The sequence below is a fragment of the Streptococcus canis genome (genome assembly GCF_900636575.1).
Taxonomy (GTDB): Bacteria; Bacillota; Bacilli; order Lactobacillales; family Streptococcaceae; genus Streptococcus; species Streptococcus canis.
Genome location: NZ_LR134293.1, coordinates 1,117,501 through 1,175,171, shown reverse-complemented (window position 1 = coordinate 1,175,171; position 57,671 = coordinate 1,117,501). Strand labels below are relative to the sequence as shown.

General features: G+C 39.9%; 41 protein-coding genes, 3 tRNA genes, 5 pseudogenes and 1 CRISPR repeat array (1 of these 50 running past the window's edge). Of the genes and pseudogenes, 15 read left to right on the top strand and 34 right to left on the bottom strand.

Features of this window, described 5'->3' with window-relative positions; all coding sequences use genetic code 11:
* Positions 1-209: 209 nt before the first annotated feature.
* From EL097_RS06040 to EL097_RS05980, 13 genes and pseudogenes are all read right to left on the bottom strand, one after another.
* On the bottom strand, positions 210-1,169 hold the full coding sequence (locus EL097_RS06040; RefSeq protein WP_003044500.1) for a Gfo/Idh/MocA family protein: 960 nt from the start codon (positions 1,167-1,169) through the stop codon (positions 210-212).
* Between the two features lie 189 nt (positions 1,170-1,358).
* Positions 1,359-1,791: a CRISPR direct-repeat array (repeat unit 32 nt; unit sequence ATTTCAATCCACTCACCCATGAAGGGTGAGAC).
* Between the two features lie 148 nt (positions 1,792-1,939).
* Positions 1,940-2,233 carry a CRISPR-associated endonuclease Cas2 gene (gene cas2 / locus EL097_RS06035; RefSeq protein ID WP_003044506.1) on the bottom strand — a complete coding sequence of 98 codons (294 nt, stop codon included), beginning with the start codon at positions 2,231-2,233 and terminating at the stop codon, positions 1,940-1,942.
* Positions 2,234-2,243: 10 nt separating this feature from the next.
* The gene (gene cas1c / locus EL097_RS06030; protein WP_003044508.1) at positions 2,244-3,269 is read right to left on the bottom strand and encodes a type I-C CRISPR-associated endonuclease Cas1c; all 1,026 of its coding nucleotides are present in this window, start codon (positions 3,267-3,269) and stop codon (positions 2,244-2,246) included.
* A complete protein-coding gene (gene cas4, locus EL097_RS06025) occupies positions 3,266-3,940 on the bottom strand; it encodes a CRISPR-associated protein Cas4 (RefSeq protein ID WP_003044509.1) in 675 nt (224 codons plus the stop codon). The genes cas1c and cas4 overlap by 4 nt, the downstream gene beginning before the upstream one ends.
* Before the next feature lies 1 nt (position 3,941).
* The gene (gene cas7c, locus EL097_RS06020; protein WP_003044511.1) at positions 3,942-4,790 is read right to left on the bottom strand and encodes a type I-C CRISPR-associated protein Cas7/Csd2; all 849 of its coding nucleotides are present in this window, start codon (positions 4,788-4,790) and stop codon (positions 3,942-3,944) included.
* 4 nt (positions 4,791-4,794) lie between these two features.
* A pseudogene (gene cas8c, locus EL097_RS06015) lies at positions 4,795-5,613 on the bottom strand (type I-C CRISPR-associated protein Cas8c/Csd1); the annotation flags it as partial.
* Positions 5,609-7,837: pseudogene (cas3, locus tag EL097_RS06010) on the bottom strand (CRISPR-associated helicase Cas3'); the annotation flags it as partial. The pseudogenes cas3 and cas8c, both read right to left, overlap by 5 nt.
* Before the next feature lie 405 nt (positions 7,838-8,242).
* Positions 8,243-10,891 (bottom strand): valine--tRNA ligase, encoded by a 2,649-nt coding sequence (locus EL097_RS06005; RefSeq protein WP_003044519.1) that lies wholly within the window; start codon positions 10,889-10,891, stop codon positions 8,243-8,245.
* 1 nt (position 10,892) lies between these two features.
* The gene (locus EL097_RS10605) at positions 10,893-11,456 is read right to left on the bottom strand and encodes a hypothetical protein (RefSeq protein WP_003044521.1); all 564 of its coding nucleotides are present in this window, start codon (positions 11,454-11,456) and stop codon (positions 10,893-10,895) included.
* A complete protein-coding gene (locus tag EL097_RS10600) occupies positions 11,453-12,031 on the bottom strand; it encodes a GNAT family N-acetyltransferase (protein WP_003044523.1) in 579 nt (192 codons plus the stop codon). The genes EL097_RS10605 and EL097_RS10600 overlap by 4 nt, the downstream gene beginning before the upstream one ends.
* A gap of 25 nt (positions 12,032-12,056) precedes the next feature.
* Positions 12,057-12,440, bottom strand: a complete 384-nt coding sequence (locus tag EL097_RS05995) for a VOC family protein (RefSeq protein ID WP_003044525.1) — start codon at positions 12,438-12,440, stop codon at positions 12,057-12,059.
* Positions 12,441-12,793: 353 nt separating this feature from the next.
* Complete coding sequence (locus EL097_RS05985; protein ID WP_003044527.1) at positions 12,794-13,189, bottom strand: helix-hairpin-helix domain-containing protein; 396 nt, start codon at positions 13,187-13,189, stop codon at positions 12,794-12,796.
* Between the two features lie 21 nt (positions 13,190-13,210).
* Entirely contained in the window at positions 13,211-13,465 is a 255-nt protein-coding gene (locus EL097_RS05980; protein WP_003044530.1) for a DUF1912 family protein, read from the bottom strand.
* 221 nt (positions 13,466-13,686) lie between these two features.
* Between EL097_RS05980 and EL097_RS05975 the strand changes: the two genes are divergently transcribed.
* The 3 genes from EL097_RS05975 to EL097_RS05965 all read left to right on the top strand — a co-directional run bounded on the left by EL097_RS05975 (position 13,687) and on the right by EL097_RS05965 (position 15,669).
* Positions 13,687-14,148 (top strand): MarR family winged helix-turn-helix transcriptional regulator, encoded by a 462-nt coding sequence (locus EL097_RS05975; protein WP_003044532.1) that lies wholly within the window; start codon positions 13,687-13,689, stop codon positions 14,146-14,148.
* Positions 14,135-15,502 carry an MATE family efflux transporter gene (locus tag EL097_RS05970; protein ID WP_003044534.1) on the top strand — a complete coding sequence of 456 codons (1,368 nt, stop codon included), beginning with the start codon at positions 14,135-14,137 and terminating at the stop codon, positions 15,500-15,502. Before EL097_RS05975 ends, EL097_RS05970 begins: the two co-directional genes overlap by 14 nt.
* 96 nt (positions 15,503-15,598) lie before the next feature.
* Positions 15,599-15,669 (top strand) — tRNA-Thr (locus tag EL097_RS05965).
* 200 nt (positions 15,670-15,869) lie between these two features.
* Here EL097_RS05965 and tnpA read toward each other — a convergent pair.
* Together tnpA and EL097_RS05950 are read right to left on the bottom strand one after the other, a co-directional pair.
* Positions 15,870-16,334, bottom strand: a pseudogene (tnpA, locus tag EL097_RS05955) (IS200/IS605 family transposase).
* 318 nt (positions 16,335-16,652) lie between these two features.
* On the bottom strand, positions 16,653-18,872 hold the full coding sequence (locus tag EL097_RS05950; RefSeq protein ID WP_129544990.1) for an alpha-like surface protein: 2,220 nt from the start codon (positions 18,870-18,872) through the stop codon (positions 16,653-16,655).
* Between the two features lie 245 nt (positions 18,873-19,117).
* On the opposite strand from EL097_RS05950, the gene EL097_RS05945 reads away from it, so the two are divergent.
* On the top strand, positions 19,118-20,311 hold the full coding sequence (locus tag EL097_RS05945; RefSeq protein ID WP_003044542.1) for a YSIRK-targeted surface antigen transcriptional regulator: 1,194 nt from the start codon (positions 19,118-19,120) through the stop codon (positions 20,309-20,311).
* Between the two features lie 918 nt (positions 20,312-21,229).
* Here the strand turns inward: EL097_RS05945 and ideC are convergent.
* Both ideC and EL097_RS05935 read right to left on the bottom strand, forming a co-directional pair.
* Positions 21,230-22,249, bottom strand: a complete 1,020-nt coding sequence (ideC, locus tag EL097_RS05940; RefSeq protein ID WP_003044545.1) for an IgG-specific cysteine endopeptidase IdeC — start codon at positions 22,247-22,249, stop codon at positions 21,230-21,232.
* Positions 22,250-22,422: 173 nt separating this feature from the next.
* Positions 22,423-23,097 (bottom strand): hypothetical protein, encoded by a 675-nt coding sequence (locus EL097_RS05935; protein ID WP_003044548.1) that lies wholly within the window; start codon positions 23,095-23,097, stop codon positions 22,423-22,425.
* Positions 23,098-23,470: 373 nt separating this feature from the next.
* Between EL097_RS05935 and EL097_RS11210 the strand changes: the two genes are divergently transcribed.
* Positions 23,471-23,590 carry a helix-turn-helix domain-containing protein gene (locus EL097_RS11210; RefSeq protein ID WP_221622104.1) on the top strand — a complete coding sequence of 40 codons (120 nt, stop codon included), beginning with the start codon at positions 23,471-23,473 and terminating at the stop codon, positions 23,588-23,590.
* Between the two features lie 11 nt (positions 23,591-23,601).
* On the opposite strand, the gene EL097_RS05930 is transcribed toward EL097_RS11210, so the two are convergent.
* Complete coding sequence (locus EL097_RS05930; RefSeq protein WP_081587245.1) at positions 23,602-24,504, bottom strand: KxYKxGKxW signal peptide domain-containing protein; 903 nt, start codon at positions 24,502-24,504, stop codon at positions 23,602-23,604.
* Between the two features lie 237 nt (positions 24,505-24,741).
* Positions 24,742-24,978 (bottom strand): annotated as a pseudogene (locus tag EL097_RS11205) (hyaluronan synthase); the annotation flags it as partial.
* 329 nt (positions 24,979-25,307) lie between these two features.
* Here EL097_RS11205 and EL097_RS05925 point away from each other — a divergent pair.
* On the top strand, positions 25,308-26,060 hold the full coding sequence (locus EL097_RS05925) for a bifunctional 3-deoxy-7-phosphoheptulonate synthase/chorismate mutase (protein WP_003044557.1): 753 nt from the start codon (positions 25,308-25,310) through the stop codon (positions 26,058-26,060).
* A gap of 55 nt (positions 26,061-26,115) precedes the next feature.
* On the top strand, positions 26,116-27,189 hold the full coding sequence (gene aroB, locus EL097_RS05920; protein WP_003044560.1) for a 3-dehydroquinate synthase: 1,074 nt from the start codon (positions 26,116-26,118) through the stop codon (positions 27,187-27,189).
* Positions 27,190-27,255: 66 nt separating this feature from the next.
* Here the strand turns inward: aroB and EL097_RS05915 are convergent, their stop codons facing one another.
* The 8 genes from EL097_RS05915 to EL097_RS05880 form a co-directional block, all read right to left on the bottom strand.
* On the bottom strand, positions 27,256-28,149 hold the full coding sequence (locus EL097_RS05915; protein WP_003044562.1) for a shikimate dehydrogenase: 894 nt from the start codon (positions 28,147-28,149) through the stop codon (positions 27,256-27,258).
* A 130-nt stretch (positions 28,150-28,279) separates the two neighbouring features.
* Positions 28,280-31,789: a glycoside hydrolase family 2 TIM barrel-domain containing protein gene (locus tag EL097_RS05910; protein WP_039994695.1), complete on the bottom strand. Its 3,510-nt coding sequence runs from the start codon at positions 31,787-31,789 to the stop codon at positions 28,280-28,282.
* Entirely contained in the window at positions 31,719-33,203 is a 1,485-nt protein-coding gene (locus tag EL097_RS05905; RefSeq protein WP_003044567.1) for a response regulator transcription factor, read from the bottom strand. Before EL097_RS05905 ends, EL097_RS05910 begins: the two co-directional genes overlap by 71 nt.
* On the bottom strand, positions 33,203-34,927 hold the full coding sequence (locus EL097_RS05900) for a sensor histidine kinase (protein WP_099983254.1): 1,725 nt from the start codon (positions 34,925-34,927) through the stop codon (positions 33,203-33,205). Before EL097_RS05900 ends, EL097_RS05905 begins: the two co-directional genes overlap by 1 nt.
* On the bottom strand, positions 34,917-35,522 hold the full coding sequence (locus tag EL097_RS05895; RefSeq protein WP_003044575.1) for a YesL family protein: 606 nt from the start codon (positions 35,520-35,522) through the stop codon (positions 34,917-34,919). The genes EL097_RS05900 and EL097_RS05895 overlap by 11 nt, the downstream gene beginning before the upstream one ends.
* A gap of 255 nt (positions 35,523-35,777) precedes the next feature.
* Positions 35,778-37,223 (bottom strand): ABC transporter substrate-binding protein, encoded by a 1,446-nt coding sequence (locus tag EL097_RS05890; protein WP_003044577.1) that lies wholly within the window; start codon positions 37,221-37,223, stop codon positions 35,778-35,780.
* 80 nt (positions 37,224-37,303) lie between these two features.
* Positions 37,304-38,230 (bottom strand): carbohydrate ABC transporter permease, encoded by a 927-nt coding sequence (locus tag EL097_RS05885; RefSeq protein WP_003044580.1) that lies wholly within the window; start codon positions 38,228-38,230, stop codon positions 37,304-37,306.
* A 9-nt stretch (positions 38,231-38,239) separates the two neighbouring features.
* The gene (locus EL097_RS05880; protein WP_003044583.1) at positions 38,240-39,190 is read right to left on the bottom strand and encodes an ABC transporter permease; all 951 of its coding nucleotides are present in this window, start codon (positions 39,188-39,190) and stop codon (positions 38,240-38,242) included.
* A 212-nt stretch (positions 39,191-39,402) separates the two neighbouring features.
* Here EL097_RS05880 and EL097_RS05875 point away from each other — a divergent pair, with 212 nt between their 5' ends.
* Complete coding sequence (locus EL097_RS05875) at positions 39,403-40,281, top strand: ROK family protein (protein ID WP_003044585.1); 879 nt, start codon at positions 39,403-39,405, stop codon at positions 40,279-40,281.
* 3 nt (positions 40,282-40,284) lie between these two features.
* Positions 40,285-42,459: a GH92 family glycosyl hydrolase gene (locus tag EL097_RS05870; RefSeq protein ID WP_003044587.1), complete on the top strand. Its 2,175-nt coding sequence runs from the start codon at positions 40,285-40,287 to the stop codon at positions 42,457-42,459.
* A 303-nt stretch (positions 42,460-42,762) separates the two neighbouring features.
* Here EL097_RS05870 and EL097_RS05865 read toward each other — a convergent pair whose 3' ends face one another.
* From EL097_RS05865 to EL097_RS05850, 4 genes are all read right to left on the bottom strand, one after another.
* Positions 42,763-43,485, bottom strand: a complete 723-nt coding sequence (locus tag EL097_RS05865; RefSeq protein WP_003044592.1) for a hypothetical protein — start codon at positions 43,483-43,485, stop codon at positions 42,763-42,765.
* Positions 43,486-44,381: 896 nt separating this feature from the next.
* A complete protein-coding gene (locus EL097_RS05860; RefSeq protein WP_003044595.1) occupies positions 44,382-45,773 on the bottom strand; it encodes a glycoside hydrolase family 1 protein in 1,392 nt (463 codons plus the stop codon).
* Between the two features lie 25 nt (positions 45,774-45,798).
* Entirely contained in the window at positions 45,799-47,493 is a 1,695-nt protein-coding gene (locus EL097_RS05855; RefSeq protein ID WP_003044598.1) for a beta-N-acetylglucosaminidase domain-containing protein, read from the bottom strand.
* A 47-nt stretch (positions 47,494-47,540) separates the two neighbouring features.
* Positions 47,541-48,581: a GntR family transcriptional regulator gene (locus EL097_RS05850; protein WP_003044600.1), complete on the bottom strand. Its 1,041-nt coding sequence runs from the start codon at positions 48,579-48,581 to the stop codon at positions 47,541-47,543.
* Positions 48,582-48,713: 132 nt separating this feature from the next.
* On the opposite strand from EL097_RS05850, the gene EL097_RS05845 reads away from it, so the two are divergent.
* Positions 48,714-50,000, top strand: coding sequence for a glycoside hydrolase family 125 protein (locus EL097_RS05845; RefSeq protein WP_003044603.1), 1,287 nt, complete (start codon positions 48,714-48,716; stop codon positions 49,998-50,000).
* A gap of 14 nt (positions 50,001-50,014) precedes the next feature.
* Positions 50,015-52,726 (top strand): alpha-mannosidase, encoded by a 2,712-nt coding sequence (locus EL097_RS05840; RefSeq protein WP_003044606.1) that lies wholly within the window; start codon positions 50,015-50,017, stop codon positions 52,724-52,726.
* 373 nt (positions 52,727-53,099) lie between these two features.
* Here EL097_RS05840 and rlmD read toward each other — a convergent pair whose 3' ends face one another.
* Positions 53,100-54,458, bottom strand: coding sequence for a 23S rRNA (uracil(1939)-C(5))-methyltransferase RlmD (gene rlmD, locus EL097_RS05835; RefSeq protein ID WP_003044609.1), 1,359 nt, complete (start codon positions 54,456-54,458; stop codon positions 53,100-53,102).
* Between the two features lie 114 nt (positions 54,459-54,572).
* Between rlmD and recX the strand changes: the two genes are divergently transcribed.
* The 4 genes and pseudogenes from recX to EL097_RS05815 all read left to right on the top strand — a co-directional run bounded on the left by recX (position 54,573) and on the right by EL097_RS05815 (position 57,295).
* Entirely contained in the window at positions 54,573-55,349 is a 777-nt protein-coding gene (gene recX, locus EL097_RS05830; protein ID WP_003044611.1) for a recombination regulator RecX, read from the top strand.
* An 81-nt stretch (positions 55,350-55,430) separates the two neighbouring features.
* The gene (gene ntdP / locus EL097_RS05825; RefSeq protein ID WP_003044613.1) at positions 55,431-55,964 is read left to right on the top strand and encodes a nucleoside tri-diphosphate phosphatase; all 534 of its coding nucleotides are present in this window, start codon (positions 55,431-55,433) and stop codon (positions 55,962-55,964) included.
* Between the two features lie 53 nt (positions 55,965-56,017).
* A complete protein-coding gene (locus EL097_RS05820) occupies positions 56,018-56,329 on the top strand; it encodes a DUF960 domain-containing protein (protein WP_003044615.1) in 312 nt (103 codons plus the stop codon).
* Between the two features lie 102 nt (positions 56,330-56,431).
* Positions 56,432-57,295 (top strand): annotated as a pseudogene (locus EL097_RS05815) (IS982 family transposase).
* 283 nt (positions 57,296-57,578) lie between these two features.
* Here EL097_RS05815 and EL097_RS05810 read toward each other — a convergent pair.
* Both EL097_RS05810 and EL097_RS05805 read right to left on the bottom strand, forming a co-directional pair.
* Positions 57,579-57,650: transfer RNA gene (locus EL097_RS05810), tRNA-Glu, on the bottom strand.
* Positions 57,651-57,666: 16 nt separating this feature from the next.
* Positions 57,667-57,671 (bottom strand) — tRNA-Ile (locus tag EL097_RS05805) (it continues 69 nt past the right edge of the window).

Sequence of the window (57,671 nt, the reverse complement as noted above, 5' to 3'; positions counted from 1 at the left end):
CAAAGACCTCAGCGTCAAAGAGACCTTCTGAAATAAGTTTTTCCTTGTCTTGCTCTGTAAGGTGCTCAAGATTGATTAATGTGATAGCCGAATTGGCGTGTGAGACAGTTTTGACAGGGCAAATCTCCGTTGGGTATCTTATACCTCTTATGGTTCAAACAGCAGAAATAAACAAGTCAGATGATCGAAGCATTTTCAGAACTGATTCATTATTTCCCCCAAGAATGGTAAAGTTCTTCAATCAGTCGAATACCTGATAAGGTCAAGTCTTTGGTCATCACTGGACTAGTCAATTGACCTTCTAAAATCATCTGACTAACATGATAAGCTTCTGCTTCAAAGTCACTAGACATGGTCTCTTCAATAACGGTACGACTGCCATCCGGTCTGATCAAGGTGGCATGCGTAGCTTTCCAAAAATGAGAAATTTCCAACCGCCCCTTGGTCCCATAAATCACCAACTCATGGGGTAAGTTGAGATGAGTAGTCAGAAAAATATCCACTAAAATCCCATTGGATAAGGCCAAAACCAGCTTGGATTGGCTATCGCTTTGCCCTTCGGGAAAATGAGCCACCCCACTAGCCGACACAATATCAGCATCAAAGAGATAAGATAAGTAAGAAAGGGCATAAGGAGCCATAAAATGTACCGTTCCACCTCCTTTTTCCAAATCTCTAAACCAAGTCACATGATCAATATTTGGGTAGGCCGTTGTTGATGAAACCGATACAATATCACCCAATTCCCCAGCAGCAATGAGGGATTTTACATGCTGTGTCATGGGAATAAAGACAGCCTTCTGAGCTTCCATCAAAAATAAGCCACGCTCCTGCGCTAAGGCAAAGAGCTCTTCAGCCTGAGCGGTTGTCAAGGTAAACGGTTTTTCCACGAGAACATGCTTGTCTGCCAGCAAAGCCTTCCTAGCTGTAGGAAAATGATCCTGATTGATACTTGCCACATAAATAGCATCAATCGACGTATCCAGCAACATGTCATCAAGACTACCATAAGCCTTAGGTAACTGATGCGCTGCCGCAAAAGCCTTTGCCTTATCAAGTGACCGACTAGACACCGCCACAACCTCGCCATTGCCCGAAAAGCGTACACCCTCAATAAAACGAGGGGCCACCTGCGCTGTCGACACAATCCCATACCGAACCTTAGTCATCCTAACTCCTTTACCATAGTTATTTAGGCATATTATAGCATATAGGACAGAAAAAGTAGAGACAAAACAGTTGGAAACTTGTGAACAGAGAAAATCACAAAACAGAACTGCCAAAAACATAGGAGTCTATCGTCTCACCCATGACGGATGAGACAGGCTTCTGCACCAAAAGGTAGCACAACAACTGATATTTCAATCCACTCACCCATGAAGGGTGAGACCCCGACAGAAGGCAAAAAAGCACGGTAAAATACGCAATTTCAATCCACTCACCCATGAAGGATGAGACGGATAGACATACCGAGAATGTAATCAAAACAAAAAATTTCAATCCACTCACCCATGAAGGATGAGACCAGCGGAAGCTGCGTGGTCGTAGTAGTTGTAAGAATTTCAATCCACTCACCCATGAAGGGTGAGACTTTACATGTTATTATAGTACTATCAAAATAGCAAATTTCAATCCACTCACCCATGAAGGGTGAGACATCACTATCAACGTGATTTTTTAAGGCATCATTTATTTCAATCCACTCACCCATGAAGGGTGAGACGACATAAGAAACGGCATTATTTTGTGCCTGCTCAGCATTTCAATCCACTCACCCATGAAGGGTGAGACTGCGCCAAATGACACAGTTTATAGAGAAACGGCTGGAGAATACAGAGGCATTTTAAACCTTTTTATCTCCATTTCGATTCTTTTTTAAGTTATTTTTGCGCGAGCAAGCTAGGTTTTTCTGTGAAACCTCGAGTCGCACTAAACGTTTTTACAATAATAAGACACCTTTATCTGGGTCATAGCTGTCTGAGCGACCAAGTGTTTCCACACGCCTCTGCCAATTCTTACCCAATAAATAAAAGCGAATACTATCAGTTTCCCCATCAATAATCTGTGTTAAGCGGTGTTTTATATCCACAAATTCTGCGGGTGTCACAGAACATTCAAAAACAGAATTTTGAACACGTTGCCCATAGTCCACACAGAGTTTGGCAACATGACGTAATCTTTTCCTACCAGCCGATGTCTCAGTATTTACATCATAAGTAACTAAAACCATCATATAACATCTCCTAAACCATAAAAGGTGGATAGCTTTCTAAATCTCCTCGTATGGCCTTAGCTAAAAGCTGCGCTTGCACATAGGGTAATAGCATCAGTTTTACTTTTTCTTTTGTAAAAGGATGTTCTACCTCAGTATGCTTACGCTTCTGCCACAAATCAATAAAAATAGCTCTGCCATTTTCCGTCAATAAAATGCTACCATTTTCTTTAACCTCAAAGTGTTTTCTCTGAAGTTGTCCTTTATTAATCAATGAAAAGACAAAACGATCAACAATATATGAGCGGAACTCTTCAACTAAATCAAGCGCTAAACTGGCACGCCCAGGACGATCTGTGTGAAAGAAACCAACGTAACTATCTAAACCGACAGCTTCCAAGGCAGATTGACATTCAAAGGTCAGTAAACTGTAACCAAAAGACAAAAGGGCATTAACACAGTCTAAGGGCGGTCGCTTACTCCGACCTTGGAAGTGAAATGTTTTTTTATCCGTCAGCACCAAATCATTAAAAATACGAAAATACTGATTAGCAGCTTGGCCTTCAATCCCTCTCAAAGAGTCTTTATTATCTGCAGCCTGAACCATCTCTAAGGCCCATATCAATTCGTCATTAACAGCCTCAAAAAGCGTGGTATCAATCTGTTGACGATGATCTCGTTTAAAGCGCAGCAAGTATTTCCTTGAGTTGGAAATTTTAGCCAAAATAAATCGCTTCGCATATTCCAAAGATTCCTCACGATCAGATAAACGATAATGTTCTCTACGCAATAACACATTCCCATTGGTTGAACCAATATAGCGACCACAGAAACGGCCTTGTGGCGTATGAAATGATAAATTAATCTGATTTTCCGTACATAATTTTACCAAAGCAGGTGACACCCCTAAATAAGAAAAACAGACAATGCCGTCAATAATCCGAAACGGAAACCGTTTGAGAACCTTCCCTTCTTGCTTAATGACAATATTATCACCCTCTTTGGTGACATAAAAGTCTTCTTGCGTCAAATACAAGGTATTCAGCAGTTTTTTCATAGGTTCATCTCCTCCTTGGTCATAGCCTCATTGATGTAACGTGACACGCTCCTTGTTTTTTTACTCAATCTGGGCTTACAAATATCGACTAAAGAACAAAGCTGACAGTTTTTAAAATAAGCCGCCTTAGGTAACAGTCGACTCTGATAAACCTCATGCATCTCTGTGGCTAACTCCCTCACCTCTTGACGCAAATCTGATGTCATTTCAACAGTCACTCTTTGATTGACACTATGGTAATAAAGACAACCTTCGTTAATGTGACAGCCTAGCGTTTCTTCTAAACACATGGTCTGAGCCACCAACTGGACCATATCCCTTGTATCTTTTTTAGGTTTTCCGCGCTTGTATTCCACAACTTTTGGCAACCATTTCCCTCGTTTTCCCCTCAACGACACACCTTGATCATCTTTATAAAATTCCACAACATCCATAATTCCTGAAAGTCCAAGTTCTGCAGAAGAAATTGGCATAGCACGTGAGACCAAAAGATCTTTTCGCTTTTCTTTAATGTAAGGGTTATCTGCTTTAGTATGTAGAATCTGCCCATGCGCTGTCGCTTCATTATCAAGCCATTGTTGCTCAATATGAATCAACGCCCATTGACGTTTACAAAATTGGAAATGCTGAATACCTGATAGCATTAAATAATCATCTTCGGAATAGACCATACTAGAGTCCTTCTAGGATTTCAACCGTTAAACCTTTCGCTTCATATTTAGCCAATTTTTCTTGATTTAGATGAATCTGATAAGCGTCATAAGTACTTTTCTCTTCTATTGATTGATGATACTCTAACAAATCAAAGACACGCGCACTTGAAACATTCCCCAATTTGCTTGAATGCGTAAACCAAAAGACTTCACGAACTCGCATAGAACCTTCCGGACGTGCAGACGACGCATCATTTTCAAACAAGCTAACCAAAACCTCTTTAATGGCGTCGGCATCTTCCTGAGAAAATCCAGTCTTTTCAGCAAAATAAGCATTGATAGAACCTTTAAGTACATACACACCATAATCTACAAAATGTTTTGTCCCCATCGTATCAGAAGAGCGACCACTCTCATTCTTAGCTTCCATACCATTGGTACTACGCGTAATTTGAAGACTGGAAATGACAATTGGCTCCAAGGACTTAGCCATACTGATGGAGACTGGTCCACGCACCCCAATTGATTTTTTCAGATAAGTAAAAACTTGTCCAAAGGCACGAACATCAAACCATAATGCATTTGCTTTTTCTTCAATTTCTGTATCAGGTGTCTTAGCTGTAAAATGTTGTGAAAAGCGTTTTTCGAGTGAACGAAAATCATCTTCAATGCGTTCATTAGCTTGCACAAAAATAGGTTTCCCCATATCTTGCAGACGATTACGAATCTTACGTTTAATGGAGACATCACTCATCACACCGTATCCTTTGGCATCTGTACGAGGCATGTTTCCATTTAAGGGATCACCATTTGCATTTGCTTCTTTTACTTCAAGGGTTACCATAAAATCAATTTTGTGTTCCAACATCTTTTTACTCCTCACTTTCTGTTACTTCAGTGTTTTGTTTTGTATAGTAATAGTTTTTCTCAGCATAATACCCAAAAATAAAGCGGTAATCTAACGGTTTCTCCATTGTTTCTGTTCCTAACAGAGGATTTAACAGTTCCAAAATTTCTTCTTTTTCTTTTTCTAATTTCTTCCAACTGCCACGACGATTTAATTTCAATGGTTCTTCGTAAGGCTTAATTTTATTCTCCAATAACATCATCAATTTTGTTGGCTGTCCAGTATAGGCTGTCCAATAACGTTCCGCATTGGTAATACGATCACTATCGTTTCCATCCAAGCCATAACGCAACGTCTCGGTTAATTCAAAAATTGCTAATAATCGCCCGAAAAGATAGGAACGATTTTGATTGGTATGATCTAGCATCGGTGAAAATTCCTCCCCATTTTGTTTGTGTAAAATTGCTAAGCAGACCTGCTCAACTTGGTACCAGTGCTTACGGTAACGGTGTCGTTCTTTGACATTGTTACTCAACTTTTTGACAATGGACTGTGGCATCGGTTTACCATCAATCAAACTTGTCACTAACTTTTGAACTTGATCACTTTTGAAGTTATCATTGTCTAATTCAAGGAAGCGATCCCTGTCAACCCCGTAGGAAACATTAAGGATGTCATGAAAAGTAGGGGTTCTTAAGCGACTTTTCCCAGACTTAGATCGCGATTCCCAACTGTATTTTTCCTGCCACTTGTTAAGATTGGTGAGTAATTGGGACGCTTGAAGCTGACGAAAATATTTTAAAGCAATCCGCCCATTACTGGTTTTATTCAAAATAGCAATGTGACGCACCTAATGCTTCTAAATAAGCTAACTTTTTCTTAGCAACACCATAAGATACAAGAATTCCTATCATGTCATTATTGATGAGGTTCATTTTGGCTCCTGCTGTTTTAAAAGCTTGTTTTAACTTACCTTTGAACTTTTTATTTGCCGTCTGATAAGTATTAAGGCTTAAATAGTCATAGATTGATATGTTGTCTTCCAAAGGATAATCCATCAGTCCCCGATTATTGGCATAATAATACTCAAAAAAGTCACGGTTTAAAGTTGAGATATCGATTGGAGACCCAATCTTATAAAGAATAGATTCTGTGGCTTCTTTTTTAGCTTTTATTTCTGTCAGCCTAGAAATATTTTCCTCTTCATTGGTCAGATTGACAAGAGTGACCTGACCTTTATCTCGTTTGCCTTCTCGATTACATCGTCCAGCAGCCTGAACAATAGAATCAATCCCTGAATAGGAACGAATGACACGATGAAAGTCAACATCTACACCTGCTTCTATTAATTGTGTGCTAATACAAATAATAGGGGTATTATTTTGTAACTCCGTTTTGATCTTAGCAATCAAGTCAAGCCTATGCTGCGCGCACATATTCGTCGAAAGCTGATAGACCGGTCTATCAGTCATGTCTTTGAGCATAGTGTAGCAGTTATGAACCGTTTTTTTCGTGTTAAAAATAGCAAGAACTGAGTTTTCCTCTCCTAAAATAAGATTAATAACATCAGTCAAATAAACTTTCTGATCACTATCATCAAATTTTCTAAGCTCTGTCCTTGAAAACACTTGTTTTTCTTCAATCGTTAACTCAACTATTTCAGCTAATTCTCCTAAGTCTCCTCCATAACAGATACGATGGTCAATCTCTGAAGAATCATAAGCAGGTTGTGTTGCTGTACAAAGAATAATGGTTGTGTCCATAACTTTATTTAAAAAATTCATCGTTAAATTAAACAAACTTGTGACTTCAATAGGCAGGGACTGAACTTCATCTAGAATCACAACACTATTAATCAAACTTGAAAAACGTCTCAGATTAGCTGATTTTGTTTTAAAAAGTGTTTGGAAAAATTGAACCATAGAAGTCAAGACTACTTGACTATCCCAGCTATCACTAAGATAAGCTGACAGTAAATTGTTCTTGTCATCGTCATCTTCATTAGCCTGTTTCACCACATTGGAATGGTGTTCTAGAACGCCAAGGTCACCGGTAACTTTTCTAATTTCGGAAGCATTTTGCTCAAGAACCGAAAGAAAGGGCGTTATGTAAAAAAATCTTGATTTGTCGTGATGAACTAATTGGTGAAACGCATAGCGCATACTAAGATTAGTCTTGCCAGCTCCTGTCGGTAAATCTAAGCGATAAATTCCCTTAGAATCCCGTTTACCTCTTTCTTTAACACGCTCAGCGATTTCTGTCCGAATAGTATTCAACTGATTGTTTGGCCGCCCAAAGTTAGCATATTTTTGTTCAATGGCCGCTAAATAAGAGTGTTTTAGAGAGAATCGCTCTGTTTTATCCATAGGACTTATTTTAAGACCATAGGCATTTACTGTGTCCAAAATATCAGCGTTTTTTAAGAGCGACAAGTAAAGTCTCACCATACAGGACTGATAATAATCCCACTCACTCTTATCTTGCCAGTTTAAGGAAGACATAGCTTTTTGGTAATTATCAAAAGCTTGATCAATAAGCTCCCCTAAATCTTTGTAGCCATAATTACACAATTTTTCTTCTAATTTTATAGCGTACCCTTTAATATCTTCGTGATAGTGATAATCATCTAAGTCTCTGTTGATACGGTTTTTAAATTTATTAAAGCCATAATATTCAGCATCGTCAGAATAGTAGCAAAAATCATACATCCCATGATGAGCCGAGATGACATAACCCACCATTTCATTGAATGTCATTCTCTCATTTTTATCAACCCCGCGGCTTTTTAGATGAGGCCCAATAATAGAGCATAAGTATTTTGCTCCTGCATAAGAGTGATCAACATGCCGATTTGGATTATTTAAAAGTTTATCTTGAAAGGCTCTATCAGCTTTGCCTAGGTCATGGTAAAGACCAATTAAAAAAAGCACATCTCCCTGACCAATTATAGACGCTTCTTGTCGACTGGAACAAGCCACATGCCATAAGTGCTCATCTAAAGACTGCTTTTTTTCAGATTCTTGTTCTGTATTCTTTTGATAATGCGCCAACTTTTCTTTAGTCATCACTCTCTCCCTTATTCCTAACTCATATCTCTTAATAATACGTTAACATTTTAACATTTTTGAAAGAAATTGTAAACGGATACAAGGTCAACTAGTTCCCAAAAAGCCTTTAATTGAGTTGCCGAAAAAACAAGAGTCTGTGACAAAAAGATTTCTATTTTTGAAATTCTTTATCATCAGAGCTAATAAATTCATCATTAAACAAAAAAGCGAACAAAACTAGATTCCTGACAATCAGAATTATGTTTCGTTCGCTTTTTTTATTTGACGTTGAGCTTTTGCCCCAGTCTCTTGTTAGGTGTTCTGTAAATGGAAATGATTTTTTCGACTAAGAATAGATTTGCTTAGGAAACTTAAACTTAACTTAATTGAAGGTTGAGGCGCCCTATTAAGACAGAGTTTCGTTAATTACCCCACCAACTTCTGCATCTCTGCAATCCGTTCTTGGGTGGCGTCGTATTTGGCTTGGTAGTCGGCTTGTTTGTCTTTTTCTTTTTGGACGACTTCTGGTTTGGCGTTGGCAACGAAGCGTTCGTTGCCGAGTTTTTTGCCGACCATGTCCAGTTCTTTTTGCCATTTAGCCAGTTCTTTATCTAGGCGAGCGAGTTCTTCTTCCACGTTAAGCAAATCTGCTAGTGGCAAGTAGATTTCGGCTCCTGTGATGATGCTGGTCATAGCCAGTTCTGGCGCAGCAATGGCTGAGCTGATTTCTAATTTTTCAGGGTTGGTGAAGCGTTTGATGTAGTTGATATTGCCATTGAAGAAGTCTTCCAATTCACTATCTGCTGTCTTAATCAAGATGGTGATTGGTTTTGATGGCGCCACGTTAACTTCCGCACGCGCATTTCGGACAGCACGAATAAGGTCTTTCAGACTTTCCACACCTTTGTGCGCAGCTTCATTTTCAAAAGCTGGGTTAACTACAGGATAGTCCGCCGTCACGATAGAACCGTCTGCATATTGACCGAAGATTTCTTCGGTCACAAATGGCATGATTGGGTGAAGGAGACGCAAGATTTTGTCCAAAGTATAAAGAAGGACAGAGCGCGTGATAACTTTCTCAGCTTCGTTGTCGCTGTATAGCACTTCCTTGGTCAATTCCACGTACCAGTTGGCAAATGCTTCCCAGATGAAGTTGTAAAGAATGTGTCCTGCCACACCAAACTCAAACTTGTCAAAGTTTTCTGTAACCTTAGCAATGGTTTCATTGAGGTTGTGAAGAATCCACTGGTCAGTCATATTTCCAGCTTCTGAGGCAGCTACCTTAGCCACATTGCTTTCAGCTTCTTCCAAGGTCAATCCTTCATTATTCATGAGGATATAACGGGAAATGTTCCAAATTTTGTTAATGAAGTTCCAAGACGCATCCATTTTTTCATAGCTGAAACGGACATCCTGACCTGGCGCAGAACCGTTTGAGAGGAACCAACGAAGGGCATCCGCACCATATTTTTCAATGACGTCCATCGGATCAATGCCGTTACCCAATGATTTAGACATTTTACGTCCTTCTTCGTCACGGATAAGACCATGGATAAGAACGTTTTGGAATGGCTGACGCCCTGTAAATTCAAGCGATTGGAAAATCATACGAGACACCCAGAAGAAAATGATGTCATAACCTGTTACTAAGGTTGACGTTGGGAAATAACGTTTGAAATCTTCTGAATCTGTGTCAGGCCAGCCCATAGTTGAGAATGGCCAAAGGGCAGATGAGAACCAAGTGTCAAGGACATCTTCGTCTTGTTTCCATCCGTCACCTTCTGGTGCTTCTTCGCCAACATAAATCTCACCTTCTGCATTGTACCAAGCTGGAATTTGATGCCCCCACCATAATTGGCGAGAAATTACCCAATCATGGACATTTTCCATCCATTGGAGGAAGGTATCGTTGAAACGTGGTGGGTAGAAATCTACTCGGTCATCTGTTTCTTGGTTAGCCATCGCGTTTTTGGCTAGCTGGTCCATTTTAACAAACCACTGCGTTGACAAACGTGGCTCGACCACAACACCTGTCCGTTCTGAGTGACCAACAGAATGCACCCGTTTTTCAATATTAACGAGAGCACCAAGTTCTTCAAGTTTAGCAACGGTTGCTTTACGGGCTTCAAAACGGTCCATGCCAGCAAATTCACCAGCTCGTTCATTCATGGTTCCGTCATCATTCATGACATTAACTTGTGGCAGATTATGGCGTTGACCAACCTCAAAGTCGTTCGGATCATGAGCAGGCGTGATTTTAACTACCCCAGTCCCAAATTCAGGATCCGCATGCTCATCACCCACGATTGGAATCAATTTATTCACGATTGGTAAAATAACATGTTTGCCAATCAAATCTTTGTAACGAGGGTCTTCTGGGTTTACGGCAACGGCAACGTCTCCAAACATGGTTTCTGGTCGCGTGGTTGCCACTTGAAGGGCGCGTGAGCCATCTTCCAACATATAGTTCATATGGTAGAAAGCACCCTCAACGTCCTTGTGGATAACTTCGATGTCGGAAAGGGCTGTTCTGGCAGCAGGATCCCAGTTGATGATAAATTCGCCGCGGTAAATCCATCCTTTTTTGTAGAGGTCAACGAAAACCTTGCGAACGGCTTTTGACAAGCCCTCGTCAAGCGTGAAACGCTCACGGCTGTAATCCACAGAAAGCCCCATTTTACCCCACTGTTCCTTAATCGTAGTGGCATATTCGTCTTTCCATTCCCAGACCTTGTCCAAAAATTTTTCACGACCAAGATCATAACGGGTAACCCCTTGACCACGCAAGCGTTCTTCGACTTTAGCCTGTGTCGCAATCCCTGCATGGTCCATTCCTGGCAACCAAAGGGTATCAAAACCCTGCATGCGTTTTTGGCGAATGATAATATCTTGAAGCGTTGTGTCCCAAGCATGTCCCAAGTGCAACTTACCAGTCACATTTGGTGGTGGAATCACGATAGAATAAGGCTTGGCCTTTTGATCTCCAGATGGCTTAAAAACATCGGCATCAAGCCACTTTTGATAGCGACCTGCCTCAACCTCGGCAGGATTGTATTTTGGTGATAGCTCTGTCATTTTAATTCTCCTTGATATGAGTCATTTTTTGAATAATGAGCTGCGCTGTTTCTGCAGCTGTGAGGTGACTATTATTAATTTTATGGTAATGAGTGAGCATGTGAGGTGGTTCTGAAGGATTGAACAAAGCGTAATCCATGGTTGACCGAATATCTTGTTCTGACCACTCAATGTTGCGCTTAAGAGGTTTGTATTTGAGGCGATTTTCTGTGCGATTGCGCTTGAGGCGTTCATTGACATCTGTTTCCAATTCAACAAAGAGAACCTCTTGGTCATAAGACTGAAAAACCGCTTGACTCTTTTCAAGAAATGCCACATCATTTGGATCATTGAAATCAATCACGATGGTGAAAATCATTTCTTGGCCAATCTTGGCAAAAGTCTCAAAAAAGTTAAACCGAAGACGCTCAATCAAGGCTGTGCTCTCTTGAGACCATGGCATAAAGCGCAACACAAAATCAATAGAATCATGATTATGAAACAAGGTCATACCTGTCTGCTTGGCAATTTCCTGCCCAATGGTCATCTTGCCCGACGCTTGAGCACCAATGATAATAAGGTTCATTTCCTTTTCCATACCTCCCACTCACTTTTTAGTAAGCCAAAACGCATGTCGCCACAGCGGCGACCTTGAACGTCCTTGCGGTCACGGACGTTGGCTTCTAAGGTAAAGCCTAGTTTGCGAGCCACTGCCTGACTTTGCTTGTTGTCATCATAGCAACCCAGCTCAATTTTATGCAAATCAAGCAAGGTAAAGCCAATCTCAATCAGGGCGGCAGCCGCTTCTGGAACAATGCCCTGTCCCCAATAATCAGGATGGAGCAGGTAGCCCATTTCAAAACCATCGTCCGCCCTTCGATGGTTAAAATCCACAGAACCAATAACCTTATCATTACCTTTTAAGGTAATGGCATAACCAGAAGGCAGTCCCTCTTTTTCAAGATTAGCTGGGTAAATGTCTTGAAGATAGGCAATTTCATCTGCTAAGCTTTTGACGGGTGGAAAACCAGCAGGATAACTAACCTCAGCCAGTTTGGCAAAGGCAAATATGGCCTTGGCATCCTCCAATTTTCGTTGACGTAAGAGCAGCCGTTCTGTTGCCACATCAGGCAAAGCTTTTCCATTATATTCTTCTAACATCTTCACGATACCCCATCACCTTCTTTCAATTCCCCACCACCTCTATTTTGATTCCATCCGGGTCTTCAAAATAGAGAGCATAGTGATTCTCTCCTCCTGCGTAGGGATAGCGGTCCTCGTAGAGGAGATTGACACTTCTAGTAATCAAGTCTTTTCTCAGTTGGTCAATTTGTTTACGACTGCCACCATAAAAAGCTAGGTGATTGAGGCCTATTCGGCAACGATGGTAGCCTACTTCAAGGAACTCAGCTGGTGTTTGGACAAAAACGATGTAGTGTTCTGACTTTTTGAAAGAGAATCCATTCTCCCATTCTTGATAGGGATAATAGCCTAGTTTAATCAAAAGTGGTTCATAAAATTCACGTGACTTTGCTAGGTTAGATACATAAACCTCAACATGATGTAACATGATTTCCTCCTTTTAAAACTGCCTATCTCAACAAAAATTTCTAGTGGACTTTTCCTATTCCATACATTAGTTTTGACAAAAATTCGATAATAATTTTCCCAAAACATCAAAATCCCTGCCTAGTTACACTAGACAGGGACGAATTTCGTGTTACGATTTCCGCGGTACCACCACTGTTTCAGATTACAAAAAGAATCTGCCACTTTATCTCTTTAACTTGGAAACCTCAGCTACCAGCCTTGACATCTGTGCGGATTTCTCAACCCCACCGCTCTCTGTAACAGACAAACTCAATGCACCTCTGATTGCTAATATTCTAACAAATTTATAGCCATTAAGCAACGAGAAGATGGCTATTTTTTCAAGTTTGCCCCATTTTCGACCAATTTCTTAACCGTTGCTGGACCAATCCCTTTAAGAGCAAGGAGGTCTTTTTCTGTCCACTCCTTAAAAGCTTGTGCTGAATGAATGCCTTCGGCATACAGGGTTTCAACAAGATCTGAACGGATACCTTCTACGACTGCTAAGGCTGAAAACTCATCAAGAGAGAGGGTTGCTTGACTTGCAGTAACCGTTTCCAGTGCTTGGCTGCCTTTTTCCACAAGGTCTTTACCAGCAGATATACTTTTGTCCACAACTGTTTCGACACTTGCCACAGCTTTATGAAAGACCTGGCTCGCCTTTTTCAACAATCCTTTACGTTTCATTTCTAATTTCAATACTTTTTTACGATTTTTTTGTTTTGCCACTTTTTCTCATCTCCTTATTCCTTAATAATGTCTGGCTCCAAATAAATCATCTGGAATATCATGAAAGGCTTTGCCATTTTTGTAATTGTCAAACTTTCCCAGTAAAAACTCATAAGCATCTAACTTGCTTTCATAACGAATAAAAGCCTCTTTAGCTCTTTCATCACCATCTTCTTGAGCTACTTGCTGACTGGTTGACATGGCTAGTTGATTGACCTGAATCTGGGTTTTGACCCAAGCTTCAAAATCCCTTAAAAATTCTTCTTCATAAGACATGTTGAGCTTCCTCTTTCTGAAATTATCCTTACCATTATACCACAAGGCAAGCTTCTTGTGCTATTTTGTTAACAAATGAATTCTTGATTAAGACTTTTTTAGATTTACTGGCTTATTTTTTCATTGAAGCACATTTTCTACTGAATAAGTCTAGAAAAAGATAGGAAGCTATGTTATAATGTTATTCCATAGGAAACGATGTTTTTAGAAAGGATAATGGCATGACAGATAACCCTATCGGTATTTTAATTAAAATAGCCAGTTTAGCCTTTGATCGAACTGCCAGTCAATTATTGAGTGATTATAACTTGACCCCCAGCCAATTTAAACTACTTAAATACCTAAGTGCTCACCAAGACCAACTGACCAGACAAATTGATTTAGAAACCTTCTTCAAAATGTCCAATCCAACAGTCACTGGTTTACTCCAAAATTTAGAAAAAAAGGGGATGATTGAAAGGCACCATCATCCCCAAGATAAACGTTGTAATATCATTAGATTAAGTGAGAGCGCTAGCTTGAAAGCAGAGGATTATTTGCAAAAAAGCAAACTCATTGAAGACCACTTTACCCAGGCACTTTCTAAAGAGGAGCAAGCGACTTTAAAACAGCTCCTATTAGCCCTAATTGACAGCAATCCCAATACACTACACTCAAAGAAAGGACATCATGCAGACCAATAAATTACAAACAGCCCCTATTCCAAAATTGTTAGCCGCTATGGCTATGCCTGCCATCATCGCCAATCTCGTCAATTCCCTCTATAATATTGTGGATCAAATTTTCATTGGACACGGAGTTGGATACTTGGGAAATGCCGCAACCAGCGTTGCCTTTCCACTAACCATCATCTGTTTAGCCTTTGGTTTGACCTTGGGTCTCGGAGGAGCTTCTAATTTTAATTTATCTCTTGGTCGGGGCCAAAAAGAAAGGGCAGGACAGGTTATTGGCAACGCCATTTTCTTGTCTTTGGCTCTAGGAGTAATCATCGGAGCCGGGATTCTCCTTTGTTTAAAACCACTGCTCATTTTATTTGGGGCAACAGACGCCACTCTAGTATATGCCATGGATTACACAGGTATTACAGCTTTTGGGATTCCATTTTTAATGTTCACCATGAGCCTCAACCCCTTGGTTAGAGCAGATGGTAGCCCGACTTATTCCATGATGGCCATTGTTGTTGGTGCTATTTTAAATACAATCTTAGACCCTATTTTTATTTTTGGCTTTCAATGGGGAATTAAGGGAGCTGCCTTTGCTACCCTTATCAGCCAAATCATCTCTGCCCTTTTCTTAGGATTTTACTTTAGGCGATTCAAGTCCATTCACCTTAAAAGTAGTGACTTCCGATTGGATAGTGATGTGATTAAAAGCATCGTTAGCGTTGGCTCGTCTTCTTTCATTTTTCAATCATCCACCATGCTGATTCAGATTGTCACCAATAATATGCTACGCAAATACGGGGCTGAATCCATCTATGGTAGTGATATTGCCATTGCTGTAGCAGGGATTGTTATGAAAATCAATTCGCTTTTTATTGCGGTTATTATCGGACTTGTTCAAGGGGCTCAGCCAATCGTCGGGTTTAACTACGGGGCACGTCAGTTAGACCGTGTCAAGGCAACCACTGCTCTTATGCTAAAAACAGCTATTATCATTTCTCTGGTGGCTTTCTTGGCTTTTGAACTCTTTCCAAAACCCTTTTTAACCTTATTTGGTCACGGCTCCGCCCTCTACTTCCAATTTGGTATAAAATACGTCCGTGTCTTCCTTTTCTTTGTAATGCTTAATGGTGTACAGATCGCCTCAACCACCTTTTTCCAAGCCATTGGTAAAGCCAGCATCGGAGCCTTCCTCTCCCTTACCAAACAAATTATTTTTCTCTTACCCCTCTTGTTTATCTTACCGCATTTCTTGGGGGTTGAAGGTGTGATGTTTGCTGGTCCTATTTCAGATGTCATCGCTTTTATTACTGCTCTAACTTTCCTCAAACGAGAATTTAATCGCATGCCACATGATTTGCGGGTTGATGGCTGATGAGATACAAAGCCGCCTAAAAAGTGGCTTTTAAAATCTATTTTTTTTAAAGAAAGACTTGCATCAACTCATAAGTTATAGTATTATAGAAAGGTAGCCGCTATAGTTAAATGGTATAATAAAGCAATGGTAATGCTTCGTTCCGAGTTCGATTCTCGGTGGTGGCAGAAAATATATGAGTGAAACCTTATTGTTATAGGGTTTCTTTTCTTTTTGTTCTTGATAATCATGACCACCCGTTAGACGGGTGGTTTGAACCGGGGCTATAAGCCCACATCACCAGCCAGCGCCTAAAGATGCTGGCTTTCACTTTGTTCAAGCCTCGCTGCTCTTGACTCGTCACTAGCCTCTTAAAGAGGCAGTTGTACTACTTGCCACTATCCCTAAAGGGATCCTCATATTCTTTCACACTCAACTTATCAAGTGCTATATCATGTTTTTCCTGCTCTTGAATATATTTCTTTATGGTGGCTTCATTGAGACCAACTGTACTCACGTAATAGCCCTCTGCCCAAAAATGTCGATTCCCAAATTTGTATTTTAAGTTGGCGTGTTTATCAAACATCATTAAAGCACTTTTACCTTTTAAATACCCCATGAAACTTGATACACTTATTCGTGGTGGAATGCTCACTAACATATGAACATGGTCTGGCATCAGATGTCCTTCTATAATTTCCACTCCTTTGTAACTGCATCATCGGCGAAATATCTCGCCTAAACTGTTTCTATATTGATTATAAATAACTTTTCGTCTATACTTAGGTGTAAACACAATGTGATATTTACACATCCACTTTGTGTGTGATAAACTATGTGCCTTTTGTGCCATATTATTGTCTCCTTTCGCTTTACAGTTGGCTTGAACACCCTTATTGTATCGCGTTTGGAGATTTTTTTGTATAACATCTGATGCGCACCCGCATAGCGGGTGGTTTATTTGTCTCGCACCTATCGGAGCGAGACGGGCTTAAAGCCACATAATAAAAACAAAAAGCAACGTCATCAAAACGGTTGCTTTTTGTTTGGTTTAAGAATCAATCTTAAAATAACTAAACACTTTATTAAAGTTGGAGAGAGATGCATAACTTTATTAAAGTGTTCACACCAATAAATGGCGAAAAGTTTAGTGACATTTTAGGTCAAAAGATTAATCCTCTTTTTTCTTAGAAACAGATAATAAACCAACTGATGCTAAAATTGTCAAGGCTGCAACATTAAAGAACGGAGCTACATTCTCACCTGTTGCTGGTAGTTTATTTCCTTTACCATTGACTTGCTGATCCTTACCTGTTGGATCATTCTTCTCTGCATCTGTACGTGGGTCAACCACTGTAACTTTTACAGGAACTTCATCTGTTGACTTATCTGGATAAGTCACAACAACAACAGCGTCTTTTTCTCCTGGTGTCTTAGTATCAACTGGATCTTTGTAAGCTACTGTACTTCCAGCTGGAACATCTGTTAGAGATTGTGATGGATCTGGTTGTTCACCCACATTAACGGTTTGATCCTTGCCTGTTGGATCATTCTTCTCTGCATCTGTACGTGGGTCAACCACTGTAACTTTTACAGGAACTTCATCTGTTGACTTATCTGGATAAGTCACAACAACAACAGCGTCTTTTTCTCCTGGTGTCTTAGTATCAACTGGATCTTTGTAAGCTACTGTACTTCCAGCTGGAACATCTGTTAGAGATTGTGATGGATCTGGTTGTTCACCCACATTAACGGTTTGATCCTTGCCTGTTGGATCATTCTTCTCTGCATCTGTACGTGGGTCAACCACTGTAACTTTTACAGGAACTTCATCTGTTGACTTATCTGGATAAGTCACAACAACAACAGCGTCTTTTTCTCCTGGTGTCTTAGTATCAACTGGATCTTTGTAAGCTACTGTACTTCCAGCTGGAACATCTGTTAGAGATTGCGATGGATCTGGTTGTTCACCCACATTAACGGTTTGATCCTTGCCTGTTGGATCATTCTTCTCTGCATCTGTACGTGGGTCAACCACTGTAACTTTTACAGGAACTTCATCTGTTGACTTATCTGGATAAGTCACAACAACAACAGCGTCTTTTTCTCCTGGTGTCTTAGTATCAACTGGATCTTTGTAAGCTACTGTACTTCCAGCTGGAACATCTGTTAGAGATTGCGATGGATCTGGTTGTTCACCCACATTAACGGTTTGATCCTTGCCTGTTGGATCATTCTTCTCTGCATCTGTACGTGGGTCAACCACTGTAACTTTTACAGGAACTTCATCTGTTGACTTATCTGGATAAGTCACAACAACAACAGCGTCTTTTTCTCCTGGTGTCTTAGTATCAACTGGATCTTTGTAAGCTACTGTACTTCCAGCTGGAACATCTGTTAGAGATTGCGATGGATCTGGTTGTTCACCCACATTAACGGTTTGATCCTTGCCTGTTGGATCATTCTTCTCTGCATCTGTACGTGGGTCAACCACTGTAACTTTTACAGGAACTTCATCTGTTGACTTATCTGGATAAGTCACAACAACAACAGCGTCTTTTTCTCCTGGTGTCTTAGTATCAACTGGATCTTTGTAAGCTACTGTACTTCCAGCTGGAACATCTGTTAGAGATTGCGATGGATCTGGTTGTTCACCCACATTAACGGTTTGATCCTTGCCTGTTGGATCATTCTTCTCTGCATCTGTAATAGTAGGTGTAACCAATTTTTTATCTAATTCATCAACTGATGTTATCTTATCATTGATAGCTGTCTCGGTCTGTGGATTATTATCGAGGTCTTCAGTAATAGTATGAACTCCTTCTAAAACTTCGTTTCTAGAATTTTCCGACCACTTGGGATCCTCAGCTTTCTTTTTTAAATCGTCTAGTTTTTCTCTTAGAATAGTAGTATCATATACCGTCAAACTAACACTTACTATATCAGTCTGTCCATCATCCTTAACGTGTGGTTGTCCATTTTCACTAAATATATTATAGGTAACCCTAGCTCCTCCTGTACTCTGCAACTGAGAAACATCCCCATAGTATTGAGTACCTTGTTTAATAACATACGTTGCTGTAAAGCCCTGTTTTAAAACAATTAGTTGTAATGGATCTATTTTACCTAATTTTACATCATATAAATCTATGTAGGCGTTTCCGTTCTGCATGTTTTTAGTGATACTTGTATTTAATGTAGCAGCACTTCCTGGAATCATCTCAGCCGCAAATACAGTATCTGTAGAAATATTAAATTGGCCTTGAGTAAAACCTCCTAAAAAACTAATGCCAATTAGTACAGAAGCTGCACCAAATTTAAACTTCTTAATTGAAAACCGTTGTTTCGTCTGTGAAGTATCATAATTATTATTTTTTGACCTTCTAAACATAGCATTCTCCCTTGCTTTATTCTGTATAATTCTATACATAGTAAAGTATAGGCTTAAACAACAAATATTAGAATATCTATCTTTTTTTATTGAATCTAATCTGTTTTTTTTTTTTTTCTAATTTCATTTTTGGAGGTTTTTTGAATCAGATTTGGTTAAGTTTACCGACTTTCTAATTATTCTATTGACTTTAAAGAAATCTTCTCTAAAATAGATAGCATATCAAATCAAAGGTGGTAACTCATATGATTGATTTTTTATTGTTGAAGTCACTACACAGCCTTCTAGGTCTAACTATTACTGTTTGTGATCAAAGTTTTTCTGTGATCAAAGAGTATAAATCCGATAAAACTATTTCACTTTTTTACAATCATTACTTTATTTTAAGTAACTTTAGTAAAACTCAACAGGATTTTTTATTTCATTATGGCTCCTTAGGAGAACTTTTCCTTGTCCACCATATTCAACAATATTATATTATCATTGGTCCTTGGCGTAGTAATGCTATTGACCCTTTATTTCTTAAGAAAAAGCTGACTGAAACAAAAATCAATGCTAGTGAACAAGACTACTTTATTGATAGACTATCCCAATTACCTTTTTTCTCACTTAATCAAATTCGAGAATTACTAATAGTAACCAATTATTGTCTAACTGGGGTTGTGAAAGATAAATTATCAGAACCTTTACATTACTACACAAAAGGATGGAGTAGCTCCTTTGATCTAGATAAAATTAGGCAATTTTCTAATCAGAATTTGAGTTCTTACAAATATCAGTATCGTTTTGAAAATAATATTCTAAAAGCTGTCAAATCAGGTAGTGAGTCCCTTTTGAAAGAAACAGTAGAACACTTCAGCAATGCTATCGTCCCTATAATCAGTGGAGACGAACTGCGATCTGAAAAAAACTACTCCATCATTATTTATGATCGTCTCTCACAGGCCACCATTCAAGTAGGGCTTGATATTGAAACAGCTTATCGAGCACGAGATCGTTTTATAAAAGAAACCGAGTCAATTATAAGTCTCAATGAAGTTTTAAAATTACGTGATACTGCCATCTTATTTTATACTCAACAAGTTAACTCTTTAAATAAACACATCGTAACCCCTCATTCTCAAACTATTCTCACAGTGATTCAATATCTTGAAAATAATCTAAATCGCTTTGTTAAAACAGAAGAAATAGCCAAAGCATGTCACATGAGTGAATCGAAACTACGAAAACTATTTAAGCAAGAAAAACACATCACTATTCATCAATATTTTTTAAACTTAAAAATCGAAACTGCTAAACAGTTACTAGACGAAAATAAGAAAGTAGAAGAGGTTTCCAATTTACTTGGATTTTCCACTTCTTCTAATTTTTCAAGAACGTTTAAAAAAATAGTGGGAATTAGCCCACTGGAATATAAAGAAAAGCTTAAGCCAATATAGTAAGCAAAAGGCAAATATTCCCAACTAAAATAACTGTTAATCCTCTTGTTAGAGTTGATAAGACATCTTTTTTAGTTTGAATTTGTGATTTTTGAGGAAGTCGATATGTCAAGAAAAAAATAGACACAAGGTTAAGAGAATTAATAGTTCTTTCCTTCAAATTCTAAAAGCGATTGATAACCCTAAAGATGAATGCAGGCGTTTAGGCTTGTAGTAAGACTCAATGTATTTTAAAAATTTCAAGCTAGGCTTGTGCAATAAAAGAGGTACATCCCATTTTTTTGGAAACCGCGTCATTATCAGAACATCTTAGTCAATCAATCTAGCTAATCTTTAGTGGTCCACCAATTTCGTTTTATTTGCATACATTGACACCTGATAATATCGCCTCATTACTGCTAACATTTTAGGTGATAAAGTGAAGCTAAGGGTAACACGAGCCATAATATGATTATTACTTTTCTTACTAGGCGTGTCTAATTGAATATTGACCCTCGAGGGTTTTGTTTTTCTACACCTCATAGTTAGTACGCATATCAGAGGTACTCTTTAAAGTGTATTGATAAGTAGTATCTGATTGCCTCACATATTCATATCTATCCGTCTTAAAGATGACCTACTTATGAGATGCTAGAACAAAGTCATTGAAGCATACGATAATATGATTAGTATGCATAATGGAACTATTTCCCTTTTCTTCCACTTCCAGATTTTGGAATTCTTTAACTGTAAACTGGATATAATAAAGTGCGCTTCCATATCTTGGAAACGCACTTTATTATATTCTCATATTATTGAACTCAGCAATAAAAACTATAAAAATGAGTTTTTATTTACGTAGGTCCTTATTCACTTTAATGCCTAAGTCCAGCATTTTTTGAGGGATAGGAATCCTCCCTAATTTACTCAAAAGCTAATTTAGTTAGTTTGATGCCATATACCTTGACCTGCCGAAAGTGTATAAAGTCCCAGTGCTGCAGCACCTAGATGCTCACTGTCTATTTTTTTAGAAGAAACGGCAACTTCTCCGGCTGAGTTAACTCCGACATAATATTTTTTCATTCCAATAGAGGCATTGCTGTCAGAGTCTGTTACATAAATGGCTTCAAGATTTCCCTCAGAATTAAAATCGGCTCCCCATAAGTTAATAACATGACTAATCCCTATATTGTTATAAGTATGTGAAATGGCAAGAGCTTTACCTGCTATCAACTCCTGTTTAATGAGCTGACTAATTTCATTAATTGTTTTGGTCCTTAAATTATATCGGTTAGTTAATAGTTTACTTTGGTCTCCTCTTGTAAATACCTGATCAAAAATCCCCCCTCTAAGATCTTTATTTCCTTCTTTTACTGGGGTTTTATCATAGTTATCTAAACTCAAACGATAGCCGTTAATAAACATATCAATCACATGATCAGGGAAAACTCCTCTACGTCTAGCAGATAATGTTGGAAAGGCTTTTTCTTTGAAATATTCAAATAATTTACTATCTAACTGGCGATCTTTAGTACTAATGGCCTCTTTGACATCAAACATCTGTTCACCATTGAAGATGATTGCTTGTTTTTCGGGGTGCTCTGTCAAATAACCTTCAATTTGATTTTTATTTTGGTCAAACCACCAGTGAAGCATATTTCCTGCGGTAGCCGCCGCACAAAGAAGGTCATCCTTACCATTAAACGTTTTGGTAATATCATACCACCCTTGATTTGCTATATAGGGAGCATGACTCCCGTCTGTGCCTTCAATAAAATTCGTCGGAGGGGTAACTCCTTTAGTCCAAATTGACGTGATATGGGACGGAGTTGCTTCAGAGTATGTAGTGATCTGATTGCGATCGATGTTGTCAGCAAGAACATTATGACTTCCCATTAAACTAAAGATTGTTGCTGCTGTCAAAATAGCGGTTGAAAAAGAATAATATCTTTTTTTCATAGAAACCTCTCTTATATTTATAATATGATTACATTTTAATGTTTAACAAAATTCCAAAATAACATTCGTATCACTTTAACTATAATAAATAAAAATCCTTAAAAAGAGCCCAAGACATGCTTAACTCAGGCTCTGGTTTCATCATTTAAAGTGAAATCCTATAAGCTACTTGCTTATTCGCCAAATTCGCCTTTATAACTTGGGAAGGAAGCTGCTAGTGGATTATTCTGCTTAATACCTGCTAAAAATGGCAGTTTATTCCATTTATCTTTATAGCCCTCTTCTAACTCAGTTTTAAATTTCCAAACAAGTTTATAAGAAAAATAAGTATGTGAATGACGACCATAAGTATCAACTAAAACATGGGAAAATTTACCATCATTTTTTAGTTTGTAAAATTTATCTAAAGAATTACTCCATCCAGTATAACCAGGGAACTTATCAAATTCCTGATTAAAATTTGTCTGTTGGCTATTCCAATCATAATGCCATTGTGTATTATTTCGAGTTTCAGAACGAACTGTGCCATTCCAGTAATGATGCTCGTAAATTACTTGAGTAGGTGCCTTAACACCTTTAGGCAAGAAGACAGAGAAATCAGGATAAACCCACTTTTCTTGAGCAGAGTTAAAACTCACGACCCATTCTATACTTTTACCGTCATCAGATAATTTTTTTGTATAATCTACATAATTCGTTACATCATAATTACCTTGCCAATAAAGATGAACTTTACCTTCATGGTCAATATTATCATGAGCATAGACCGGATTATATGAACTAAATAGCATCAATCCCATAGTAGCTGCTAGTAACGAATTACGAATATATTTTTTATAATTTTTCATATTATGTAAAAACCTTTCTTTTTTTATACTAATATTATACACCAATAAAACTTATAAGTAAATATAAAATGACGTTTTTATTATAAAAAATAATAAATTAGACAAAAAGAAGAAAAATAGTTTTGTCATTAATAAACCATTACTGAACTCTGCTTTAGTAGGAAGACCTTTCCTTTATCCTTATCCATTTGATACATTTTCTGCTATGCAGCAACGTACACTAATGAATGACTTTTAAGTGTTACGTCTGTAAGCAACAGTAAAGACATGATTAACTCTTAAGTTTTCAATATAAGTGCACAATAAAAACTCATAAGATTTTCTAGTAAAATAGTTTTGAACAAACATCTTACGGAAGAAAACCCTATGAGCTATCATTATTCTACTATTAGAAGAGAGAAAACGTATTCTTATTTATCTAACTCAGAGACTAAGCTTATCTGAAATAGCGACCTTGCTCAACCGCCACTCATCTATTTTGCCTACAGTCTGAGATAACTAATACTAGTCTTCATCTTCCAAGGCTTCTTTACGTGCTTCTTGTTTTGCGCGCTCTTTTTGACCTTCTAAGTACGCATCACGATAGGCTTCTTGAAGATCGCGTGGTAGATCTGGAGACAAGGCCATGTCTCGTCCTGCAAGTCCGTCCCCAAAGCCTGCCTCATAGGCTTCTTCAAATTGAACGTCAACGCGATCTAGCTCTTCTGCCTCTTCATCTTCCAAGGCTTCTTTACGTGCTTCTTGTTTAGCGCGCTCTTTTTGACCTTCTAAGTACGCGTCACGATAGGCTTCTTGAAGATCGCGTGGTAGGTCTGGAGACAAGGCCATGTCTCGTCCTGCAAGTCCGTCCTCAAAGCCTGCCTCATAGGCTTCTTCAAATTGAACGTCAACGCGATCTAGCTCTTCTGCCTCTTCATCTTCCAAGGCTTCTTTACGTGCTTCTTGTTTAGCGCGCTCTTTTTGACCTTCTAAGTACGCGTCACGATAGGCTTCTTGAAGATCGCGTGGTAGGTCTGGTGACAAGGCCATGTCTCGTCCTGCAAGTCCGTCCCCAAAGCCTGCCTCATAGGCTTCTGACTTAGCTTTATCTTTTTGACCATAATCATAACCATAATCATAACCTAAAGTGTAATCATCTTCAGATTGCTTTGGTTTTCTTTCTTTATTATTCTTAGCATCATCGTACCCATCTTGACTGCCCTGAGCAAATTGAGAATGATGAGTTTCTTCCTCCCTATCTAAATAGGTTCCACTATCACTATTGGTTATCTGACTCTCTAAAAAACAGGTTTCAGCTAAAGTAACTTTACCTGTACACATTCCTGTAGCAAGTATCACCATTGCCCCGGCATACATCCAGTGCTTACCCGATTTCCATGTTCTAAATTTTCCTTTTAGTTTGTTCATTAAATTAACTATACCTCACTTTTTATATAATTATTTTTTGATTAGAAAACAATTATATATATACAAGCTCTTTTTTTGGGTATTTTTTTATTTTTTGAACAATCAATTATTTAAGATCACTTTCAGACTTTTCTATTTTCATGGGATTAAGGCTATGCCGCTCTTCATTCTAATATCAAACTAATATCAAACTAATATCAAAGTTGAAGAATCCACCACACGTATCGAGAATAGCTAGGGGTATTTAACCATATAGTGAACATTGCGGCATAGAGCCACAATCAAGACAATAATAAGGAAAGCAAGGAGCTTAAGCCTATTTAGGTAAATAACTTGATCTAGGAAAAAGCTCCCAACTGCTACCATCAGCAGGATAACCATGGCTATTTCCAAAATAGTCCACAAGGCAACAAGTGGTTTTCTCCTGAGTTTCTTGATAGAAATTACAGATTCCCTAAAGAATGATTTGTTCCAACTAACTCTTTAACATGGTCTCAATAGGATTGCCCCAAAAACGTCGAATTGTTCTTCCTGATGATTTAACCTTAATGAGGAAGAGAGTCTTTCTCCTCTAATTCAAGGAAGTTCTTCAAGCTTGAAAACCCTAGTGGTTACTTGCTATTTCACCTTGTTTATGGTATCATTTCACAGGTTGTAGGTGCTTGTTTTTTTAACATAGCAAGGCTGTCAAAGCTAAAGAGCTAACCAGTTAACCTACTTTTAACTTATCTCACATCATCCGAAAATGTCCTAGCAGATACTTGCTTAGTGATTAGTGATGCATTAGTAAAGGAATCAAACGAATGAATGACATTATGTCTGACTTTCAAAATAAGACCTGCTCTAAGAATAATTTTATTGTTGGGCCTTGTTCCATTGAATCTTATGATCAGATTAGATTATCAGCTGCCAGTGCCAAAAAACTTGGCTACAACTATTTTAGAGGAGGCGCCTATAAACCTAGGACATCTGCTGCCTCTTTTCAAGGCCTTGGCCTGCAAGGAATTCGTTACTTGCATGAGGTTTGTCAGGAATTTGGCTTACGATCGGTCAGCGAAATCATGTCCGAGCACCAATTAGAAGAAGCCTATGACTATCTGGATGTCATTCAGGTTGGTGCCCGCAACATGCAAAATTTTGAGTTTTTAAAAACCTTGTCACACATTGACAAACCGATTTTGTTTAAACGGGGCCTGATGGCTACTATCGAGGAATTCTTGGGGGCTCTTTCCTACTTACAAGATACTGGAAAATCCAATATTATCTTATGCGAGCGTGGTATTCGTGGCTACGATGTGGAAACCAGAAATATGCTTGATATTATGGCAGTTCCTATTATCCAACAAAAGACAGATTTACCGATTATTGTGGACGTCTCCCATTCGACAGGCAGACGAGATTTGCTCTTGCCTGCGTCCAAAGTAGCTAAAGCTGTCGGCGCCAATGGCATTATGATGGAGGTTCATCCTAATCCCGACCACGCGCTGTCAGACGCCGCCCAGCAAATTGATTACAAACAATTAGAAAAATTGGGGCAGGATCTTTGGCAAGATTAATCCCTGAACAGCACGACCTTATCTCTCTTGCCTAGTACTGACGAAAGGAATGCTTATGCCACAAACACTTCATGTCCATTCTCGAGTTAAGGATTACGATATCCTGTTTACCAATGATGTTTTAAAAACTTTGGCAGATTGCCTTGGTGAGCGCAAGCAGCGTAAACTCTTGTTTATTACCGATCAAACGGTCTATGACTTGTATCAGCCTCTCTTTGAGGACTTAAGTCAGCAGTACACTGCTTTTGTCCATATCTGTCCACCGGGAGGGCAATCTAAGTCTCTGGAACGTGCCAGTGCTATTTACGACCAGCTCATCGCTGAAAATTTCTCTAAAAGGGACATGATAATCACTATTGGTGGCGGTGTTATTGGAGATCTAGGTGGTTTTGTCGCTGCAACCTTTTACCGTGGTATTCCTTACATTCAAATTCCAACAACCTTACTTAGTCAGGTGGATAGCAGTATCGGGGGTAAAGTTGGAGTCCATTTTAAAGGTTTGACCAATATGATTGGCAGCATTTACCCTCCAGAAGTTATTCTCATTTCCACAACCTTCTTAAATACCCTTCCTCAACGTGAGTTTTCCTGCGGTATCAGTGAGATGCTCAAAATTGGTTTTATCCATGATAGACCACTTTTTCAGCAATTACTTGATTTTCAGAAAGAAAACAATGAGCAGGAATTTGAAGATCTCATTTACCAATCCATTTCCAATAAAAAACGGATTGTGGAGCAAGATGAATTTGAAAATGGCTTGCGCATGTCCTTAAACTTTGGTCACACCTTGGGTCATGCAATTGAGTCACTCTGTCATCATGATTTTTACCATCATGGTGAAGCGATTGCCATTGGTATGGTGATTGATGCTAAGCTAGCTGCTTCTAAAAAGCTCTTGCCAAAAGAGGACTTAAATAGCCTCGTTCAAGCTTTTGAACGTTACCAGTTACCAACAACACTTGAAAGAGCTGATGTCTCTGCGCAACCCCTCTTTGATGTCCTTAAAACAGATAAGAAGAATTCTGACCAGCATATTATCTTTATATTACCCACAGAAACTGGTTTTACCACCCTCGCCATTAACAAAGATGATCAAGCATTTGTTAACACTTTAGACTATTTACTTTGAACGATCAAACTGAACAGCTCCCTGTCAAATAGACAGGGAGCTGTTCAGTTATGCTACGATTAGTTGTCATGACTTAGGGAAATAATCTTCAAAAAGCAGGGCTTTGATAGCGCCGACTGGCATGTCTTGACCTGTGATTAATTTAAAGGCTTCTGCTCCTTGATAAAGCACCATGCCCAGCCCATTAATGACTTTTTGGGCGCCATGTTGACGGGCAAAGGCTAGTAACTTGGTTTCTACTGGGCTATAGACGATGTCAAAGACAACCAAGTCTGGGCGAATGAGCTCCGGCTCGGTAATCAAACTTAGATCTTCTAAAGGCTTCATTCCTACACTTGTAGCATCAATAAATAGATGAGATTCCCTGATGGCCTCCTTAAAGGCGGTCTGATTTCCCAAATCTTGAAGGCTTACTTTGGTCCTTGTTAGCTGGTTCAGTTTTGTCACAAGTTTTTGAACGCTACTCAGACGAGCAGCTTGTCGGTTAAACAAACGAACCTCTTTGGCGCCGTCAAAAGCTAGCTGGACAGCAATAGCTTTTCCTGCCCCACCGGCCCCTGCTAAGGTAACGATTTTGTTCTTCACCGACACCCCTTCGTCAGCCAAGGCTCTTACCGCTCCTATACCGTCTGTAATATGTCCCACGAGATGTCCTTTACCATCCTTATTGACAACCGTATTGACCGCACCGACCAGCTCAGCAGCTGGCGATAAGTCATCCAATAAGGGCAAAATAGCTTCCTTATTGGGCATAGACACATTGGAACCTCGGATTCCTAAGGCACGAATCCCTTGCACGGCATCTGCTAATTGCTCTGTCCCCACTTCAAAAGCAAGGTAGGCATAATCCAGCCCCAGTTTAGCATAGGCTTCGTTGTGCATTTTGGGAGACAAACTATGACGAATAGGAGTAGCAAGCAAAGAGACCAGCAGAGTGTGGCCTGATAAGCGTTCTGACATTTGGTAATTTCACCTTCCATTTCAACCTTTTAAAGGCGCCTTTCACATAATAAAGCACGCCTTTTTGTTTTTTATTATACCTTTTTTTACAGAATTCATCAGACTTGGTGCCAAAGAAGTTTTCTTCTACTTATGCCAAATCCCAAAGGCCAATTTGAATACTGTCTTCAGTTAAGTCAGGTCCTTCAATGACTTCAAGAGTCACTGCCAGATACAAAACAGTCAACATATCATCGAAGAAAATAACCTCTTCTAACTGACTCAAGTGGCTATCAGCTAGCATCAAGGTTTCTTGCTTAATAGAGCTCTGACTCCCATAGCTGATTGTCACGGACACACTAAGAGGGGTGCCTGTGTGATTTTGCAAGCTCATGGCTCCTATGGCTTGTACCGTATCATATTGGTAGCAATACGTTAGCTTTTGTTGACTTGTGGTAATCAGGGATTGCTTGGCGACTAAACTGAGATTCTGGTGCCGTCTTTTGCCTGCTTGTGCTAGGTTAAGCCTTGCCTCAACTGGCATTGATTGACCAAAACAAGAAACATAACCCGTGACAACAATAGGCTTGGTAAAGGTTTTCTCTTTTAGGCACCATGTCACTGGAAAAGCTTTTTTTACAAGAGAGCCTTGAGCATCTTTGACTTGGAGCCACTGAGGCAAGAAGATGTCGTCGCCTTTTTTAAAGTCAAATGCCTGAGGACAAACCTGCAAAGGCAGAGATAAATAGTGTTGGTAACTGGTGACAAGAATGTGCGGGGTCCCAACCTTATCTGCTTTCTGTTGGTCTTTTTTGTTCTCCAAATAGGAAAGGGATTGTGTGCTTTTTAGACGAGATTGACCAACTCCTTGTTGACTTGTCAGTCGGCGCTTTTTAAACTGATATTTCTCTAAAGGTAGTGTCAATACACGTTCTTGGGGGGCACGGTAGGCTACTTGTGTTTGAAAAACACTGCTAAGTTGCTGCGGCCCCTTTGCAGTGACCTTAATGCGTCCTGCCTCTCCAGTGAGGGCTAGAATGGCTAGTAATTTTCCTCCATATGCCTGACGCAGAAGCTCTTGATAAGGAGTGTGGTCAGCAGGATTACCGTTATCAAGAGCCAACAAACGGGCTGGTCCTTCTACCTGAACCTGTAGCCAATCTTGAGCATGGCTGACCAACTCACCTCGGCTATCCAAGAGTGATAAGTCCAAATAAAGCAATTCCTGAGGGGAGTCAATAGGTGGTTCAAAAGCTTGCCAAGATAGCTGCGCCACTGACCCATAAGTTCTAACTTGAGAACGTCCACTGGTTTTGGAAATATTTTTTCCAGAAATGTCATAGGCTACTGCCCTCAGCAACCCTTTTTGATAGGGCACTCGCCAAGTAAGGTAAAGGTTCTCATGAGGATTCTTAGCAGCGTCAGCTCCTTGGTAAAGTTGATAAGTATGCCCCGTTGGGGTGCTATGAGTCTGAAATGCCTTTGTCCCATAATCTGTTAAGTTGCCCTGCTCATCTTCAAACATCAGTTGAACACTAGCAGCATTGCTATAAACCACAACCTCCACCAATCCCTGCTCATCAAAACAGAGCTGTTCCTTCCGCCAGATTGGTAACAGGTGCAAGGTGGTCTGCCCCTGCGCCCACTGACTTTGGTAAAAATAATAGCTATCTTTTGGAAAACCTGCTGTGTCTAAAATACCAAAATAGGCATTTTTAGGAGAGGGCCAAAGACCTACAGCACCGCTGTCAATCTTATTCCAAGGCGTAGGCTCCCCTAAATAATCAAAGCCTGTCCAAACACATTCGCCAGCAACAAAATCACGGGTAATAGTATCATACCAAGCTTGGCTAGCAAAGGCACCCCAGTCAACCTTAGCATGATCATAGGAGGTCAAGTGGTAACTTGAGTCAAGAACTTTTTGTTTCTCTTTATAATAAGCCCTGCTAGTAATGGCTGAGGCTGTTTCAGAGCCATACAAAAGCCAGTCAGGGTGTTCCTCATGAAGCCTATCATAGTCTTCTCCATTAGCATAGTTTAACCCAATTAGTCCCTGAGGATGGTCTAATCGACTAAGAATCGTTGCCATTTGCAACACTTCCTCATGCCAACAGAAGTTAGGATCTTTTAATTTATTATCCCCAAAGGTAATGGGACGTGAGGTGTCAATAGCAGCAATCCATTGGCAAATTTGCCTTGTTATCTCTGGGTAATGACTGACATCGGCTGAAAAACCTTCCATCAATTCATTACCAATAGACCACATCAACACTGACGGGTCATTCTTTGCGGACCAGACCATGGCCTCAATACTATACTGGGCCCAACTCGTTTCAGGTGACCTCACTCTTTGGAGATAGCTTGCATTTTCAGTTCCTATAGCCTGATGAAAATAGTTTGAAAAGTCATTAACATTTCCATTTTTGGCATAGGTCCAAGTGTCAAAGGCTTCTTCAATCACAAAAAAACCAAGACGATTGGCTAATTGCCTAAGTTTGGGACTACTTGGGTTATGGGTGCTACGAATGGTATTAGCCCCCATGTCTTTCAACAGGACTAATTGTCTAGCTAAGGCATCTTCGTAAGCACAGGCTCCTAGACCTCCTTGGTCATGATGCAGACAGACCCCCTTTAATTTGACAGCTCTGCCGTTCACAAAAAGCCCCTGATTAGCCGTAAAAGCAAGCTGACGAAAACCAGTTTCAAGGGAAAAGCGATCAATGACCTGACCTTGATAGCAAAGAGTGAGTTCTAAATCGTAGAGTTGAGGATTATCTGGCGACCACAATTGGAGCTCTTCCAAAGTCAGTGTAAGGCCATACTGTTTTGATAAAGCCAATTCATCTAGAGATACTTCTGTCAGTTGATAAAGGAGCTTCCTGTTTTTGGAGTGATGTGATTGTTCCCATAAACAGAGACTCAGTTGGTAGTGAAAAGTCTGAATAGACTGATTAAGAGCAAAGCGTAAATCAACTTTCTTTTGTGTCTTCTCCTGCACAGCAGTATTAGCCAAGGTCAATGATACCTGGTCTGCCACAAAATGAAGCTGGGGAAGGACAGATAAACTCACTTCACGATAAAGACCACTACCTGAATACCAACGCGAACTTGGAACCTTGTTTTCAACCCGAACAGCGAGAAGATTTTCAGCCCCAACTCTTACAAACTGTGATATGTCATAGCTAAATTCCTGATAACCATTGAGGTGTTTGCCTACAAAGTGCCCATTAACATAGACCTCAGTTTCCATATAGGCCCCTTCAAAGGTGAGTTCGATAGGCCGACAACTCAAGCTATCATCTATCACAAAATAGTTGCGATACCAACCGACACCACCTAGTTTATAGGCACTTTCAGCCTCACCATTTCTTGTGTAAGGCTGCGTAAGACTGAAATCATGCGGTAAATTGATTTCCTGCCAGTCCGAATCATCAAAGGAAGGGTTCTGAGCACACGTCACATCTGACATAAGAAAACGCCAGCCTTGGTTAAATCGCTGCCTGCGCCCCTCTTGATAAAGATAGTGAAACTGATAGGTTCTGACTAACTTTCCTTGGCTAGCTTGTCTCATAAAAGTCTCCTGTTTGAAGTTACTGGTCGCCTTTAATGGCTTGGTAGTTATCCTTATAACGGTCTCGAAATTCTTTTGGCGATAAACCATTCAACTTTTTAAACATCTTGATAAAATAATGATTGGTATTATAGCCTGTTTCATAAGCAATTTCATTGATAGTTTTGTTGGTGTAAAGCAATAACTGCTGCGCTTTTTGAATTCTAACGTGATTTAGGTATTGGGCAAAACTGCGTTCGGTTTCGTTTTTAAAACATTGTCCTAAATAAACTCCATTGACATGTAACCTATCTGCGATAGCTTTAAGGGTCAACTCTTGATGGTATTCTTTGCGAATACAATCAATGGTTTCACTGACTAAGTCGGAGTAGCGTTTTTCAGGAGAATGACTCTGATTGGTGAGATCCAATACTTTTTTTAGCTCAGTCAAAATGCGATCAATGGATTGACTGTCATGAATGGTTTTTACCATGGACAGATAGGTCATTTTATCCAAAATTGGAAATTGACGGTAAATGTCAGAAAAGAGTAAAAAGGAAACGTGTTTGACATCCTCTGGTGAAAAATTCAAAGTCTTCATCTCATCAAAAATGGCTTCTAATTTAGACAAGATTGTAGGTTCGTCCCCTATCATCAACGCCTTGTTAAAGGCAAAAAACTGCAAACGAGACTCCGGAAGTTCAATTTTTTGACCCCCCTTTATTCTAGCCGATGACATTTTACTGTTGTAAAAAAGGCTCTTGCGCACCTGATTGTAGCTTTCATAAACATTTTCCCAATCATCAACTGTTTCCCCCAAAATGATTTGGTTAATGGTCCTTGCCAATCGGACTTGCAACTCATTGGTAAAAGCCTTGGCACGGCTGGCTTTCCCAAGTAAGACAGCTAGATAAAGCTTTTTGTCTTCCTCTTTTTTGAGGTAAAAAGGCTGTCCTTCTTGTTTAAAATAAGTGTCAATGGCTGTTTGCCACTCTTGACAGTCCAAATACAGCACTGTAAAACCAGTTAAAGCAGCTGCTGGCAATCCTTGACTTAATTGCTGAAATTCTTTCTCATTCAATTCATCTGTAAGCCAAAGGGTCAAAAGGCTGTCATGATAGGCTTCTTGACGCAGCGACTCTGCCTGTTGCGCATCCAATAAGTCCTTAAATTGTTTCATCTTAGCCTGTAATTCTGCCTTATCCACAGGTTTTAACAAATACCCCTTGGTCTCTAATTCCATAGCCTTTTGCACATAGGAAAATTCCTGATAGCCTGATAAAATCAAGGTTTGTAGCTGGGGGTGATAGGTTTTAGCTGCTTCAATTAAGTCCAAACCTGTCATTCCAGGCATATTGACATCTGAAATCATGACATCCACAGGGTTTTGAGCCAAATAAGAGAGAGCCTCCTTACCTGATTTTGCTGTTTGAACCACTTCAAATCCAAGTGCCTGCCAATCAATAATCATGGTGAGCCCTTGTAAAATCATGTATTCATCGTCAACTAATAGTACCTTATACATCAAGTGTCCTTTCTAATCCTAATTTGAATGATAAAGCCACCAGTTGACCCCCCTGCCATGGACCAAGAAACCCTATCTCGAAAATGATGGAAAAGACGGAGATAAACATTTTGCAAGCCAATAGAGCTATTGCCTGTTGTTTTTTGCTCTTGTAGGTTTTTTTCTAGAGCTAGCAAACGCTCTTGGCTAATCCCGCGTCCATTATCAAGAATCTGTATCAAGAAATGGTCTGTTTCATCCAAAGCCTTGATGCTCAAGGCATTATCGTGACGGTTATAATCAATGCCATGAACAAAATAATTTTCAACGAGAGGTTGAATGACAAATTTAGGAATTTCTATGTTAGCAAGACTTTCATCAATTTTGACATGGTAGGCAAAGCTATCTGGGTAACGCATTTGGTAGAGGTAAATGTATTTTTCACAAAAAGCCAATTCTTCTTTAAGAGTTGTCATCTTGTCCTGACTGATATTGTTACGCAGCAAACTAGCAAAAGCATAGATGACATCTGCCAGCTCTTCTTGTTGGCAACTAAGGGCGTACATCCGAATATATTCTAGGGTATTGTATAAAAAGTGAGGGTTTATTTGAGATTGCAGGGCTCTCATTTGGGCATTTCGCTGCTCCACCTCTAACACGTAAACCTCATCAATATAAGCTTTAATACTGGCCAACATCTGATTAATGGCTTCCGAAATATGGTACAATTCCAATTCCATATGGCTGTTGTCGATGGTTAAAGACAGGTCTCCTGCTGCAACCATTTCAATGGTATCTGTAATCTCAGAAACCTGCTTGATGTAATTTCGAAAAACTCTAAAGAGGAGTTGTAATAATAACCAAGCCAATAACAGTGAACAACAGCTGTACATTAAAACTGTTCGGACAGCTTCCAGTAACAAGTAAGACTTCTTGATGGCCACATAGGCAAGTAAGTCCCCTGAACGGTTGTATTGAATCTTATAGGCCTTATTAAGACTACTCAGATCGATTGCTTGTTCAGCCTTAATGGCCTGCCTCATATCTGCTTCCAAATGGGGGAATCCCTTGCCCCCTTGACAAAAAAGTTTACGGCCATAATAATCAAAGGCAAAACTAGCTAAATAATGATTTTCTTGCGGCCTTATGACAGTAGTTGGCTCATTAAAAGTCAGGTAAAGACGGCCAGTCACATCTCCTGACTCAGGGTTTCGAATAGAACGAACCAGAAAATTGCCTCTTAACTTATCTGGTTTGCCATACAGGAGACGCCCTGTCTTAATGGCCCTATCAGCGTACAGGTAAGCACTACTGTCATCTAGCAACAAGCTTATGGAAATCAAATCAGGGTACAAGTCAAAGAGTCGTCTCACCTCTTCTGAAAATAGGACCGTGTCTTTTCCTTTTTCCCAGTCTTCAAAAACTTTTGAAAAATACTGGTTTGGGGTTAACATCATGTATTGATAGAGGTTACGATAATCTTCTGAACGGCCAACCAACTGCTCTAAAACCCGTAGGGTAATATAATTTTGGGACTGCAACTTGCTTAAAGTATCCTCCAGTCGCATCTGCGCCTCAGTATCCACTCTTTTATACGTATTACTGATAGAATAACTGCTCAAGCCAATAGCTGCCAAAGTGAAAAAACTTACAATTAACAGGCTATATAATGTCATCAGCCGATTAATCAAAAAGCCTTGCTTAAAATAGTCGGTCACATACTTTCCCAACGTTTTAATGGTCATCAATCACTCCATCTACCAACTGACGATTGGATCTGGTCACAAGATCCAATAAAAAGACCAGAGCGCCAAAGCTTAAAAAAAGAAATAACCCCTTGTATTGCCATGTCACTAAGGCAGTTCCCAGTAAAACTGCAAACATCAGCAAAAAATCTTTAAAACTAAGGAAAACACTGATAAAGGCTAATTTGATGTTTTCCCACAACCGAATGGCATAAATAACCTCGTAAAAGGTCATGTAGCAATAGGTCATGCTCAACCAAATCATGGCTATCAAAATCAGAAATGAAATGATAAACCAAAAAAGGGATTGAAATTGCACCGCCCAATGCAAATTGGTACTTAAAAAAGCGAGACTAACTCCAAAAAGCCAAAAGCTGATGTTGGCTTGTTTAAAAGAGGACTTCCAAAGATGAAAAGCCCGTCTTAAGGAATAGTGTTTCTCCTCTTGACTAGTTTCTAAAAAGAGGGTGACAATAGTTTGCCAGGCAGGCCCCACCCCAAACATAATCAGTCCAGCTAAGGACAAAAGATGAAAAATGAGGGTCAGTTGAATCATTTTCCAAATTAGAAAACAGGCTTTTTCAATTCCATTCATAAGATCTTCCTCTTCTTACTAACAGTTACAAGACTAGTTTTAGCTACTTAGGCACTGTTCTTCTGACTAATAGATTAGACTCTCTTAATATAGCATAATTTGTAAACTTTGGGAAACCGCTTTAATCATTTAATCAAGCTAGCACTAACTCTGCTACTTGTCATTATTAGTCTCTTTTAACAAGCTACCTTTCAGATAAAAAGGGCCAAGGGTCACTCCCTCAGCCCTCAACTTATAATCAGGAAAACGGATTCCTTACTTGTCTTTAGCTACAAAATCGTCCAATTGTTTTTGAACTTCTTTTTGCACCTTGTCCCAACCAGCACCTTTGAGGTCTGCAAGAAGTTTTGGAAGGGCTTCGTCAGGATCCACTGTACCAGTATTGATACTTGCTTTATAACGGTTCATTACGTTTGAGATATTTGACAACTCAGTTTTGATAGATTTAGTATTAACCGTGAACCCAAGGATTGGAGATTCTTTAGCATCTTTAATCGATTGGTCACGTTTGGTAATCATATCATCTGTGATGGATTCTTGAGTATAAAGAATTTTGTTGTTACCAGTGTTCCAAGCACCCATGTGCATTTTTGGTTGGTAGCCATCAAGCAATTTGATTTTCTTGTCGCCTGTTTTTTCCCAAGCTTTGCCCTCAACACCGTAAACAAGGCCATTGAGTAATTCAGGATCACTATTAAGAAGAGAAAGGACTTCAACTGCTTTTTCCTTATTTTTAGACACGTTTGACACTACAAAGTTTGCCATTTGGGCTTGTGATGTGGTTTTTAACGGTTTAGTCAATGGCCGAGACACAATGTCTTTACCAGCAGCATTAGTCAAGATAGTATCGCCGTAGTCCATAGGACCTTGGGTTTCTTCACGCATGAACCAAGTGTTTCCTTCTAGAGGGTAGCCTTCTGTATTGGTCGCTGCATCTGTTGGAATCAAACCTTCTTGATACCATTTGTGCATCAAGCGGAGGTTATCTTTAAAGGATTCATCTTCATATTGATTAATGATGGTTGGCTTACCTTCATCAATTTTAACCGCGAACGGCTGATTTTTAGTCAATGGGTAATCGTAATCACCTGACATGCTAAAGACTTGACCAATGGCAAAAGCTGCTGTGTTTGGTTCTTTTTCGTGGAATTGTTTCAAGACATTTTCAGCCTCAGCATAGGAGTTGATATTTGAAATATCAAGGCCATATTTATCCACTAATTCTTTATTGAAAGACAACATTTGTTGGGCATAGACGTTGGCATCTACTGGGAAGGCATAAAGTTTGCCGTCAATCGTATTTCCTTTAATGTAGGCTGGGTCTAAGTTTTTATAAGTTTTCTTCGCATATTTTGGCATTAATGTTGTCAAATCAGCAAAGGCTCCTTTTTGAGCATTGACCACATAGTTATTGGCAAAAGCAATGTCGTAGTTTTCACCAGAGGCAATGATAGTACTCATTTTATCGTCCCAGTCGCCCCAACCAATGTACTGAAGGTCAACCGTTGCGCCTGTTTTTTCCTTGATACGCTTGTTAGCGATTGTCATCAATTCATCGAAGTTATCAGGTTTTTCACCTACTTGGTACATCAATAATTTGACATCACTGTCCTTCGATGCTGATTTGCTTCCGCAGGCTGCTAAACTAGATGCCGCAAGGACAGTCCCAGTCACACACACGATTTTTTGCCACTTTTTCATAAGTGAAGCCTCCTAAAAAATTTTTTCTTTTGTTACTAATGATTCGATAAGAGCTGGTCTTGTGACCAGTTTCTTAAGTCCTATTCCTTTACCCCACCAATGGTCAAACCACCGACAAAATATTTTTGGAAAAAAGGATACGTTAGGGCAATTGGTAAGGTTGCAATGACCACAATAGCCATGCGAACAGATTCTTTTGGCAAGGATGCTAGGCTATCTGCCATCTGTGCACTCATACCGGCATTTTGTGCCAAGGCCTGTAAGTTGCTCTGAATTTTCATTAACAAGTATTGCATTGGGTAAAGACTCTCACTTTGCACATACAACAAAGCATTGAACCAGTCATTCCAATAAGTCAAGGCAGAAAATAAACTGATGGTGGCAATCCCTGGAACAGCCAAGGGCAGAACAATTTTCATAAAAATCATCCATTCACTAGCCCCATCCATACGAGCTGATTCAATAATACTATCTGGAACCGTCTTTTTAAAGAAGGTTCTCATGACCAAAATGCCAAATGGCCCCAGAGCCATTGGTAAAATCAAAGCCCAAACCGTATCTTTCAATTGCAGTAAATTGCTGACCACCAAGTAATTGGCAACCAGCCCTGGTGCAAACAGCATGGTAATGAGAGCATAGACCGTGAAAAAGCGTCTATAAGGGAAATAAGGCCTTGAAATAGCATAAGCATAGGTTGAGGTCATGGTTGTGTTAATAAAGGTTCCCACCACTGTGATAAAAACAGATACCCCAAATGATTTCATAATCCTCTGTGACATGGCCCCTTGTAAAATATAATGGTAAGCGTCTGTGGACCAAGCTGTCGGAAAAAAACTATAACCATGGTTAATCAAGTAACTTTCATCTGTAAACGAAATAATAATCACAAAGATAAAAGGAATGATACAAGAGATGGCAAAAAGACCAATCAGAATATTAAAGATAGCATTGGTTTTTCGATCAAAAGTTCTAACATTAACCTTTTTGACTTTTTTCTTTTTCTCCATGTTTTCCTCCTAGAACAAGGCCGCATCGGGATCCATACGACGAACAATCGCATTGGTGGCTAACAAGATGCAAGTCCCGACGACCGACTGATACAAACTAGCAGCTGATGCCATCCCAATATCTCCCGTGGCGGTCAAGGCATTATAAACATAAGTGTCCAAAACACTGGTCACATCATAAAGAGGGCCTGAATTTTTTGGAATAACATAGAAGAGCCCAAAGTCCGACTTAAAGATACTACCAATATTAATAATCAATAAGATGGACATCATCGGCAATAATTGAGGAATGGTAATATTCTTAATCTGCTGCCACTTGTTAGCCCCGTCCACCATAGCAGCTTCATAGTAGGTATCTGAAATGCCTTTTACCGAAGCGTAATAGATAATACTGTTGTAACCTAGCCCCTTCCAGACACTCATGAAAAGTAAAATCAAAGGCCACCAAGTTGGATTGGAATACCATTTGATTGGGCTACTGCCACTGCCAACCAGAAGTTGATTAATAAAACCTTTATCAGTGTTTAAAAAGGCAGAAACAAAGTATTCAATAACAACCCAAGATAAGAAATAGGGCAGTAAGGACATGGTATGATAAACTTTAACAGTTTTCTTATTTCGCAATTCACTCATGATGATGGCAAATGCGATAGCAAAGAAAACATTGAACAGTAAAAAGATTACATTATAAGCAATGGTGTTTCTAGTAATCAGCCAGGCATCTTTGGAAGCAAAGAGGTATTTAAAATTATCTAAACCAACCCAAGGACTCTCTTTTAAACTCTCCATAAAGCCTCCGGCTGAATAATGGAAATCCTTAAAAGCAACGACATTGGCTAATACTGGAATGTAAAAGAAAAAAATGAACCAGATGAAACCTGGTAATACCATTAACAGCAGGGCTCGGTATTTAATCATATTTTTCCAAAAGGATGTCTTTTTGTTGGTTTGTTTGGTCATTTCCCAACCTCCCTTTGTGTTAATCAGGTTATGGTTACAGTATATCAAGCGCTTTCATTATCAACAAGCAACAAATTATAGGTATGATAACACAAATTATAGGTATGATAGCACAAAATATAGAATCTCTCAGAAAGCCTTTTTATTCTTTTGGAAATCTGTCATACTAAGGTTAGAAATAAGAGTTTATCTCATGCTAAAGGAGAATCCCTATGACCTTATTATGTCTTGATATGGGAGGTACCTCCCTCAAATTTGCCCTCTACCAAAATGGTCAACTGAGCCAACAAAGCAGTTTTCCTACTCCTGCTGATCTTGAAAGTTTCTATCAGTTGCTCGACCAAGAAGTTGCTCGCTACTCTGCTTACCATTTCTCAGGAATTGCCATCAGTTCACCTGGGGCAGTCAATAAAGAAAAGGGTATTATCGAAGGCGCCAGCGCTATTCCCTACATTCACCATTTTAAAATCCAAGAAGCCTTAGAGGAACGGCTACATTACCCTATTTCTATCGAAAACGATGCCAATTGTGCAGCCTTAGCTGAAGCTACCTTAGGGGCAGGAAAAGGCGCTAGTAGCCTAGCCATGCTTGTTTTGGGAACTGGAGTTGGAGGTAGCTTGGTCATTGATGGCAAGATTTACCATGGTGCTCATTTATTCGGCGGTGAATTTGGTTTTATGATTATGAATCCGCACATGCAAACCTTCAGTCAGTTAGGGACAGTGGTTAATATGGCCAAGCGGTATAGTGCAGCCGTCAATGATGGAAAAGCTTATACTGGCAAAGCTGTCCTTATGCTCGCAGAGCAAGGAGATCCCCTAGCACTTACAGAAAGGCAGATCTTTCTCCAAAGTTTAGCTATCGGTATTTTTAACATTCAACACGCCTTTGACCCTCAACTAATGTTAATCGGAGGCGGTGTTTCCCAAGCTGATTTTTTACTGCCAGCGATTGAAGCTGAACTAGACAAACTCTACCAAGCTGTCGAAATCACCAACCTTAGACCTCAACTAGCTATTTGTCACTTTAAAAACGAAGCCAATCTTCTGGGAGCTGCCATTGATTTTTACCAAGAACACAAGGAGAAATGACCCATGGACCATCTAGATTTTATTGACACGCGCTTTGGCACAGCCAGCCAATATGCCTTTTCACAGGGCAATTGCCTGCCCCTCACAGGTGTCCCTTTTGGAATGAATTATTTAGCTTTAGAAAACCAAGCAAACCGTGGTGCTTGGTGGTTTCATCCCGAGGATCACACTTTTGCTGGGATTCGACTGACCCATCAGCCCAGCCCCTGGATGGGTGATTTTGCTACCGTGACTTTGTTACCAGTTAGCGACCTTGTCAGCAAAGGCGATGTCTTCCACAATCAGAGTTCATATCGTCCAAAGGAAGCCCGTTTTCAGCCACACCTGCTAGAAGTTTTTAGCCAGAGACATCGCATTTTGAGCCGAGCAACAGCCTCCATGTACGGCTTTCATTGTGATTTTTCTTTTGAGAATGGCAGCGCAGGACTGATTATCCACAACCCTGGCAACAGTTTTTGGCAAGTGGAAGCTGATGGTAAAACCCTACTTGGCTGTGTTCAAAACGTTTCTGATTGCCATGACAAAGACCTTTGTATGTATGTTCATCTGCAATTTAGCAGCCCTGTCACCCACAAATACATTGGTGACCAATTGAAATCAGTTGCTTTAGACGATAAAACCAAAACCACTTTTACCTACTTCCAATTTGACGAAAGCCTCCGACACTTGGAAGTGACCGCCGCCACATCCTTTATCAGTTTTCAACAGGCTGCTCTCAATTGGCAAAGAGAATTTCCACAAGATTTTGAAACTTCCTTAGCCAATAACCGCGCCCAATGGACTAACTTTCTAAATCGCATCGAAGTTGAGGACAAAGATTTTGATAAGGTCAAGCTCTTCTACCAACACTTTTACCGAGCCCTGCTTTTCCCACAAAGGTGGTATGAGAATAATGACAACGGCGAAGCAATTCACTACAACACGCTCACCAAAACAGCCACTAAGGGTAAAGCTTACACCAACAACGGCTTTTGGGATACCTACAAATCCCTCTACCCCCTGCTATCCCTAATCGCTCCTGACACCTACGAGGATATCCTAGAAGGACTGCTGAGCAGTTACAAGGACACTGGTTTTCTACCTAAGTGGCTCTCTCCTGATGAAAGAGGACTGATGCCTGGTACCCTTGTGGATGCCGTCATTGCTGATGCTGCCGTTAAAGGCATTGGAGCCCAGTTGATGCCCGACCTGTTAGATGCCATGCTGGATACTGCCAATAAGCAAAGTGATAATCCCAAATTTGGTCGATTAGGAGCAGACGACTACCAAAAATTAGGCTATATTCCTAACCATTACCACGAAAGTGTCAACCAAACCCAAGATTATGCTTACAGTGATTTTTGCATTGGCCAAGTGGCTGGTACTTTAGGAAAGTCAGAGCTAGAGGCTAGCTACCATTTCCGCTCCCTTAACTATCGTCAGTTAATCGACAAAACCAATGGTTTTCTCAGAAGTAAAGACGCCAAAGGACAGTTTCGTCCAAACTTTGATCCTCTTAACTGGGGAGAAGATTATACCGAAGGCTCTAGCTATCAAAATAGCTTTGCTTGTTACCATGATATCTTAGGTTATATCCGATTAACCGGAGGTAAAACTTCCTTTGCTAAACGCTTGGAAACATTGTGTAATCAAGAGCCTCAATTTAAAGTTCATGCTTATGGCTTTGAAATTCATGAAATGAGTGAATTAGCGGCTCTAGATTTTGGACAGATAGCCATCTCCAACCAGCCAAGTTTCCATCTTCCCTATCTTTATCATTACATTGGTCAACCCCATTTTGGACAATTAATTCTTAAGAATCTGCTCAATCACGCCTTTACGCAAGAAGGTTATCCCGGTGATGAAGACAATGGCAGCATGAGCTCTTGGTATCTACTCAATAGCCTAGGAATTTATCCTGTTACTCCTGGAACAGGGCAATACCTGATTGGTATTCCAAACCTTGATAAGGCCTGCCTTCACCTTCCAAAAGGCAAGCAAATTGTTATTAATTGTAAGGGCAATGTTCCCCAGTACCAGTTTGTTACCAAGCTTGACTTCAATCACCACCCCTATCACAAGCTCTACCTGACCCATGATGATCTTGTGAAAGGTTGTCAACTTGACTTTCAACTAGGGCTAGTCCCTCCCCAAATCCATTATTGTTCTGCTGACCTTCCTTTTTCCCTAACAACTTAAATAAGCAAAATCCCCAATCAGTAACTCACTGAATGGGGACTCTTTTTTATGATTAGGGGCATTATTTCTTAACACGGATAAGACCCTAATAAACTCTAGAAAGTCAATAGTCGGTGCGTCACTTCAAAGACATCATCTACATACTTATCTGCTGATAGCTGTAAAAACAATCTCATAACCCTGACGCACACTAGCCATATCGGCTTTGGCAATGCCTTCCTTGGGACTTATCAGTGTCATCATGTCTAACACCGCCAATATCTTAGGTAGCGACCTTTCGCATGACAACTATAAAGAGCTAGATCAGGACACTTCTTTTCTTTTTACTGAACCATTTTGTTGAAGGAGATGTTGTTTAACCTTCCGATCCAAAATAGCTAGTAGTGTCAAGAATAAAATGAGGTAGAAGATGACGATAATCTGACGTAAGGTCGTTGATGTCATGCCAAACCAGTTTAACGACGACAAATCAATCCCGTGAAGAAGCAGATAGTAAAGAAACATCGAGCCATTAGTGACTAACAGCAACCTATCAGCTATCACTGATTTAAGATTTTGATGCCAGCTTGAAAAATCATAATGGTAAAGTTTGACAAAGAAGTAAGCCAAAAAAATACTAAAACAAAGAAAAACATACGATAAGAAGGTATTTTGGCTGATCACTGTAAAAGGTAAACCAAATAAAGGAGCGATAAAGAAAACTATAAATTGCTTGATAAGACTTGTAACCACCATTGGAAAAAGACCATAAAAAACCAAAAGACTGGGCTTTATCGGCCTGCCGTAATACAAAGCTATCAGCACAAAGAAAAGAAGTTCTTCCATCATAACCACTTCAACTGTAAAATAATCTGGTAAAAAGGTCCAGACAACAACTTGAAAGAGTACTATGGCAAGTCCCAAGTAAAAGATTTTTTTGAAACGAAACGGGATTGCGCTAATAAAGCTAAAAAGCTTTAACATTAACATAATCTCAATAATATCCAAAAATACAAAGCCTAAAAATTGAAGAAACTCTTCTAGCATCTATCTTCCTCCTTTGTGTTCAAGTCGTTCCATCACTTCTAATACCTCTTTCAATGCCAAATGAAATAACAAACAAGTCGAGCCAGCTTTAAGATAAGTTTATTAAGATCGTCAAGCTATCTCAGATTGACTACAACATCACGATAACATTGCACCAATTGCGGTTTCAACTGACAAATCTCTGAAATAATCGCATAAAATGTCATTCTATCTTTTTCTGTATATAAAATCAACTGATAGATGTTTCAAAAAGAAGAAACCGGTTAAAAGAATCCTATGATGGTCTATGTTTGGAGGTATAAATAAAATCTTCTAAAGAGCTGTCCACTTTAGCCAGAACATGAGTCATAGCGGTGTGCAGGCGGCCTTTAATAGCAATAGCCAAGAAAAAAACCTGATATGATAGCTCCCCTTTTCCTTAATCACTTCTAACAAAGGATCAGGCTTGCTAAAAAGAGAGATTGTAGAACCCTTGTCACCTTTCTTTGCCAACAAACAATGCCAAATGATTTTCGGCCATGCTTGAATGAATATAGACTTCTCCTTTACTAAGGACTAACATGCCTTGGCAGAAGCCCAACAGTCAGCTATCTTTTTCTTAATGATAACTTTTTAGTTTAATCATATTCTCTATTTTATCATAAGTCCCTTCATTACAACAACTAAATCATGAGAGCTTTTAGCTAATCCCCTCCTAACTTCTTCCCCAATCTCGTTTTGACGACAAGGTAAAAAGAGTAAGGTCAAATCCTGCTCAACAGCGAGTTCAATTCCTTACTCCATCAGTCATATCATTCTATTTGAGAAAGCCTACTGGCGTACTGGCGCAGGCTACCGAAAAAGCTTCAATGCTAAGGACCATGAGGACAAACGAAGCGTCCCTAGACTCCTTTTAATTAAACCAAGCGGTTGTGAGTAGCTACTTCCTTAAACCAATAAGCTGAAGCTTTGGGACGTCGGACTTGGGTATGGATATTATTTTCCACAAGGCCATAGCGGTTTTTATAGGCATTGAGCCAAGACCAACAGTCAATAGGGGTCCATACATGGTAACCAAAACAATTAGAGCCAGCTTCTATTCCTTTGTGGAGATAAGTTAAATGTTCTTTCAAAAATTGAATGCGGTAATCATCTTGAATCTGACCATTTTTATCCCGATAACGGTCTTCTCCTGAAATACCCACCCCATTTTCAGATAAGAACCAAGGAATATTCCCATAATGGTCTCGCATCTTGATAGCAATATCATAGACAGCCTCGGGATAAATTTCCCAGCCCTTATCCACATTCATACGACGACCAGGCATCAAGTAAGCATCGTAATACCATTCTGGACTCCAAGAAGGGCTAATCACTGGAATAACATCAGGAGCCTTCACGCGCTTAGGCTGGTAAAAATTCAATCCCAAGTAATCCACCCGATTGTCAGCAATAAGAGACAATTCTTCTGGCGTTGATTGCCACAAAACCCCATCTTGTTTCAGTACCGCAACCAATTCTTCTGGGAATTTCCCATGAACAGCCGCAGCCATAAACAAGTCATTATTCCAAAGCTCTGCAAAATGCGCAGCAGCCATGTCCGCCTCTGACTGGCTAGCTGGGTAGGCTGGCGTCAGGTTGAGAATGGTTCCAATACGGCCATTACTAAACTCTGTTTGACCTTGTCTGTATGCTTGAATAACCTTGGCTGTGGCTAGAACTAGATTATAGGCGACCTGTACTGCTTTTTTCCCATCCACGATAGCTGGGTAATGAAATTGCATTAAATAAGAGCCTTCCACAACGACCATAGGTTCATTGTGGACAAACCAATCCTTGACCCGATCACCAAATTGTTCAAAACAAACCTTAGCAAAGGCGACAAATAAGTCCACAACACGTTTGGATTCCCAGCCACCATAGGCTTGATAGAGGGCAATTGGCAGGTCAAAATGATGCAAATTGATCACAGGGCGAATACCGTTGGCCAAACAAGCATTGATTACTCGGTTATAATAAGCAAGGCCATCAGGATTAATGGTAGCCTGCTCAAAATCATCTATCAAACGTGTCCACTGAATTGAGGTACGGTAGGAATTGTGCCCTAGTGAAGCTAACAAGGCCAAATCTGACTCAATCTGATGATAGGCATCCGAAGCGGTATCAGGTCCCACGTCATCATAAAACAAGCTAGGCTCTTGCTCATACCAATAATCAAAGAGATTACGGTGCTGTTTAGCAAAACGCCCTTCACTTTGAGGACCTGAAGTGGCTCCTCCCCACCAAAACTCTTTTGGAAATGCTAACATATCATTCCTTTCTAGCCACTAGCGGTTAAGCATAATCTTCAGGTCTTGCTTGAGTAACCAGACCTTGATTAGCTATTGCTTGATCTTGTTTTTGACAGTAAATACGATAATAGCGACTTGGAATGTCACTTCCAATACGGTGTTTATCTTCTTGTAAATCCGCATAGAGTGTTTCCAAATGAGGTTTCTGCTCTAAAATGGCCTGCCAAAGTACCTGATCCTTTTCCACCCGTTCAAACCAAGGAGCAATCGCTTGTTGAAAGGCTGGCTTATCTAGCTTTTTCAACGTATTGACAAGTTCTACCAATTCAGCTACCCAAGCCGATAAAGTTGGTACATCGTTAGCTACTAGGGCTTCTTCCACTTCAAAAGGAAGATCCCTGTGCAAATGCCGGTTGCCATTATGCCAAGCAAATGCTTGTAAAGCCAGGGCTAATTCAGCATCTCCTGCATAGTCTGTCAACGTTTCTAGCCAAGAATGACTAGGCTGATAACGATTAGCATCCCACAGATAATGGCTCATATCTGTCAAGGTCAGCTTAGATAATTCCCAGCTAATCATTGGATTAGAGACAATCCCCTTGACCTGATAGTCTGACTGGCATAAAAATGGTGAGCGATTCGCAAATGGGGTTAAAAAGAGCCGCTCTGGATCCTTTTGATAATCATTAACAGGAATATTATCCCAAATAATGATGGGCCGGTGGTAAATCGCTGCCATGGTTTCAATATCTATCTGCGAAATTTGACTAGCTAGCGTACTTGGACCTGTCCAGAAAAAAGCAACTTCTTTAGGAATCCTTTCTGACAGTTCTTGCAAATAGATAGAATCATGATGATTATCGTATTCTGTCGGACAAACCACCAATTCTGGTGCAGCATGTTGCTGGTTTAAAAAGTGGTAAACCTGTGTTGCCAAGTGGGCTTGGGCATAGGCAGTTTTTTTGAAACGTCTTTCTACCGCGTCCACAATCTGATAGTCAATGTCATCTAGCAACAGCCCAAAACGGCAGATACCTAACTCTAGAAGTTGTTGCAATTTTTGATAAAGTAATTGGTAATCTTCTTCCTTGGTATAGTCAAAATCAAGTCCTGGACTAATCATGTACCAAAAATCAATCCCTTCTTCCTTGGCTACTGCAAGTAGCTCTCTGAAATAAGCAATCCAATCATCAGGATACAGGTCTCGCCACTGTTTGCGTTGGTAATCATCATCTTTTGGCGCATACATATAAGTATTCATGCTTTTATTCCCAATAAAACGTAGACAGTCGATCCGCTCCTCTCGTGTCCAAGGTTTTCCATAAAATCCCTCAATCACTCCACGCATAGCAAATGAAGGGCTGTGCTTGACAGAGACAATCGGCAAATAAAGTTTGCCGCCTTTGAAGGTCATGACTTTGAGTAAAGCTTCTTGGGCGTAGCGAAATCCCCTGAGATTTTGGCTTTCAATGGTGATTTCCTTATCCTCTGAAACTTTCAGGGTAAAGGCATCCTTATCCAGCTGACGGTTAAAGAGGTGTTTAAAGGTCAACTCTGCTTGCCCTTCTTCCACCCACTGAAAACAGGCTGACCTTGTCAATTCTGCCAGCAGGGCTTTTTGATTCTCAAAACGAAAAAAACGGCCCACAAATCGACAAGTCAAAGGCGTGTCAAAGATGAGGTAGTCTCCTCTTGTAATGACTTCTTGATAGCCTTTTAAAGCGTGATAAATGATCATTCTTATTCTCCTTCATCTGAGCCAAAAGCTCGTGATATTAATTTCTTTTAGTGACTACTTTCTCTGATAAACACTTGAACAGGCAACTGGCAAGATACCACTGCTAGGTCTGGCTCATGAATACTCTGCAGCAAGAGCCTAGCTGCTTCTTGCCCCATTTGGTAAAAGTCTTGAGCCGCTGTGCTTAATTTGGGAGTCAATAAACGAGAGGCTTGGCTATTATCAAAGCCAACAATGGCGACTTTATCAGGAATTGATAAGCCAACCTGTGTGATTTTTTGAATCAGTTGAATAGCCAACCAATCATTTTCCACCACAAGTCCTGTTTTAGTGGCTGGTGTTTCCAATAAGGCTTCCACCAGACGATTCAGGTAAGCATCCGATGTTTCAGTCTCTGTTTTAGGAAAATAATGGGGTTTCAGAGACGCTTCTGCCATGGCTTCCAAATAACCTAAATAACGGTCTCTAACAGACGATACTTCTCCAAAAGAACCTGTTGCTACAAACCTAATCTGATCACATGCTTGCTCAATCAAGTGTTGCGTCAATTGATAGGCACCGCCTTTATTATCCGCCACAACAGCTGGAAACTGAAACAGCTCTAAAGATTTATCCAGCAAAACTAGAGGAATGTGATGGTTATCACAATAAAAGAGTAAATCAATACTATGATTGACATCTTCAGGATAATAAATAACCCCGGCATAACCGGACAATTCTTCCAAATGAACTGTACTGGCTAGTTGCACCATCAACCGATAACCTTTTTCAGCAATATAAGTCATGATGCCCTTGGCATAATCACCCAATTCATAATCTGAAGCAAAAGGAAGAATCAACAGCAAATCCTTATTCTTTTCAGGAGACTTCACTTGCTTTTCAGCTACGAAACTTCCTTTTCCACGGCTTCTCGTGATTAGGCCTTCTTGCTCCAGTTCTACAAGTGCTCGCTTAGAAGTGATGCGGCTTACCAAAAATTGTTCTGACAATTCCTTTTCGGTGGGTAAGCGATCACCAATTCGCAAGCGACCTGATTCTATTTGTTCTTTTATAAAATGATATATCTTTTTATACAATAATTCTGTCATTCTTTACTCCTGTCATTAGTATAGCATGTCCAAAAAGAGTTGTAAACCTTTTCAAAAACTTATAGACAAAGTTTAACTTATCGTTTATAATGAAACAAAAGATAAATGATATATCATTTCGGAGGATATGACATGACAAGACCAATTCCAGCTAGTGTCAGCCAGTTTATAGCCAAGGTGGAAAGCCTTTGTGGAGACCAACATGCTGACTGGGCTCTTAATTTTAAAACAAGCTTTGCCAATACTCTGGAGACAACTTTAAAAACCGACAAGGACGGTACTAGTTTTCTCCTAACTGGCGATATTCCTGCCATGTGGTTACGTGATTCCACTGCGCAAATGAAACCTTACCTATTTCTAGCCAAGGAAGATGAGGAAATTAGAAAGATTATTGCTGGTTTGGTCAAACGCCAATTCCGCTACATTTGTATCGATCCCTATGCCAATGCCTTCAACGAGGAAGCTAATGGAAAAGGACACCAAACCGACCACACTCAAATGAATCCTTGGATTTGGGAACGCAAATATGAGATTGATTCCCTTTGCTACCCTATTCAGCTAGCCTACCTGCTCTATCGTGAAACAGGAAGTACTGATCATTTTAATAAAGATTTTCATCGTGGGGTAGAACTCATTCTTGACCTATGGACAGTTGAACAAGACCACACCCAGTCTCCTTACTTATTTGAACGAGATACTTGGCGCAAAGAAGATACCCTAACACATAAGGGAAAAGGAAATCCTGTCGCACCAACTGGGATGACTTGGTCAGGCTTTAGACCAAGTGATGATGCTTGTCAATATGGTTACCTCATTCCTTCAAATATGTTTGCAGTGGTTGTGCTTTCTTACCTTGAAACCTTATATAGCAACCTTTTTCACAATAAACAAGTGGCTCATCGTGCTAAAATCCTGAAAGAAGCTATTCAATCAGGTATTGCCAACCATGCCCTTGTTCAAAATAGCAAGGGAGAAACCATTTACGCTTACGAAGTGGATGGCCTGGGACATTTTTCCATCATGGATGATGCTAATATTCCAAGTCTCCTCGCTGCGCCTTACCTTGGTTTTTGCGCTAAAGATGACCCTATTTACCTAGCAACACGCCGTACTATTCTCAGTCAAGAAAACCCTTATTATTACCAGGGAAGTGCCGCAGCAGGCATCGGTTCCTCCCACACACCAGACAATTATATTTGGCATATTGCCCTTGCCTTACAAGGATTGACCGCTCTTGACCAAGACAGTAAAAAAGAGATGCTTGATTTGCTTGTAGCAACAGACGCCGGTACCCACTTAATGCACGAGGGCTTTGATGTCAACAATCCTTATCAGTATACCCGTGAGTGGTTCTCTTGGGCCAACATGATGTTCTGTGAATTACTTCTTGACTATCTCGGCTTTAGTATTGCCCCTTAGAAAGCGAGGCCTTTATGGCAACTAAAAAAGTACACATTATTTCACACAGTCATTGGGATCGCGAGTGGTATATGGCCTATGAGCAACACCACATGCGTCTGATTAACTTAATAGATGACCTGTTAGAGCTTTTTCAAACAGACCCTGATTTTCATAGCTTTCATTTAGATGGACAAACCATTATCCTAGATGATTATTTACAAGTGCGCCCTGAACGTGAAGCTGACATTAGACAAGCCATTGCTGATGGCAAACTCCGTATCGGTCCCTTCTATATCTTACAGGACGATTTTTTGACTAGCAGCGAATCCAATGTGCGCAACATGCTTATTGGCAAAGAAGACTGTGACAAATGGGGAGCTAGTGTCCCACTTGGCTATTTTCCAGATACCTTTGGAAATATGGGACAAACACCACAATTGATGTCAAAAGCTGACCTACATGCTGCTGCCTTTGGTCGTGGCATTCGTCCAACTGGATTTAACAATCAAGTGGATACCAGTGAAAAATACAGCTCCCAATTCTCTGAAATCAGCTGGCATGGACCAGACGACAGTCATATTCTTGGCCTCCTCTTCGCCAACTGGTACAGCAATGGCAACGAGATTCCAACAACAGAGACTGAGGCACGGATTTTCTGGGATCAAAAATTAGCTGACGCCGAACGCTTTGCCTCAACCAAGCACCTTCTCATGATGAATGGCGTAGACCATCAACCCGTACAACTTGATGTCACCAAGGCAATCGCCTTAGCCAACCAACTCTATCCTGACTACGAATTTGTGCATTCCTGCTTTGAAGATTACTTGGCTGATCTTGCAAATGATTTACCAGAAAACCTCTCAACTGTTCAAGGAGAAATTACTAGCCAAGAAACCGATGGCTGGTACACTCTTGCCAATACAGCCTCTTCTCGTATTTACCTCAAACAAGCCAATACCAGAGTCTCTCGCCAACTCGAAAATATTACTGAACCCTTAGCAGCAATGGCTTATGATGTAACAAGTACCTACCCTCATGACCAACTGCGTTACGCTTGGAAAACTCTGATGCAAAATCACCCTCATGATTCTATCTGTGGGTGTAGTGTCGATAGTGTTCATCAAGAAATGATGACGCGCTTTGAAAAAGCTCACCAAGTTGGTCATTATTTAGCCGAGAAAGCTGTCAAGCAACTTGCTGATGCCATTGATACCAGTGACTTTCCAACAGATAGCCAGCCCTTTCTCTTATTTAATACCAGTGGTCACACAAAAACAAGGGTTACCGAAATCAGCCTAACTTGGAAAAAATACCATTTTGGCCAACGTTTCCCTAAAGATGTTTACCAAGAAGCTGAGGATTACTTAGCAGGACTTTCTCAATCTTTCCACGTCATTGACACTAGCGGACAAGTGATACCCGAAGCAGAAATCCTTGAGACATGCATTGCCTTTGACTACGATTTGCCAGAGCGAACCTTCCGAGAACCTTATTTTGCCATCAAGGTCACTTTACGCCTACCAGTCACCCTTCCAGCCATGTCTTGGAAAGCCTTGGCATTACAACTAGGAGATGGCGCAACACCTTCTCAAACAATACCAGCCCCACTCTATAATGATAATAATAAGTGTCTCGAAAATGATTTTCTAAAAGTCATGATACAATCTGATGGGCGTTTAACCATCACGGACAAAGAATCTGGTCTTACCTATCAAGACCTGTTACGCTTTGAAGACTGTGGTGATATCGGCAATGAATACATTTCTCGCCAACCAAATCACGAACAGCCCTTTTATGCGGACCAGGGCACAACTTGTCTAGCCATCCTCAGCAATACTGCCCAGTTAGCAGAAATCGAAATAAGTCAAACCTTTGCCATTCCTGTCTCCGCTGATGACCGCTTACGGGCTGAGATGGAGGCTGTCATTGACATCACAGAACGCCAAGCAGGACGCTCACAAAAAAAGGCTGAGCTAACCTTAAAAACCCTTATCCGTATGGAGAAAGAGAACCCTCGTCTTCAATTTACCACAAGTTTTGATAATCAAATGACTAATCATCGCTTGCGTGTCTTGTTCCCAACTCACCTTAAAACAGACCAGCATCTTGCTGACAGCATTTTTGAAACTGTGGAACGCCCAAATCAACCACACGCTACCTTTTGGAAGAATCCAAGTAACCCACAACACCAAGAATGCTTTGTGAGTCTCTTTGATGGTGAAAATGGAGTCACTATTGGTAACTACGGTCTCAACGAATACGAGATTTTACCAGATACCAATACCATCGCCATCACTCTCCTACGTTCTATTGGTGAAATGGGCGACTGGGGTTATTTCCCTACTCCTGAAGCCCAATGCCTCGGCCAGCACAGCCTTTCTTATAGTTTTGAAAGCATCACTAAGCAAACACAATTTGCTAGCTACTGGCGGGCTCAGGAAGGACAAGTTCCTGTTATTGCCACACAAACAGACCAACACGAGGGACGATTAGCCGCAGAATATAGTTATCTGACAGGTACAAACGACCAAGTTGCCCTCACAGCCTTTAAACGTCGCCTATCTGATAATGCCCTCATCACGCGTTGTTATAACCTCTCAAACCATAAAGCTTGTGACTTTAGCCTAAACCTGCCAAACCACAAAGCCAAGGTCACTAATTTGTTAGAAAAAGATAGCAACCAAACCTTGCCCAACCAGCTTGGAAAAGCTGACATCCTAACCTTAGCCTGGCAGAAAGAATAAGCCATTGGCACTAGCAACAAATCAATACATTTAAAAAGAGGCCGTTTGTCCAGCCTCTTTTCATCCCTATACAAGTTATGGTAACTTACTTTATCGTAAGTATTTCGTTTATCCTATCCTCCCTTATAATTATTGTTGAAACCTATTATCAATTGTACTGGTATCAATTTTAAAAAAACATAAGAATAAGCCAAAAGACAACTAACAGCTTTATCCCCTGATGATAACTCGCCATCTCAGTATTTGTCTTATCCACAAAAACACGAGAACACTGATAACAATGTTCTCGTTTACTTTGAGTTATCTAACTTTTTTAATCCTCCAAGACTAACTAAGACAAAATACTTGAAAAACAACATAAAATCAAGGATTCTCAGCATTCCTTCCTTTGTAGCTTCACTACAGCCTCGGTTCTTGCCGTATGAGGGAACATATCAACCGACTGGATGTAAACCACTTCATACACCTTAACTAGAGAAACCAAGTCGCGGGCTAAGGTGGATGTATTACAAGACACGTAAACCATCTGCTCTGGTTGGTAATGAAGAATCGTTTTTAATAATTTATCATCTAAACCAGTTCTTGGCGGATCGACAATGATAGCATCGGCCCGATAACCTTGTTTATACCATTTGGGAATAATATCCTCTGCCTTCCCTGCCTCATAGTAAGTATTGTCAAAGCCCATGGCCTTGGCATTTTTCTGTGCATCCTCAATCGCTTCTGGAATAATATCCATGCCACGAACAGACTTGACCTTACCTGCAAAAGCGAAACCAATTGAGCCAACGCCACAATAGGCATCGATAATGTGATCTGTACCCCCTACATCCAAAGCTTTAACCACCTCGCCATACAAAACCTCTGTCTGCTCCGGATTAAGCTGGTAAAAAGCTCTCGGTGACAACGCAAATCCATAATCCAAAACTACTTCATGGATTGCCTCTTGACCCCATAGAATTTCAGTTTCGTCCCCATAAATCTCACTCGATTTAGAGCGATTAATATTCAAAGCCACCGTCTTAATTTGAGGAAAAGCCTTGGTCAATTCTCCAATGAGTCCCGCCAAACTAATTTCCTTACTACTCACAATAATAATCTGCACCTGCTCACTAGCCTGTGCTTTCCGAACCATTACCGTCCGAATACCAGCAATGTTTCGCTCATTGTAAACAGGCAACTTGTACCTATCCACTAACTGTGTGATACGATTAATAATCTCTTGTGTCAATGTATCCTGTACCAAACAATGATTAATAGGAACCAAACGGTGACTACCTTGAGAAAAGAGACCAGCTTTGACCGATCCTCCAAATGACCTTAACTGAAACTGTAACTTTGCTCTATAGTGATCTGGCTTTTTCATCCCCTTGGTAGGCTTAATATTAAATCGCTCATAACCGGCTGGTTTGAATTTTTTAAGAGCTTGCCTAATCACATCATCTTTAAAATCTAGCTGTTTAGGATAGGCTAGATGCATAATTTGGCATCCGCCACAAGTTTCATAAATAGGACAAGCTGGTTTGACACGATGCTTGGAAACCTTGTTTACCGTTAACAGCTTGGCCTCTGCAAAATTTCGCTTGACCGCAATGACTTGGCAAAAAACATCCTCTCCCTTTAAAGCACCAGGGACAAATACCAAGGTTTTCTGATAAAAACCAATGCCTTCACCATTGATTCCCATCCGCTTAATTTTTAAAGGAATCTTCTGTTTAACCTTTACAACCATCTCTTCCCCTTACTTCCTCTACTATCCTAATCTCATCACCAAAAACAGCTACAAGCAATACTTTTTTAGCAGTATTTCCGTCTTCTATTCTACCATTTTTGCTATAATGTAGATATGAAAATCACTAAAATCGAAAAGAAAAAACGCCTTTACTTTATCGAATTGGACAATAATCATTCCTTTTATGTGACAGAAGATACCATTGTTCGCTTTATGCTGAGTAAAGATAACGTCCTTGACAATAATCAACTTGAAGACATCAAACATTTTGACCAACTGTCCTACGGCAAAAATCTGGCCCTTTATTTTCTCTCCTTCCAGCAACGCAGCAAAAATCAAGTCACTGATTACCTGCGTAAACACGACATTGACGAAAACATCATTCCGGACATCATTCACCATCTCCAACAAGAACAATGGATAGATGATGCCAAATTGGTTGACACCTATATCCGTCAAAATCAGTTAAATGGTGATAAAGGTCCTCAAGTTTTAAAACAAAAACTATTACAAAAAGGCATAGCAAGCCAAGCTATTGACCCCATCTTATCCCAAACAGACTTTAACCAACTCGCTCAAAAAGTAAGTCAAAAACTCTTTAACAAATACCAAGGAAAACTTCCTCCCAAAGCCTTAAAAGATAAAATGATCCAATCCCTATTAACCAAAGGTTTCTCCTACGACCTCGCCAAAAACAGTCTACAACAGTTCCATTTTAAACAAGATGACCAGCAGACTGAAGACCTACTCGACAAAGAATTAGACAAGCAATACCGTAAACTCAGTCGCAAATATGATGGCTATACCCTCAAACAAAAACTTTTCCAGTCTCTCTACCGAAAAGGCTATGACAGCGACGATATCAATAGCAAATTAAGAGATTATCTCTAAGCTTGGTAAAATCAAGTGATTTTTTCACACATTTATGATAGACTATAAGGGATAAGTTTAATTGTAGAAAGTTGGTAAGGCATGAAATTACCTAAAGAAGGCGACTTTATTACAATTCAAAGTTATAAGCATGATGGTAGATTGCACCGCACCTGGCGCGATACTATGGTACTAAAAACAACTGAAAATGCCCTTATTGGAGTTAATGATCACACTCTTGTTACAGAAAGTGATGGCAGACGATGGGTCACTCGCGAACCTGCAATCGTTTATTTTCATAAAAAATATTGGTTCAACATCATAGCCATGATTCGAGATAATGGTGTCTCCTATTACTGTAACTTAGCTAGTCCATACACTATGGACACCGAAGCCCTCAAATACATTGATTACGATTTGGATGTCAAAGTCTTTGCGGATGGTGAAAAGCGATTACTTGATGTTGATGAATACGAGATTCATAAAAGAGAAATGCAGTATTCAGCTGATATGGACTTTATCCTAAAAGAAAATGTCAAAATATTAGTTGACTGGATTAATCATGAAAAAGGACCATTTTCCAAGGCCTATATCACTATTTGGTACAAACGTTATCTTGAACTGAAGAATCGTTAATAGTTGTCTGGCACTCCCTTGGAGTGCTTTATTACTAGAGAGGAAATATCCCTATGGCATTCCAAAAAGCAAAAGAACGCTACGCCAGCTTTGGTGTAGCCACCAGCCTCCCCCCAGAATTAATTGATACCTTTTGGGAAATCATTGATCACTACCTAAAAGGTGTCTTCCCACTAAACAATCTTCTTGTCTTCAAGCTCATCAAAAATAAACAATACCTTTCCTACGAATACATTGATCGTAAACGAGGATTACGTATCGTTTTTGATTACAAGGCTAGCTTTGATCCCTTCTACCCAAAAACAATTTACGTCGTTGACAACTCAGGCATTGAAACTATCTTGCTGCCGCACGAAATCAATTAAAAATATGCTAAACTTACCCGTGGTGCTAGATAATCTCAAACTACAATAAAAAGCCCCAAAGGACTATACTGTAAGTGCCTAACAAACAGGAGGTTAGTCCCAATGAGCCACTTACAGTATACCGCTAAATCTCATCACTTACAATGGAATAGCCATCAATTATCAAGTATTTGCTCTAAATTTTATCAAGACTATTGTCCTGAGCCATTAAAAAATCGACACAATGTTCATTTAAGCAAGGTTTCAGATGAATCACTCTTAGTCTTGCTTCTCTTGCAAGCTGAACTAGGAATAAGGTCCCAACGGCATTTCTATCGTATCTGCCAACTGTTTCCTTGTGGTCACCTTCTTGAACGAAGCCGTTTTAACCGACGAGCAAGACAGTTGATTTGGCTAGTTCAAGTCATCAGACAAGCTATGACTGCTCATATTTCTCCTGATGCCATTGTTATCATAGACAGTTTCCCCTTACCACTTTGTCAATCTGTCTGTAACTATAGAACACGTATTTTTAATGGCTTGGCAGACATTGGTTACAATGCTTCTAAACATCTTTAGTTTTATGGCTTCAAAGTACATATGCTGGTCACTTTATCAGGCTATATTCTGAATTATCTTGTGACACCAGCCTCTGTTCACGATATTAGAGCAGTTGATGACTTATTAGCAAATTGTCAGCAATCTTATGTTTTAGCAGACTTAGGCTATTTTAGTAAGGACCTTAAAGACTATTTGGGTCAAAAAGGCTATCATCTATGGACTCCTTTACGTCAAAACATGGCAGGAGCTAACCAACATAATCATTGGCAACTGATGGCTATGAGACGAACCATTGAGACACGCTTCTCAGAGCTTTGTGCTCTTTTTGATGTGGAACACACACTGACTAGAGGTTTAGCAGAACTGCAGTTAAGACTTGAGCAAATTGTACTAGCCTATCATTTGAGATATTTTGAAATTATCTAGCACCACGGGTTAAACTTATAATTACACATACATAACCTTACTAAAAAGACGTTCTCTGCTAATCTTTCAAAGGACGTCTTTTTTAGCATTTCTAATAAAACTAATTGACAATGTCCACTGATTTAAAATACATTAAGCAAAACTATTATCGCTCTATTAAATAGATTAATGGCATGTCCATCCCCAGCAAAAGTCAAAAAGAGGCAATAAAAAAGAAGATCTTAATGATCTTCCGAGGATTTTGAATTTTATCAATCATAAATCATGATAAAAAACAGAATTATAGTCCGTACGGGATTCGAACCCGTGTTACCGCCGTGAAAAGGCGGTGTCTTAACCCCTTGACCAACGGACCATAATAATATAGATAATGGGC

Coding starts and splice junctions, on each gene's coding strand:
- EL097_RS06040 (WP_003044500.1), bottom strand. CDS start 1,169: ATGACTAAGGTTCGGTATGGGATTGTGTCGACAGCGCAGGTGGCCCCT.
- cas2 (WP_003044506.1), bottom strand. CDS start 2,233: ATGATGGTTTTAGTTACTTATGATGTAAATACTGAGACATCGGCTGGT.
- cas1c (WP_003044508.1), bottom strand. CDS start 3,269: ATGAAAAAACTGCTGAATACCTTGTATTTGACGCAAGAAGACTTTTAT.
- cas4 (WP_003044509.1), bottom strand. CDS start 3,940: ATGGTCTATTCCGAAGATGATTATTTAATGCTATCAGGTATTCAGCAT.
- cas7c (WP_003044511.1), bottom strand. CDS start 4,790: ATGTTGGAACACAAAATTGATTTTATGGTAACCCTTGAAGTAAAAGAA.
- EL097_RS06005 (WP_003044519.1), bottom strand. CDS start 10,891: ATGACAGAGCTATCACCAAAATACAATCCTGCCGAGGTTGAGGCAGGT.
- EL097_RS10605 (WP_003044521.1), bottom strand. CDS start 11,456: ATGAACCTTATTATCATTGGTGCTCAAGCGTCGGGCAAGATGACCATT.
- EL097_RS10600 (WP_003044523.1), bottom strand. CDS start 12,031: ATGTTAGAAGAATATAATGGAAAAGCTTTGCCTGATGTGGCAACAGAA.
- EL097_RS05995 (WP_003044525.1), bottom strand. CDS start 12,440: ATGTTACATCATGTTGAGGTTTATGTATCTAACCTAGCAAAGTCACGT.
- EL097_RS05980 (WP_003044530.1), bottom strand. CDS start 13,465: ATGTCTTATGAAGAAGAATTTTTAAGGGATTTTGAAGCTTGGGTCAAA.
- EL097_RS05975 (WP_003044532.1), top strand. CDS start 13,687: ATGACAGATAACCCTATCGGTATTTTAATTAAAATAGCCAGTTTAGCC.
- EL097_RS05970 (WP_003044534.1), top strand. CDS start 14,135: ATGCAGACCAATAAATTACAAACAGCCCCTATTCCAAAATTGTTAGCC.
- EL097_RS05950 (WP_129544990.1), bottom strand. CDS start 18,872: ATGTTTAGAAGGTCAAAAAATAATAATTATGATACTTCACAGACGAAA.
- EL097_RS05945 (WP_003044542.1), top strand. CDS start 19,118: ATGATTGATTTTTTATTGTTGAAGTCACTACACAGCCTTCTAGGTCTA.
- ideC (WP_003044545.1), bottom strand. CDS start 22,249: ATGAAAAAAAGATATTATTCTTTTTCAACCGCTATTTTGACAGCAGCA.
- EL097_RS05935 (WP_003044548.1), bottom strand. CDS start 23,097: ATGAAAAATTATAAAAAATATATTCGTAATTCGTTACTAGCAGCTACT.
- EL097_RS05930 (WP_081587245.1), bottom strand. CDS start 24,504: ATGAACAAACTAAAAGGAAAATTTAGAACATGGAAATCGGGTAAGCAC.
- EL097_RS05925 (WP_003044557.1), top strand. CDS start 25,308: ATGAATGACATTATGTCTGACTTTCAAAATAAGACCTGCTCTAAGAAT.
- aroB (WP_003044560.1), top strand. CDS start 26,116: ATGCCACAAACACTTCATGTCCATTCTCGAGTTAAGGATTACGATATC.
- EL097_RS05915 (WP_003044562.1), bottom strand. CDS start 28,149: ATGTCAGAACGCTTATCAGGCCACACTCTGCTGGTCTCTTTGCTTGCT.
- EL097_RS05910 (WP_039994695.1), bottom strand. CDS start 31,789: ATGGTTTATCGCCAAAAGAATTTCGAGACCGTTATAAGGATAACTACC.
- EL097_RS05905 (WP_003044567.1), bottom strand. CDS start 33,203: ATGTATAAGGTACTATTAGTTGACGATGAATACATGATTTTACAAGGG.
- EL097_RS05900 (WP_099983254.1), bottom strand. CDS start 34,927: ATGACCATTAAAACGTTGGGAAAGTATGTGACCGACTATTTTAAGCAA.
- EL097_RS05895 (WP_003044575.1), bottom strand. CDS start 35,522: ATGAATGGAATTGAAAAAGCCTGTTTTCTAATTTGGAAAATGATTCAA.
- EL097_RS05890 (WP_003044577.1), bottom strand. CDS start 37,223: ATGAAAAAGTGGCAAAAAATCGTGTGTGTGACTGGGACTGTCCTTGCG.
- EL097_RS05885 (WP_003044580.1), bottom strand. CDS start 38,230: ATGGAGAAAAAGAAAAAAGTCAAAAAGGTTAATGTTAGAACTTTTGAT.
- EL097_RS05880 (WP_003044583.1), bottom strand. CDS start 39,190: ATGACCAAACAAACCAACAAAAAGACATCCTTTTGGAAAAATATGATT.
- EL097_RS05875 (WP_003044585.1), top strand. CDS start 39,403: ATGACCTTATTATGTCTTGATATGGGAGGTACCTCCCTCAAATTTGCC.
- EL097_RS05870 (WP_003044587.1), top strand. CDS start 40,285: ATGGACCATCTAGATTTTATTGACACGCGCTTTGGCACAGCCAGCCAA.
- EL097_RS05865 (WP_003044592.1), bottom strand. CDS start 43,485: ATGCTAGAAGAGTTTCTTCAATTTTTAGGCTTTGTATTTTTGGATATT.
- EL097_RS05860 (WP_003044595.1), bottom strand. CDS start 45,773: ATGTTAGCATTTCCAAAAGAGTTTTGGTGGGGAGGAGCCACTTCAGGT.
- EL097_RS05855 (WP_003044598.1), bottom strand. CDS start 47,493: ATGATCATTTATCACGCTTTAAAAGGCTATCAAGAAGTCATTACAAGA.
- EL097_RS05850 (WP_003044600.1), bottom strand. CDS start 48,581: ATGACAGAATTATTGTATAAAAAGATATATCATTTTATAAAAGAACAA.
- EL097_RS05845 (WP_003044603.1), top strand. CDS start 48,714: ATGACAAGACCAATTCCAGCTAGTGTCAGCCAGTTTATAGCCAAGGTG.
- EL097_RS05840 (WP_003044606.1), top strand. CDS start 50,015: ATGGCAACTAAAAAAGTACACATTATTTCACACAGTCATTGGGATCGC.
- rlmD (WP_003044609.1), bottom strand. CDS start 54,458: ATGGTTGTAAAGGTTAAACAGAAGATTCCTTTAAAAATTAAGCGGATG.
- recX (WP_003044611.1), top strand. CDS start 54,573: ATGAAAATCACTAAAATCGAAAAGAAAAAACGCCTTTACTTTATCGAA.
- ntdP (WP_003044613.1), top strand. CDS start 55,431: ATGAAATTACCTAAAGAAGGCGACTTTATTACAATTCAAAGTTATAAG.
- EL097_RS05820 (WP_003044615.1), top strand. CDS start 56,018: ATGGCATTCCAAAAAGCAAAAGAACGCTACGCCAGCTTTGGTGTAGCC.